This window comes from Actinomadura sp. 3N407 (genome assembly GCF_052245875.1).
Lineage (GTDB): Bacteria > Actinomycetota > Actinomycetes > Streptosporangiales > Streptosporangiaceae > Spirillospora.
The window spans coordinates 1-56334 of record NZ_JBQQBP010000007.1; the positions used below are offsets into that span (position 1 = coordinate 1).

49 protein-coding genes, 3 tRNA genes and 1 rRNA gene (1 of these 53 only partly in view) are annotated in these 56334 nt (G+C 73.0%); 27 read left to right on the forward strand and 26 right to left on the reverse strand.

Annotated features, from left to right (window positions below):
- Positions 1-87, forward strand: a 5S ribosomal RNA gene (gene rrf / locus ACTWPP_RS18820); the annotation flags it as partial.
- 42 nt (positions 88-129) lie between these two features.
- On the opposite strand, the gene ACTWPP_RS18825 is transcribed toward rrf, so the two are convergent.
- The 5 genes from ACTWPP_RS18825 to ACTWPP_RS18845 form a co-directional block, all read right to left on the reverse strand.
- A complete protein-coding gene (locus tag ACTWPP_RS18825; protein ID WP_443105587.1) occupies positions 130-744 on the reverse strand; it encodes a TetR/AcrR family transcriptional regulator in 615 nt (204 codons plus the stop codon).
- 4 nt (positions 745-748) lie between these two features.
- Positions 749-1531 (reverse strand): fatty acid desaturase family protein, encoded by a 783-nt coding sequence (locus ACTWPP_RS18830; RefSeq protein WP_443105588.1) that lies wholly within the window; start codon positions 1529-1531, stop codon positions 749-751.
- The gene (locus ACTWPP_RS18835) at positions 1528-3054 is read right to left on the reverse strand and encodes a phytoene desaturase family protein (RefSeq protein ID WP_443105589.1); all 1527 of its coding nucleotides are present in this window, start codon (positions 3052-3054) and stop codon (positions 1528-1530) included. The genes ACTWPP_RS18830 and ACTWPP_RS18835 overlap by 4 nt, the downstream gene beginning before the upstream one ends.
- A 123-nt stretch (positions 3055-3177) precedes the next feature.
- Positions 3178-3855 (reverse strand): DUF998 domain-containing protein, encoded by a 678-nt coding sequence (locus tag ACTWPP_RS18840; RefSeq protein WP_443105590.1) that lies wholly within the window; start codon positions 3853-3855, stop codon positions 3178-3180.
- Positions 3856-3948: 93 nt separating this feature from the next.
- A complete protein-coding gene (locus tag ACTWPP_RS18845) occupies positions 3949-4752 on the reverse strand; it encodes an ArsR/SmtB family transcription factor (RefSeq protein ID WP_443105591.1) in 804 nt (267 codons plus the stop codon).
- Positions 4753-4835: 83 nt separating this feature from the next.
- Between ACTWPP_RS18845 and ACTWPP_RS18850 the strand changes: the two genes are divergently transcribed.
- Positions 4836-5255 (forward strand): SAM-dependent methyltransferase, encoded by a 420-nt coding sequence (locus ACTWPP_RS18850; protein ID WP_443105592.1) that lies wholly within the window; start codon positions 4836-4838, stop codon positions 5253-5255.
- Positions 5256-5279: 24 nt separating this feature from the next.
- Here ACTWPP_RS18850 and ACTWPP_RS18855 read toward each other — a convergent pair whose 3' ends face one another.
- Complete coding sequence (locus ACTWPP_RS18855) at positions 5280-5888, reverse strand: TetR/AcrR family transcriptional regulator (RefSeq protein WP_443105593.1); 609 nt, start codon at positions 5886-5888, stop codon at positions 5280-5282.
- A 99-nt stretch (positions 5889-5987) separates the two neighbouring features.
- On the opposite strand from ACTWPP_RS18855, the gene ACTWPP_RS18860 reads away from it, so the two are divergent.
- From ACTWPP_RS18860 to ACTWPP_RS18875, 4 genes are read left to right on the forward strand one after another with little or no spacing between them, the layout of a single operon-like run.
- The gene (locus tag ACTWPP_RS18860; protein WP_443105594.1) at positions 5988-7703 is read left to right on the forward strand and encodes an acyclic terpene utilization AtuA family protein; all 1716 of its coding nucleotides are present in this window, start codon (positions 5988-5990) and stop codon (positions 7701-7703) included.
- A complete protein-coding gene (locus tag ACTWPP_RS18865; protein WP_443105595.1) occupies positions 7700-9292 on the forward strand; it encodes an acyl-CoA carboxylase subunit beta in 1593 nt (530 codons plus the stop codon). Before ACTWPP_RS18860 ends, ACTWPP_RS18865 begins: the two co-directional genes overlap by 4 nt.
- 5 nt (positions 9293-9297) lie before the next feature.
- Positions 9298-11259, forward strand: coding sequence for an acetyl/propionyl/methylcrotonyl-CoA carboxylase subunit alpha (locus ACTWPP_RS18870; RefSeq protein WP_443105596.1), 1962 nt, complete (start codon positions 9298-9300; stop codon positions 11257-11259).
- A complete protein-coding gene (locus ACTWPP_RS18875; RefSeq protein WP_443105597.1) occupies positions 11256-12410 on the forward strand; it encodes an acyl-CoA dehydrogenase family protein in 1155 nt (384 codons plus the stop codon). The genes ACTWPP_RS18870 and ACTWPP_RS18875 overlap by 4 nt, the downstream gene beginning before the upstream one ends.
- On the opposite strand, the gene ACTWPP_RS18880 is transcribed toward ACTWPP_RS18875, so the two are convergent.
- The 6 genes from ACTWPP_RS18880 to ACTWPP_RS18905 form a co-directional block, all read right to left on the reverse strand.
- Positions 12404-12973, reverse strand: a complete 570-nt coding sequence (locus ACTWPP_RS18880) for an AAA family ATPase (protein WP_443105598.1) — start codon at positions 12971-12973, stop codon at positions 12404-12406. The genes ACTWPP_RS18875 and ACTWPP_RS18880 overlap by 7 nt on opposite strands.
- Positions 12970-14034 carry an enolase C-terminal domain-like protein gene (locus ACTWPP_RS18885; protein WP_443105599.1) on the reverse strand — a complete coding sequence of 355 codons (1065 nt, stop codon included), beginning with the start codon at positions 14032-14034 and terminating at the stop codon, positions 12970-12972. Before ACTWPP_RS18885 ends, ACTWPP_RS18880 begins: the two co-directional genes overlap by 4 nt.
- A 70-nt stretch (positions 14035-14104) precedes the next feature.
- A complete protein-coding gene (locus ACTWPP_RS18890) occupies positions 14105-14575 on the reverse strand; it encodes a hypothetical protein (RefSeq protein ID WP_443105600.1) in 471 nt (156 codons plus the stop codon).
- A 40-nt stretch (positions 14576-14615) separates the two neighbouring features.
- Entirely contained in the window at positions 14616-16094 is a 1479-nt protein-coding gene (locus tag ACTWPP_RS18895; RefSeq protein WP_443105601.1) for an LCP family protein, read from the reverse strand.
- 109 nt (positions 16095-16203) lie between these two features.
- Positions 16204-17667, reverse strand: a complete 1464-nt coding sequence (locus tag ACTWPP_RS18900; protein WP_443105602.1) for an LCP family protein — start codon at positions 17665-17667, stop codon at positions 16204-16206.
- A gap of 135 nt (positions 17668-17802) precedes the next feature.
- Positions 17803-19239 (reverse strand): GuaB1 family IMP dehydrogenase-related protein, encoded by a 1437-nt coding sequence (locus ACTWPP_RS18905; protein ID WP_443105603.1) that lies wholly within the window; start codon positions 19237-19239, stop codon positions 17803-17805.
- A 719-nt stretch (positions 19240-19958) separates the two neighbouring features.
- On the opposite strand from ACTWPP_RS18905, the gene ACTWPP_RS18910 reads away from it, so the two are divergent.
- Positions 19959-20873 (forward strand): Lrp/AsnC family transcriptional regulator, encoded by a 915-nt coding sequence (locus ACTWPP_RS18910; protein WP_443105604.1) that lies wholly within the window; start codon positions 19959-19961, stop codon positions 20871-20873.
- 74 nt (positions 20874-20947) lie between these two features.
- On the opposite strand, the gene ACTWPP_RS18915 is transcribed toward ACTWPP_RS18910, so the two are convergent.
- The 3 genes from ACTWPP_RS18915 to ACTWPP_RS18925 form a co-directional block, all read right to left on the reverse strand.
- Entirely contained in the window at positions 20948-21820 is an 873-nt protein-coding gene (locus tag ACTWPP_RS18915; protein WP_443105605.1) for a LysR family transcriptional regulator, read from the reverse strand.
- A 93-nt stretch (positions 21821-21913) separates the two neighbouring features.
- Positions 21914-23482 (reverse strand): MFS transporter, encoded by a 1569-nt coding sequence (locus tag ACTWPP_RS18920; protein WP_443105606.1) that lies wholly within the window; start codon positions 23480-23482, stop codon positions 21914-21916.
- A 77-nt stretch (positions 23483-23559) separates the two neighbouring features.
- Positions 23560-24594, reverse strand: coding sequence for a GDP-mannose 4,6-dehydratase (locus tag ACTWPP_RS18925; RefSeq protein ID WP_443105975.1), 1035 nt, complete (start codon positions 24592-24594; stop codon positions 23560-23562).
- A 177-nt stretch (positions 24595-24771) separates the two neighbouring features.
- Here ACTWPP_RS18925 and folP point away from each other — a divergent pair, with 177 nt between their 5' ends.
- A complete protein-coding gene (gene folP / locus ACTWPP_RS18930) occupies positions 24772-25611 on the forward strand; it encodes a dihydropteroate synthase (RefSeq protein WP_443105607.1) in 840 nt (279 codons plus the stop codon).
- 222 nt (positions 25612-25833) lie between these two features.
- Here folP and ACTWPP_RS18935 read toward each other — a convergent pair whose 3' ends face one another.
- Together ACTWPP_RS18935 and ACTWPP_RS18940 are read right to left on the reverse strand one after the other, a co-directional pair.
- Positions 25834-26388, reverse strand: coding sequence for a CGNR zinc finger domain-containing protein (locus tag ACTWPP_RS18935; RefSeq protein ID WP_443105608.1), 555 nt, complete (start codon positions 26386-26388; stop codon positions 25834-25836).
- Positions 26389-26602: 214 nt separating this feature from the next.
- On the reverse strand, positions 26603-27175 hold the full coding sequence (locus ACTWPP_RS18940) for a hypothetical protein (protein WP_443105609.1): 573 nt from the start codon (positions 27173-27175) through the stop codon (positions 26603-26605).
- 299 nt (positions 27176-27474) lie between these two features.
- On the opposite strand from ACTWPP_RS18940, the gene ACTWPP_RS18945 reads away from it, so the two are divergent.
- From ACTWPP_RS18945 to ACTWPP_RS18955, 3 genes are all read left to right on the forward strand, one after another.
- Positions 27475-27546, forward strand: a tRNA-Trp gene (locus ACTWPP_RS18945).
- 14 nt (positions 27547-27560) lie between these two features.
- Positions 27561-27631 (forward strand) — tRNA-Ala (locus ACTWPP_RS18950).
- Positions 27632-27686: 55 nt separating this feature from the next.
- Positions 27687-27774, forward strand: a tRNA-Ser gene (locus ACTWPP_RS18955).
- Between the two features lie 19 nt (positions 27775-27793).
- Here ACTWPP_RS18955 and ACTWPP_RS18960 read toward each other — a convergent pair.
- Positions 27794-29131, reverse strand: a complete 1338-nt coding sequence (locus tag ACTWPP_RS18960; protein ID WP_443105610.1) for a pyridoxal phosphate-dependent aminotransferase — start codon at positions 29129-29131, stop codon at positions 27794-27796.
- Between the two features lie 170 nt (positions 29132-29301).
- Between ACTWPP_RS18960 and ACTWPP_RS18965 the strand changes: the two genes are divergently transcribed.
- From ACTWPP_RS18965 to ACTWPP_RS18985, 5 genes are all read left to right on the forward strand, one after another.
- The gene (locus ACTWPP_RS18965; protein WP_443105611.1) at positions 29302-30228 is read left to right on the forward strand and encodes a LysR family transcriptional regulator; all 927 of its coding nucleotides are present in this window, start codon (positions 29302-29304) and stop codon (positions 30226-30228) included.
- Positions 30229-30551: 323 nt separating this feature from the next.
- On the forward strand, positions 30552-31343 hold the full coding sequence (locus ACTWPP_RS18970; protein WP_443105612.1) for a VC0807 family protein: 792 nt from the start codon (positions 30552-30554) through the stop codon (positions 31341-31343).
- A 120-nt stretch (positions 31344-31463) separates the two neighbouring features.
- Complete coding sequence (locus ACTWPP_RS18975; protein ID WP_443105613.1) at positions 31464-32633, forward strand: Ig-like domain-containing protein; 1170 nt, start codon at positions 31464-31466, stop codon at positions 32631-32633.
- A 188-nt stretch (positions 32634-32821) separates the two neighbouring features.
- On the forward strand, positions 32822-34027 hold the full coding sequence (locus tag ACTWPP_RS18980; protein WP_443105614.1) for an Ig-like domain-containing protein: 1206 nt from the start codon (positions 32822-32824) through the stop codon (positions 34025-34027).
- 90 nt (positions 34028-34117) lie between these two features.
- Positions 34118-35428 carry a glycosyltransferase family 4 protein gene (locus tag ACTWPP_RS18985; protein WP_443105615.1) on the forward strand — a complete coding sequence of 437 codons (1311 nt, stop codon included), beginning with the start codon at positions 34118-34120 and terminating at the stop codon, positions 35426-35428.
- 34 nt (positions 35429-35462) lie between these two features.
- Here ACTWPP_RS18985 and ACTWPP_RS18990 read toward each other — a convergent pair whose 3' ends face one another.
- Positions 35463-35972: a mycothiol transferase gene (locus tag ACTWPP_RS18990; protein WP_443105616.1), complete on the reverse strand. Its 510-nt coding sequence runs from the start codon at positions 35970-35972 to the stop codon at positions 35463-35465.
- Positions 35973-36186: 214 nt separating this feature from the next.
- On the opposite strand from ACTWPP_RS18990, the gene ACTWPP_RS18995 reads away from it, so the two are divergent.
- A complete protein-coding gene (locus ACTWPP_RS18995; RefSeq protein ID WP_443105617.1) occupies positions 36187-37044 on the forward strand; it encodes an STAS domain-containing protein in 858 nt (285 codons plus the stop codon).
- Positions 37041-38009 carry an anti-sigma factor RsbA family regulatory protein gene (locus ACTWPP_RS19000; RefSeq protein WP_443105618.1) on the forward strand — a complete coding sequence of 323 codons (969 nt, stop codon included), beginning with the start codon at positions 37041-37043 and terminating at the stop codon, positions 38007-38009. Before ACTWPP_RS18995 ends, ACTWPP_RS19000 begins: the two co-directional genes overlap by 4 nt.
- Here ACTWPP_RS19000 and ACTWPP_RS19005 read toward each other — a convergent pair.
- Positions 37992-39287, reverse strand: a complete 1296-nt coding sequence (locus ACTWPP_RS19005; RefSeq protein ID WP_443105619.1) for a sensor histidine kinase — start codon at positions 39285-39287, stop codon at positions 37992-37994. The two genes, ACTWPP_RS19000 and ACTWPP_RS19005, sit on opposite strands and share 18 nt — an antisense overlap.
- Positions 39284-39940, reverse strand: a complete 657-nt coding sequence (locus ACTWPP_RS19010; RefSeq protein WP_443105620.1) for a response regulator transcription factor — start codon at positions 39938-39940, stop codon at positions 39284-39286. The genes ACTWPP_RS19005 and ACTWPP_RS19010 overlap by 4 nt, the downstream gene beginning before the upstream one ends.
- Before the next feature lie 156 nt (positions 39941-40096).
- On the opposite strand from ACTWPP_RS19010, the gene ACTWPP_RS19015 reads away from it, so the two are divergent.
- The 4 genes from ACTWPP_RS19015 to ACTWPP_RS19030 are packed head-to-tail and all read left to right on the forward strand — an operon-like array spanning position 40097 to position 43582.
- Entirely contained in the window at positions 40097-40651 is a 555-nt protein-coding gene (locus tag ACTWPP_RS19015) for a hypothetical protein (protein WP_443105621.1), read from the forward strand.
- Complete coding sequence (locus ACTWPP_RS19020; protein WP_443105622.1) at positions 40651-41697, forward strand: peptidoglycan-binding protein; 1047 nt, start codon at positions 40651-40653, stop codon at positions 41695-41697. Before ACTWPP_RS19015 ends, ACTWPP_RS19020 begins: the two co-directional genes overlap by 1 nt.
- Positions 41694-42383: an ABC transporter ATP-binding protein gene (locus ACTWPP_RS19025; RefSeq protein ID WP_443105623.1), complete on the forward strand. Its 690-nt coding sequence runs from the start codon at positions 41694-41696 to the stop codon at positions 42381-42383. Before ACTWPP_RS19020 ends, ACTWPP_RS19025 begins: the two co-directional genes overlap by 4 nt.
- Complete coding sequence (locus ACTWPP_RS19030) at positions 42380-43582, forward strand: ABC transporter permease (protein WP_443105624.1); 1203 nt, start codon at positions 42380-42382, stop codon at positions 43580-43582. Before ACTWPP_RS19025 ends, ACTWPP_RS19030 begins: the two co-directional genes overlap by 4 nt.
- A gap of 84 nt (positions 43583-43666) precedes the next feature.
- Here the strand turns inward: ACTWPP_RS19030 and xylA are convergent, their stop codons facing one another.
- Positions 43667-44827 carry a xylose isomerase gene (xylA, locus tag ACTWPP_RS19035; protein ID WP_443105625.1) on the reverse strand — a complete coding sequence of 387 codons (1161 nt, stop codon included), beginning with the start codon at positions 44825-44827 and terminating at the stop codon, positions 43667-43669.
- Positions 44828-44838: 11 nt separating this feature from the next.
- The gene (gene xylB / locus ACTWPP_RS19040; RefSeq protein WP_443105626.1) at positions 44839-46221 is read right to left on the reverse strand and encodes a xylulokinase; all 1383 of its coding nucleotides are present in this window, start codon (positions 46219-46221) and stop codon (positions 44839-44841) included.
- 105 nt (positions 46222-46326) lie between these two features.
- Here xylB and ACTWPP_RS19045 point away from each other — a divergent pair, with 105 nt between their 5' ends.
- Positions 46327-47532: an ROK family protein gene (locus ACTWPP_RS19045; protein WP_443105627.1), complete on the forward strand. Its 1206-nt coding sequence runs from the start codon at positions 46327-46329 to the stop codon at positions 47530-47532.
- Positions 47533-47543: 11 nt separating this feature from the next.
- On the opposite strand, the gene ACTWPP_RS19050 is transcribed toward ACTWPP_RS19045, so the two are convergent.
- From ACTWPP_RS19050 to ACTWPP_RS19060, 3 genes are read right to left on the reverse strand one after another with little or no spacing between them, the layout of a single operon-like run.
- Positions 47544-49100 (reverse strand): glycoside hydrolase family 43 protein, encoded by a 1557-nt coding sequence (locus ACTWPP_RS19050; protein WP_443105628.1) that lies wholly within the window; start codon positions 49098-49100, stop codon positions 47544-47546.
- Positions 49097-51418, reverse strand: a complete 2322-nt coding sequence (locus ACTWPP_RS19055) for a beta-glucosidase family protein (protein ID WP_443105629.1) — start codon at positions 51416-51418, stop codon at positions 49097-49099. Before ACTWPP_RS19055 ends, ACTWPP_RS19050 begins: the two co-directional genes overlap by 4 nt.
- Positions 51415-52443 (reverse strand): LacI family DNA-binding transcriptional regulator, encoded by a 1029-nt coding sequence (locus ACTWPP_RS19060; RefSeq protein WP_443105976.1) that lies wholly within the window; start codon positions 52441-52443, stop codon positions 51415-51417. The genes ACTWPP_RS19055 and ACTWPP_RS19060 overlap by 4 nt, the downstream gene beginning before the upstream one ends.
- A 275-nt stretch (positions 52444-52718) precedes the next feature.
- Here ACTWPP_RS19060 and ACTWPP_RS19065 point away from each other — a divergent pair, with 275 nt between their 5' ends.
- The 4 genes from ACTWPP_RS19065 to ACTWPP_RS19080 all read left to right on the forward strand — a co-directional run.
- Positions 52719-54014 (forward strand): ABC transporter substrate-binding protein, encoded by a 1296-nt coding sequence (locus ACTWPP_RS19065; RefSeq protein ID WP_443105630.1) that lies wholly within the window; start codon positions 52719-52721, stop codon positions 54012-54014.
- A complete protein-coding gene (locus ACTWPP_RS19070) occupies positions 54011-55003 on the forward strand; it encodes a carbohydrate ABC transporter permease (RefSeq protein WP_443105631.1) in 993 nt (330 codons plus the stop codon). Before ACTWPP_RS19065 ends, ACTWPP_RS19070 begins: the two co-directional genes overlap by 4 nt.
- On the forward strand, positions 55000-55830 hold the full coding sequence (locus tag ACTWPP_RS19075; protein WP_443105632.1) for a carbohydrate ABC transporter permease: 831 nt from the start codon (positions 55000-55002) through the stop codon (positions 55828-55830). Before ACTWPP_RS19070 ends, ACTWPP_RS19075 begins: the two co-directional genes overlap by 4 nt.
- A 367-nt stretch (positions 55831-56197) precedes the next feature.
- Positions 56198-56334, forward strand: the 5' end (the start) of a protein-coding gene (locus ACTWPP_RS19080) for a lytic polysaccharide monooxygenase auxiliary activity family 9 protein (protein ID WP_443105633.1). Its footprint extends 961 nt past the window's final position; 137 of the gene's 1098 nt are visible here — the first part of the coding sequence; the start codon lies at positions 56198-56200; the stop codon falls past the right edge of the window.

Here is a 56334-nt window from a genome sequence, read left to right on the forward strand (position 1 = left end):
GGTCCCATCCCGAACCCGGAAGTTAAGCCCTTCAGCGCCGATGGTACTGCACGGGAGACTGTGTGGGAGAGTAGGACGCCGCCGGACTCATATTGCAGGAAGGCCCCGCCGTCACCGGCGGGGCCTTCCTCATTTCTCGGGGGAGGAATTGCGGGCGCCGGCGAAGGTGTCCCAGAGGATCGCGGCGGGTTCGGCGGTGCTGAAGAGCGATTCGATGCGAGCGCGGTCGCCGTCCAGGTGGGTGAGGGTCTGGATGCCGAGGAACATCGCGACCGCGATCATGCCGAGGTCACGGGACGGGACGAGATGTTCCAGCGCCGTTCCGTCGACGAGACGCTCCACCGCGGCGGCGGCGAATCGGGACCATGAGTCGACGTGGGCGAGCAGTTCCTCCCGCAGCAGGGGCGAGGTGGCCGAGGCGGTGAAGAGTTCCTGGACCGCGTCGATGTGCCCTTGATCGGTCATGTCCTCGGCGTACAGTTCGCGGAGCCTGGAGAGCAGTCCGGTGGCGTCCGTGCAGGAGCCGAGCGCCTCCTCGTAGCGCGCCATCCGGGCCTGGCTCGTGTGGCGGAGCGCCGCGACGAGCAGCGCCTCCAGGTCCTCGAAGTGGTAGTAGATGACGCCCGGTGCGAAGCCGCCCGTCCTGGCGATCGAACGTGCCGTCGTCCCGCCGTATCCCTCGACCGCCAGCGTCCGGATGGTCGCTTCGAGGAGACGTTTCCTGGCCTCCGCGCGTGGCGCCATCCGCTCAGATCACTTTCCACGGTTTCACACCGGCGTCGGCGAGGACGGGGTCCAGCCGCCGTGCGAGCCGCGCCAGATGGTGGCTCGGCACCTGCGGGTACAGATGATGCTCCAAGTGGTACGTCAACTCCAGGAACAGTGCGGGGACGACCCGGCCGCGCAGGGTGTGGGTCTGCGTGAGCGGCGTGTCCCCGTAGTGCCGGTGCGGCAGGTGGACGGTCAGCAGCGGGTAGACCCAGCTTCCCACGATCATCATGAGGGCGTACACGAGGACGCCCCGCGAGAACAGGACGCCGCCGCCGATCACCGCGAAGGGCAGCGCCGCCTCCGCCAGCAGCCATGCCCGCTGACCGGCCGGGCCGCGCCGGTACGCCCACCACCAGAGGCGGATGAGGAAGACCGGCCCGTAGAGGATCGCGCCGAACGCGGACAGGTTCGCCGGATATCCCTCGGGGTCTTCGTCGCTGGGGAACGTCCGATGATGCTGCAGGTGCGTCGCGCGGTAGGCGTGGCCGCTTTCCAGCAGCACGGTGCCCAGCAGGAACAGGGCCCATTCCGTCGCCCGCTTGCCGAGACCGAGGGACCGGTGGACGACGTCGTGCGTCGCCGTCACCACCGCGACGAAGATTCCGAAGGCGATCAGCGGCGTCAGCCATCGCCATCCCGCGACCCATGCGGCGGTGAACAGGGCGATCCCCGCGTAGGGGAGCGAGAGGGTGAGGATGCGCCGTGGGCGGGTGGTGACGAGCAGGTCGGGGCCGAGTTCCGACAGCTTGGGCACCGTCATCGCGCCACCGCCGTCCGGCGCGCGGATTTGAGCGCTTCGTCCGCGACGATCCTGCTGCCGAGCGCGCACGCGACGGTGCCGAGGCCGGGCCAGGTGGAGTCGCCGACGAGCCACAGGCCGGGCACGCCCAGCGAATGGGGGACGGCGTTCTGGTTGGCGTTGCCGGGCGACTGATGGGCGCCGCCGACAGCGCCGCCCGGCCGGAACGCGAAACGTTCGTACGAGCGCGGGGTCCCCACCTCCCAGACGCGTGCGTGTTCGCCGAGGGCGGGGTGGACGCGGCGGGCCAGGCCGACGAGACGCTCCCCGATCGCGTGCTTGCGGGCCTCGTAGTCGGCGTCCGGCAGTCCCCGCCACTCCGCGAGCCGGGTGTGCGTGGAGATCATCACGGCGCGTTCGCCCGGCGGTGCGCTTTCGGTGTCGCCCCGCGCGGACACCGAGACGAACATGTTGTTGCCGTCGCCGAGCGGCCGTTCGTAGTCGTGCAGCAGCTGGTGGTGGGTGAACTCCTGGCCGTCGACCTCGCCGTCCGGCACGCCGAGGAACACGACGATCGCGCCGCCCATGTCGTGCTCGTCCCGGTCCAGGTAGGGCTTGAGCGGGCGTGAGAGGTCGGGGACGACGCGTGCGGTCGTGGCGGCCGGCAACGCGCTCACCACCTGCCGGGCATGGACGACGCCCCGCCCCGTGTGGACGGCGAACGCCCCGGCCCGCCCGGTGACCCGCTCGGCGTGGCAGCCGACGTGCAACTGCCCGCCGATTCCGCGGTAGTGCGCGAGGAAACGCCGCCAGAACCCGCGCATGCCGCCGTCCGCGCGGGTGAGTCCGGCGCCGCGGATGGTGACGCCGAGGGCGGCGTTGATGAGCGGGGCGCGGTCGACGGTGCTGTGCACGGTGTCCTCCACCAGCATCGACAGCAGCCCGACGAGCGGTGCGTCGCCGCGGAGGCGGTGCCGGACGAGGACGTCCCCGAGGGTGGTGTTGAGGTGGCGGGTGAGCGGGAGGCCGCGCGGCCCGAGGGCCCGCAGGTTGTGCATCGCGTCCGCGGGACGCCGGATCGGCAGCCGCACGCCGGCGCGGCTCGCGTTCCAGAACACGTGCGCGAGGCGGTCGAGCTGTGCCCAGAACGCGCGGTGCCGGGGGCTGTCGCCCAGCGCGTATAGCCTTTCGCGGTGCCAGGCGCGGGTGTCGCGGTGGAGGGTGACCTTGCGGTCGGGCAGCCAGCCGACGTAGCCGGGCAGTGCCTCGCCGGGGACCGGGTCCATCCCGACGCTGTCGAGGAGTTCCGCGCCGACGCCGCCGGGTTCGAAGTCGACCATCGTCGTCGCGCCCACGTCGAAGGAGAAGCCCCGCCGCCGGTAGTAGCCGGCGCAGCCGCCCACGTGGCCGTGCGCCTCGATCACGAGCGTGGACACTCCCGCCGCCTGCAGCCGGGCCGCCGTCGCCATCCCGGCGAGCCCGCCGCCGAGCACGGCCACCTCGCACGACGCCGGGAAACGCGCCGCTCTCCGTGGACGATCCATCTGAACACTTGTTCTGAACATGAGTTCAGATTCCGCCTGGTATTGGATGCGGTCAATGCGCGGAGGCGGAAATGGCCGGAGGCGGCCCCGCTCCCGCGTGGAACGAGACCGCCTCCGGGCGGTTCAGGTGCGGCCGGCGGATTCGCGCAGGAACTTCAGCGACAGGACGGCGGCCCACGTCCAGATGGCGGCGCCTCCGGCGAGCATCAGCCGGAAGTCGCCCGCGGGGAACGCGGCGAACCCCAGCACGAAGTACGCGGACGGTGCGGCGGCGCTGTAGATCGTCCAGCCGGGCCGTCCCTCGCGGAGGAACCGGCGGGCGAACACCACGCACGCCGCGCTCAGCGCGAGGCCCATCCCGACCGGGGCGAGGTTGTGCAGCATGCCGTGCCAGGTGACCTCGGCGGCACCGCCGGGCGTACCGGCCGGGAAGCCGTCGGCCGGGTCGGTGCGGAACACACCGGCCCACACCAGGCTCGCGCCGTAGACGGCGATGAGGGCGGTGCCCCAGGTGCGGCCCATCGTGCCCGGTTCCAGGACGCGGCGCAGCCCGGCGGCGGACGCCGCGACGAGGACGCCGCAGACCAGGAAGTTCGCGGTCTGGATCCACCCGTGCTCGCCGAGCGCGAGCATGCTGAGCGGATGGCGCGCGGCGTCATGGCCGTCGCGGGTGAGGGCCTGCGCGACGATCAGCAGCACGAACAGCGGCCCGGCGGCGACTCCGCCGGCGAGCAGCGCGCGGGCGGAGGCGGGCGATGTGTGGGAACGGGAGCGGCCGGCGGCGGTGGGTGCGGTGAGCATGATGACTCCTTTTCGGGGGCGGCGGCGGGGCGCCGGACGGGTCCCGGCCGCCGCCTTTCGGGGCAGGACAGGGGGGACGGGGGACGGAGACGATCAGGCGAAGAGGGGCTCGCCGGTCTCCAGCAGGGTCTTCAGGTCGCTCAGCGTCTGGCTCCAGCCGCCGCCGGCCTCGGGGATCTCGCCCGCGCCCTGCGCCGCCGTCTGCGGTGCGCCGGTCACGTCGTGGGTGACGGTCAGCCGTGAGACGCCGGCGCCGTCGTCCTCGATCTCATAGGTGAGCCGCGTGTGCGGCTCGCCGAGGAACAGCGCGCGCCACGTCTGGACGAGCCTGCGCGGCGGGTCCGTTTCGATGACCTCGCCGTCGAGCACCACGTCCGGGGCGCCGTGCTCCTTCATCACGTCGCTGGCGAGCCCGCGGAAGGCTCCGCCGGGGCGCAGGTCGTACTCCACCGGCGCCTGGTAGCCGAACTTCACCGTCCACTCCGGCGTGGTGATGGCGTCCCAGATGGCCTGGGGCGTCGCCTTGATGTACACCCGGTACACCTGGACGGTCCTGTCGCCACCGGTCTCGGTCGTCGTCATGTCGGACTCCAGTTCTCTCTTGAGGTCGGCGAGCGCCGCGACGGGCTGCTCGGTGTACTTGCCGATCCACCGGTCGTGGATCAGCCGGATCGGCACGGGGTTGAGGAAGTGCAGCTTCTCCCGGCCCGAACGGCGGGTGATCACCAGTCCGGCGTCCTCCAGCACGCGCAGGTGCTTGGCGACCCCGAACCGCGTCATCTCCACCTCCGACTCCAGTTCGCCGAGCGTCCGCCCGTCCCGGGCGAACAGCAGGTCGAGCAGGAACCGGCGGGTCGGGTCCGCCAGCGACTTGAACGCCAGATCGTCGTCGTCCACACCTGCAAGATAGGTGACCAAAAGGTCACATGTCAACCATGGTCGAGGAAAGATCCGGTGGGGAGATGTCCTATCGTCGGCCCATGACGCTCTCGCCCCGGCTCGCCGAGATCGTGGGCGCGCTGCCGCTCACGCCGGACATGCGCGTCCTGGAGATCGGCTGCGGCCCGGGTGCCGCCGCGCGGGCCGTCGCGGCTCGGCTCGGCACCGGCCATGTACTGGCGATCGACCGGTCCGCCAAGGCGATCGCGCAGGCGGAGGCCGCCTCGGCCGCCGAGATCGCGTCGGGGCGCATGAGCGTCCGGCGCACCGCGATCGAGGACTTCGCGCCGGAACCCGGCGAAGGCCCGTTCGACCTCGTCTTCGCCGTGCGGGTGGGCGCACTCGACGGCCGCCATCCGGAGGCGGGCCGGGAGGCCGCGCGGCGCATCGCCGCGGTGCTGGCGCCCGGCGGCCGCGTCTTCGTCGACGGCGGGCGCCCCCTGCGGGAGATCACCGTCTGAGCCGCGGCCCGCGGCCGGGCGGGGTCAGCCGCGGAGGGCCCGGTCGAGGGTGGCGGCCCACTGGTTCAGCAGGCGGGTGCGGCGGGCCGAGTCGTCGGTGAGGAGGTCGGCCAGGCCGAGGCCGCGCACGAGGTCGAGCGTCGCCTGGACGGTCTCCCGGACCCCGGGCACGCTCTCGTCCGCGCCGAGCGCCTCGATGGTGAGGCGGTGCGCCTCGCGCCCGACCCGAGTCTCCAGGGGGACGACCTGCGCGCGGAGCTGCTCGTCGGAGCTGGCGGCGACCCAGAGCTGCAGAGCGGCGCGGAACAGCGGGCTGGTGTACATCTCGCCGAGCAGCGCGACGACGTCCAGGGTGGACGGACGCCTTCCGGCCAGCGCGTCCAGGCGCTCGCGCATCTGCGTCATCCGCACGTCGGAGCCGTACTCGACCGCCGCCGTCACCAGCTCCTCGCGCGTCCTGAAGTGGTGCTGCGCGGCGCCCCGGGAGACGCCGGCGCGTTCGGCGACCACCGCCACGGTCGTCCCCGCCCAGCCCACGGAGGCGAGGCAGTCGACGGCGGCCTCCAGGAGGCGCCGCCGGGTCGCGCGGCTGCGGTCCTGCTGCGGTTCGCGGGGGACTGCCTGCGTGGTCATGTGGTCCTCGGCTCGGTGGGTCTCCAGTCAACCAAAGCGCCATCGAAGAAACAATCATGCATGATTGATTTTTTCGGTCCGGGCTGGCAGGGTTCAGCCATGAGACAACCGCTGCGGGTCGGTAACGCCTCGGGCTTCTACGGCGACCGCTTCTCCGCGGTCCGGGAGATGCTGGAGGGCGGGCCGCTGGACGTCCTCACCGGCGACTACCTCGCCGAGCTGACGATGCTGATCCTCGGGCGCGGCAGGATGAAGGACCCGGACGCCGGGTACGCCACCACGTTCCTGCGGCAGATGGAGGAGTGCCTCGGGCTCGCCGTGGAGCGCGGCACGGCGGTCGTCGCCAACGCCGGCGGACTCAACCCGCGTGGCCTCGCGGACAGGCTGCGCGAACTGGCCGGACGGCTCGGGCTCGAGGTGCGGATCGCCCATGTCGAGGGCGACGACCTGCTGGCGCGGGCCGGGGAACTGGGGCTCGCGGCCTCGCGCTACGGGCCGCCGCTCACGGCCAACGCCTATCTGGGGGCGTGGGGGATCGCCGAGTGCCTGCGGCGCGGCGCCGACGTGGTGGTGACCGGCCGCGTCACCGACGCGTCCCTGGCCGTGGGGCCGGCCGCCGCGCACTTCGGCTGGGCGCGGGACGACTGGGACGCGCTGGCCGGCGCCACGGCCGCCGGGCACGTCCTGGAGTGCGGGGCGCAGGCGACGGGCGGCAACTACGCCTTCTTCGAAGAAATCTACGATGTAAAGGCGCCGGGCTTTCCGGTCGCCGAGATCCACGCCGACGGCTCCAGCGTGATCACCAAGCACGACGGGACGGGCGGCGCCGTGACCGTCGAGACCGTCACGGCCCAGCTGCTGTACGAGATCGGCGGGCCGTCCTACGCCGGTCCGGACGTCACGACGCGCTTCGACACGATCGAGCTGGCCCAGGACGGCCCCGACCGGGTCCGCGTCAGCGGCGTCAAGGGCGTCCCGCCGCCCGCGACCACCAAGGTGTGCCTCAACCACCTCGGCGGCCACCGCAACGAGATGACGTTCGTCCTCACCGGGCTCGGCATCGAGGCCAAGGCGGAACTCGCCGAGAGGCAGCTGGAAGCGGCGTTCGGCGACGCCCCGCCGGCCCGCGTCGAATGGACGCTCATCGGCACCGCCGCGCCCGACCCCGCCACGCAGGGGGAGGCCACCGCCCTGCTGCGCTGCGCCGTCCTCGACCCCGACCCGGAGAAGGCCGGCCGCGCCTTCAGCGGCGCGGCCGTGGAACTGGCCCTCGCCGGCTACCCCGGCTTCACGATGACCTCCCCGCCCGGCAAGGCCGCCCCCTACGGCGTCTACACGCCGGCGTTCGTCCCGAACGAGGCGGTCGAGCACGTCGCGGTCACGCACGGGGGCGAGCACGTCCCCATCCCGCCCGCGACCGAGACGGCCGCCCCTCCCGCACCGGAGGAAGCCGCCCACCGGGAACCGCAGGCGGCGCAGGGACCCGTCGCCCGCGTGCCCCTCGGGCGGGTCGCGGGGGCGCGGAGCGGGGACAAGGGCGGGGACGCCAACATCGGCGTGTGGGCGCGGACCGACGGGCAGTGGCGGTGGCTCGAACCGTTCCTCACCGTCGAGCGGTTCCGCGAGCTGCTGCCCGAGACCCGCGACCACGCCGTCCACCGCCATGTCCTGCCCAACCTCCGTGCGGTCAACTTCGTCGTCGAGGGGCTGCTGCAGGAGGGCGTATCGGCCTCGACCCGGTTCGACCCGCAGGGCAAGGCCCTCGGCGAGTGGCTGCGGTCCCGCCTCGTCGACATCCCGGAGGCAGTCCTTTGACGCTCAAGAGCACACTCGACCCGCGCGGCCCGGAGTACCGGGAGCGCCGCGCGGCCATGCTGGAGAAGATCGCCGCCCTGGACGCCGAGCACGCCAAGGCGCTGGAGGGCGGCGGCGAGAAGTACGTCGCGCGGCACCGCGAGCGCGGCAAGATGCTCGCGCGGGAACGCATCGAGCTGCTGGTCGACCCCGACTCGCCGTTCCTGGAGTTGAGCCCCCTCGCCGCGTGGGGCAGCGACTTCCCCGTCGGCGCGAGCGTCGTCACCGGCATCGGGGTCGTCGAGGGCGTCGAATGCGTGATCGTCGCGAACGACCCGACGGTGCGGGGCGGGGCCAGCAACCCGTGGACCATGAAGAAGAGCTTCCGGGCGTCCGACATCGCGCTGGAGAACCGGCTGCCGCTCATCAACCTGGTCGAGTCGGGCGGCGCCGACCTGCCGACGCAGAAGGAGATCTTCATTCCGGGCGGGCGGATGTTCCGCGACCTGACCCGGCTGTCGGCGGCCGGGATCCCGACGATCGCGCTGGTGTTCGGCAACTCCACCGCGGGCGGCGCGTACATCCCGGGCATGTGCGACTACGTCGTCATGGTGAAGGAGCGCGCGAAGGTGTTCCTCGGCGGGCCGCCGCTGGTGAAGATGGCGACGGGGGAGGAGGCCGACGACGAGGAGCTCGGCGGCGCGGAGATGCACGCGCGGATCTCGGGCCTCGCCGACCACATGGCCGTGGACGAGGCGGACGCGCTGCGCCTCGGCCGCCAGATCGTCAAGAACCTCAACCACCGCAAGCTCGGCCCGCCGCCCGGCCCGGTGGAGGAGCCGCTGTACGACGCGGACGAGCTGGCCGGCATCGTCCCCGAGGACCTGAAAATCCCGTTCGACCCGCGCGAGGTCATCGCCCGGATCGCGGACGGCTCGCGGTTCGACGAGTTCAAACCCCTGTACGGGACGAGCCTCGTCACCGGCTGGACGCGCGTCCACGGCCACCCGGTCGGGGTGCTCGCCAACGCGCAGGGCGTCCTGTTCGGCGAGGAGGCGCAGAAGGCGGCGCAGTTCATCCAGCTCGCCAACCAGAGCGACACGCCGCTGCTGTTCCTGCACAACACGACGGGCTACATGGTCGGCAGGGACTACGAGCAGGCCGGGATCATCAAGCACGGCGCCCTGATGATCAACGCGGTGGCCAACAGCACGGTCCCGCACCTGTCGATCGTGATGGGCGCCTCGTACGGGGCGGGCAACTACGGCATGTGCGGCCGCGCGTACGACCCCCGGTTCCTGTTCACGTGGCCGAGCGCGAAGTCGGCGGTGATGGGCCCGCAGCAGCTCGCCGGCGTCCTGTCGATCGTGGCGCGGCAGGCCGCCGAAGCGCGCGGGCAGGCCTACGACGACGAGCAGGACCGGGCGATGCGGGAGATGGTCGAGACGCAGATCGAGGCGGAGTCGCTGCCGTTCTTCCTGTCGGGGCGGCTCTACGACGACGGCGTGATCGATCCGCGCGACACCCGCACCGTCCTCGGCCTGTGCCTGTCCGCCGTCCACAACGCGCCCGTGCGCGGAGCCGATGGCTTCGGCGTCTTCCGGATGTGAGGCTGATGATCAGAACAGTGCTGGTCGCCAACCGCGGTGAGATCGCCCGCCGCGTCCTGCGGGCCTGCCGGGACCTCGGCATCGGGACGGTCGCCGTCCACTCCGACCCGGACGCGGGCGCGCCGCACGTCCGGGAGGCGGACGTGGCGGGACGGCTGCCCGGAGCGTCCCCGGCGGACACGTACCTGTCGGCCGGGCGGCTCCTCGCCGTGGCGCGGAGCGCCGGGGCGGACGCCGTCCACCCGGGGTACGGGTTCCTGTCGGAGAACGCGGACTTCGCGCGGGCCGTCCTCGACGCGGGCCTGACCTGGATCGGCCCGCCGCCCGAGGCGATCGCCGCGATGGGCCTCAAGATCGAGGCCAAGAAGCTGATGGCCGCCGCGGACGTCCCGGTGCTGCCGGAGCTGGACCCCGCCCAGGTGACCGGCGCCGACTTCCCGCTGCTGGTGAAGGCGTCGGCGGGCGGCGGCGGGCGCGGCATGCGGATCGTCCGGGCGCCGGGCGAGCTGCCGGACGCCGTCGCCGGGGCCCGCCGCGAGGCGGAGTCGGCGTTCGGTGACCCGACGGTGTTCTGCGAGCCGCTGCTGGAAGGCGCCCGGCACATCGAGGTGCAGATCCTCGCCGACGCCCACGGCACGGTGTGGGCGCTCGGCGAACGCGAATGCTCGATCCAGCGCCGCCACCAGAAGATCGTCGAGGAGGCGCCGTCGCCGGCGGTCGGGCCCGCGCTGCGCGCCGAACTGTGCGGGGCGGCGGCGAGCGCGGCCCGCGCCATCGGCTACACGGGCGCGGGCACGGTCGAGTTCATGCTGGCCCGCGACGGCCGCTTCTCCTTCCTGGAGGTCAACACCCGCCTCCAGGTCGAGCATCCGGTCACCGAGTGCGTGTACGGGGTCGACCTCGTCCGGCTGCAGATCGAGATCGCCGAAGGGGCCCGGCTCCCGGACGCGGTGCCGGAGCCGCGCGGCCACGCCATCGAGGTCCGCCTGTACGCCGAGGACCCCGCCCGCGACTGGCGTCCGGGCAGCGGCGCCCTGCACACCTTCGAGGTGCCGGACGTCGACGCCGAGTTCGCCGTCCCCGCGTCCTACGGGCTGCGGCTCGACAGCGGGGTGGAGAGCGGCGGCGAGATCGGCGTCCACTACGACCCGATGCTCGCCAAGGTGATCGCGTGGGCGCCGGACCGCCGTGCCGCGGCCCGCCGTCTCGCGGCCGGGCTGCGCGGCGCCCGCGTCCACGGCCCGGCCACCAACCGCGACCTGCTCGTCCGGATCCTGGAGGAGCCCGGCTTCCTGGACGGCGACACCGACACCGGATACCTCGACCGGATCGGCCTCGCCGACCTCGCCGCGCCGCTGGCGGGCGAGGCCGCGGTCCGGGCGTCAGCGCTGGCCGCCGCGCTGGCCGGGGCCGCCGCGGACCGGGCCGCCGCGCCGACGCTCGGCGGGCTTCCGTCCGGGTGGCGCAACGTCCGGTCGCAGCCTCGGCGCAGGACGTTCGAGGGCCCGTCCGGGACGGTCACGGCCGACTACCATCTGCACCGGGACGGGCTGGTGTCGGAGCTGTGCCCCGGCACCTCGCTGGTGAGCGTCACACCGGAACGGGTCGTCCTGGACCATGACGGCCTGCGCGAGACGTTCAGGGTGACCACGGCCGGCGGGTCGGTCCATGTCGACTCCCGCCTCGGCCCGGTGACGTTCAAGGCCGTCCCGCGTTTCACCGACCCGAGCAGCCACATCGCACCCGGCTCGCTCCTGGCGCCCATGCCGGGGACCGTCGTGCGCGTCGAGACGGAACAGGGGGCCGCCGTCACCGAGGGGCAGACCCTCGTCGTCCTGGAGGCGATGAAGATGGAGCACCGCATCGCCGCCCCCGCCTCCGGGACCGTCGCGGAACTGAACGTCTCGGCGGGGCGGCAGGTCGAGTCCGGCGCCGTCCTCGCCGTCATCGAAGGGATTCCCGAATGAGCTTCGTCGAGACCGAGGAACGGCGGGCGTTGCGCACGGCCGTCGCCGAGCTGGGGGCAGCGTACGGCGCCTCGTACTACGTGGAGAAGGCCAGGGCGGCGCAGAAGACCGACGAGCTGTGGTCGGAGGCCGGGCGGCTCGGTTACCTCGGCGTGAACGTGCCCGAGGAGTACGGCGGCGGAGGCGGAGGCATCGGCGACCTCGCCGCGGTGTGCGAGGAGCTGGCCGCGGCCGGCTGCCCGCTGCTGCTGATGGTCGTGTCCCCGGCGATCTGCGCCACGATCATCGCGCGGTCCGGTACCGACGACCAGAAGAAGCGGTGGCTTCCCCGTTTCGCCGACGGCTCGGTCAAGATGGCGTTCGCGATCACCGAGCCCGACGCGGGCTCCAACTCGCACCGGATCACCACCACGGCACGCCGGGACGGCGACGGCTGGGTGCTGAACGGGCAGAAGACGTTCATCTCCGGGGTGGACGAGGCCGACGCCGTCATGTTCGTCAGCCGCAGCCAGGACCAGAAGGGCAACCTGCGGCCCTCCCTGTTCATCGTCCCGACGGACGCGCCGGGCTTCTCCCGGACGCCGATCGACATGGAGATCGTGTCGCCGGAGAAGCAGTTCATCTGCCACCTCGACGACGTCCGGCTGCCCTACGACGCGCTCGTCGGCGACGAGGACGGCGGCCTCCTGCAGCTGTTCGCCGGCCTCAACCCCGAGCGGATCATGGCGTCCGCCATGGGCGCCGGAATCGGCCGCCTGGCCCTCGGGAAGGCGACCGCCTACGCGAAGGAGCGGCAGGTCTTCAAGACGCCCATCGGCGCGCACCAGGGCCTCGCGCACCCGCTCGCCGCCGCGAAGATCGAGCTGGAACTGGCGCGGCTGATGGGGCAGAAGGCCGCCTGGCTGTACGACGAGGGCGACGACACGGGCGCCGGGGAGGCCGCGAACATGGCCAAGTACGCCACCGCCGAGGCCGCGATCCACTGCGTCGACCAGGCCATCCAGACCCACGGCGGCAACGGCCTCACCACCGAGTACGGCGTCGGGATGCTCGCCGGGGTCGTCCGGCTCATGCGCATCGCCCCGGTCAGCCGGGAAATGATCCTCAACTACGTCGCGCAGCACTCCCTGGGCCTCCCCAAGTCCTACTGACCGGCCAGCGCGTCGAGCTGCTCCTCCAGGGGGACGGGCGCCGCCAGCCGGTTGTCCACGGCCGTGTGGGGGACGGGCGGCGGCTCGTCCGGGCGCATCCGGGCGGTGAAGGCCTCGAAGTCGGCCAGCTTGCCGGTGTCGCGGGGCGAACCGCGTTCCTCCAGGCGGCGGCGCAGCGTCGCGGCGTCGGTGCGGACCCACACGAGACGCACCGGCGGGCCGCCCAGGGACCGCGTCCACTCCGCCCAGCGGGACACGTCCCGGATGTGGCCGGTGAACGGGCCGCTGAGCAGTACCGGGCAGCCGCGGGCGCGGATCTCCCGGGCCGTCGCGGTCATCCCCGCGTACTCGTGCGCCTTGACGTGCTCGTCGTACCACGGGCCCTCGCGCTCGCCCGGATCGCGGGCGGACGCGGCGAGGGCGGCCTCGACGAACGGCCCGTACATCGTGTCCTTGTCCAGCAGGGCCGGGACGGGACGCAGCCGCGCCAGCAGCAGGTCCGCCACGGTGGACTTGCCGCAGCCGGGCGGGCCCGCCACCACCCAGACCGGGGCGGGCATCATGTCGACAGGCGCAGCCGGCGGGTCGCCAGCCGCTCGATGCGCGCCTCGTCGATCTCGTGGCCGAGACCGGGCTGGGTGAGCGGGACCCCGACGACGCCGCCGGACGAGCGGACGGGCGGCGTCACGAACACCGGTCCGCCCGCCGGGTCGGACACGTCGCTCGGGAGCGTGCAGCCCGGCAGGGACGCCAGCGCGACGGCGGCGGCCTGGCCGATGCCGAACGCGCCGGAGCCGCTGCACCACACGTCCCACCCCGCCGCGTACGCCAGGTCGTGGGCGCCGCGGGCCGCGGTCAGCCCGCCGAGCCGGTCCAGCCGCAGGTGCAGGGCGCGGCCCGCCTCCAGCGACAGGGCCGCATCGAGGTCCTCCAGGTCGCCGATGGCGGGGGCGAGGGCGGCGCCCACGCGGAGCTGGAGCCGGGCGTGCGCGGCGAGGTCGCCGGCCGGGAACGGACGCTCGATCGCCGCCAGGCCGTAGGCGTCCAGCCCCTCCAGCACGGCCATGTGCTCGGGCGACTCCGAGTAGGCGTGGCCCGCGTCGGCCACGAGCGCCAGCGCCGGGTACGCCTGCCTGACCGTCCGGACCGGCTCGATGTCCCAGCCGGGACGTATGTCCAGGGTGACGCGGGTGTGGCCCGCCCCGACGGCCTTATTGACGCGGCCCGTGAGCGTGTCCAGCGCCGGCTCGGGCGAGATCCGCGCACCGGTCACGATGGACGTGCGGGTGCCGCCGAGCGCGTGCGCGAGCGGCAGGCCCCTCGCGCGGCACCACAGGTCCCAGCAGGCGGTGTCGACGGCGGCGGCCGCCTCCGGGGCGCCGAGGTCGGCGGCGGCGGACACGTCCTCGGGACGGTCCAGGTCGAGCCCGACGAGCGCGGGACCCATGCGCTCCTCGATGTCGGCCCAGGCCGGGCCCGGACCGGCGGAGCCGCCGGTGACGGCCATCTCGCCCCACCCGACCGCGTCGCCGCCGGTGAGGCGGACGAGGACGCTCTCCGGCCGCCGCCCGCGCGGCATCGTCACGCGGAAGGCGTCGCAGCCCTGGATCCGAGGCACCCGCACCCGCCCTTCGAGGAAGTGGTCTCCTCCAATGATCCCCCCTCCGGGAACGTGCGAAGACACACCGCGCGGGTCAGGCCGGACCGGGCGGCCCCGACGAACCGCCGCCGAGACGGCGCAGGACCGGCCGCAGCGGGCGCCGCTCGTAGCCGCCGTCGGCGAGGCCCGCGAGTCGCTCGAACGGGTTGTAGGACGACCAGTCGCCGCACAGCAGCATCGACACCCCCGCGCACACCCCGTACAGCGGGATCATGAGCAGGCCGAGGCACCAGGCGTACTGCGTGCAATGCCGCGCCTCGTGCCGCAGCAGCGGGGATCCGTCGGCGAGGCCGGACGCGTCGCCTCGCAGGAGGACGACGTTGCCGACCGTGAACACCGGCGCGACCGGCAGCGGCGGCCGGTAGCCGCCGGCCACCAGCAGCCCGTCCGGGGCCCGGCGGACGCTGCGCGGACGGCGTGTGGCGGTCAGGGCCAGCAGCAGACCCAGACCCGTCGACAGGTTGACCGCATTGACGGCCTGCCGGAGCCGGTGCACCCGTGTCACGCGTACGAGTGTCCCGTGCCGGCGCCCCCGCCGGGAGCGGCTAGGGGCAGTTCGCCTCCAGGGACACCGGCTCGCTGGTGGGCGCCCGCGTCGCGCCGCCGCCCGGCTGCTGGCCCGTCACCGGCGGGGACACGCTCGGCGACGCGCCCGCAGCGCCGCCCGGATCGCTGCTCAGCCGGCGGGGATCGGTGGTGACCGCCTCGGACGCCAGCTTGCGGATGAGGTCGAAGTCCGGGTTCCCGGTGTAGATCAGCGGCGGCACGAACTGCAGGCTGTTGATCTGCGCACCGTCCTTGACCTTGTTCGACAGCTTCATCAGCGCGGGCAGCAGCTCGTGCGGGATGTCGGTCGACAGGGTCCGCTTGGCGGCCGCGGCGAGCTTGTCGAAGCTGGTGAGGACGGTCCGCGGGTCGGCCTGCTCGGCGATCGCGGCCATCAGGCACTTCTGCCGCGCCATCCGCACGTAGTCGCTGCTGCCCGTGCGGGACCGGCCGTACCAGAGCGCCTCCTTGCCCGACAGCGTCCGGTAGCCGGGCTCCAGCACCGCGCCCTCCAGCCCGTACGGGATGGGCTGCTTGATCATGATCTTGACGCCGCCCATGGCGTCGACGATGTCGGCGAAGCCGAACATGTCGACCAGGATGTAGTAGTCGACCCGGAGCCCGAGGATGCCGGCGATGGTGGCCTTCAGCAGTTCGGGGCCGCGCTGGTTCTTGGGGACGCCCGGCACCACGTCGGGGTGCTCCTCGGCGTACTGGTACACCTCGTTCAGCAGGCCCGGCGTCTGCGGGCCGTCCCCGGTGAAGCCGTAGGGGAAACGGTCGCGGGCCGGTCCGGGCGGCAGCTGGAAGCTCTCCAGGTTGCGGGGGAGGCTCAGCAGCACCGTGTCGCCGGTCTCGGTGTCGACGCTGGCCACCGTCATGCTGTCGGTGCGCACGCCGGTGCGGTTCTCGGCGGAGTCGCCGCCGAGGAGCAGGATGTTGACCCGGGCCTGCCCGTTGAACGGGTCGTCGGCGTCGACCTCCTTGCCGTTCTCGCTGCCGCTCTGGAAGATGCTGGTCAGCGCGTCCCGGTAGACGTAGGTGCCGTGCGCCGACCAGGCCACGGGGACCGCGACGGCGAAGCACATCACGGCGACGGCGGCGGCGCCGAGCGTGCGGGCGGCGGCCGACAGCCGGAGGGGGCGCAGCACCTGGTAGGAGCGGATCACGATGAAGACCCACACCACGCCGAGCGCCAGCAGCGCGGCGGACAGCCGCTGCAGCACGTCCGGCTGGACGGCCAGGTGCATCAGGTCGGAGCGGTAGAAGGCGGCGGCGACCGCCACGGTGGCGGCGAGCGCGGCGTACAGTGCGAGCAGCAGCCACCCGGCGAGGCGGCGGCCGGCGACGATGTGGGCGATGCCCCACACCAGGGCCGACGCGAGCGTCAGCGCGAGCGCCCTGGGGAGCCCGCCGGCGCCGCCGGGGGGGCGATCCCCGCTCCCTTCCCGGGCGCGCCGACTCGCCGATCGACCCATGTACGCTCCGATTCCCACCCACGGTGAAATAAGCCTGGCTCACAATTAACGACGCGCGAAACCGGTCAAAAGTTGCGTGGGAGTCGACCGCGTGCGAGCGCGTGTTGCCCTAGGTGCAGCTGTTGCTCAGGATATGCAATCCGGCCGTCTTATGGGAGCCGGACGCGGAGTCGCGGACCGCCCGCGCCGCCATCCGCCTGATCTCGGCGTAGTCCGGGCGCCCCGTCGAGATGAGGGGCGGGACGAACTGCAGGCTCGTGATCTCGGCGTTCCTGACCTTGGCCGCCAGCTCGACCAGCGGCGGCAGCAGCCGCCGCGGCAGATCGGTGCTGACGGAGTCCTTGAAGACGCGGGTGAGCCGCTCGAAGCTGCGCAGCACCGTGAGCGGCCCCGCCTGGTGGGCGAGCGCCCACATCAGGCATTTCTGCCGGCCCATCCGGTCGAAGTCGCTGCTGCCCGTCCGCGACCGCCCGTACCAGAGGGCCTCCCGGCCGCTCAGCGTGCGGCATCCGGGTTCGAGGACCCCGGACGGCACCTGCTGCCTGGGGACGGGGACGGCGTCGGCCACACAGACCCGGACACCGCCGACCGCGTCCACGATCTGCCGGAAGCTGCGCATGTCGACCATCGCGTAGTAGGGGACGGGACGGCCGAGGATGTGCGCGACGGTCCGCTTCAGCAGCTCGGCGCCGGGATCGCGGACGTGCCCGTCGCCCGCGAGGACGCCGGGACGCCGTTTGCCGTCCAGGTAGACGGCGTTCAGCAGCGCCTCGGACGGGTACGGAACCCGTTCGCTGCCCGACCACACCGGCACGTGCTGCAGATTGCGCGGCAGGCTCAGCAGGACCGTGTTCCCCGTCCCGGTGTCGATGCTGGCGAGCGTCATGCTGTCGGTGCGGATGCCGGGGCGGCCCACGTCGGCGTCGCCGCCGATGAGGAGGACGTTGAGGCGCGGGATCCGCGCCCACGGGTCGTCGGCGGCCCGCGGGGCGGCCGCCCCGCCTCCGGCGCCGGCGGCGTCCCGGTCGTCGGTGAACAGGCTGGTGACCAGGCCGCGCTGCAGATGGCCGTAGTGGGCGGCGGTCAGCGGCGGGACGATGACCAGCAGGCACAGGACCGAGACCGTGGTGCCTCCGGCGAGCCGCCACAGCGGCGGCAGCCCGTCCGGCGCCAGCACGGCGTAGGAGTGGACGATCAGCCCTGCCCACAGCGCCGCGAGGACCGTGGAGCCTGCCGTCAGGGCCAGCAGCCAGCCGGGCCGCACCGACAGCTCCAGGAACAGGGAACGGCCGTGACCGGCGCAGATCGCGGCGGCGGTCAGCAGCACCGCCTGCGCGCCGATCAGTGCCGAGCCGAGCCGCACGCGCCCCGCCCGCAGGTGCGCGACGCCGGGCAGCGCCGGCGACGCCGCGGCGATCAGCAGTGCCTCGGCCAGCCGCCGCAGCGCCGCGTCCCGCCGGTCCCGCTCGGCCCGCCTGCTCCGCTCGTGCCGCTTGTCCCGCCCGCCGTCCTCCGGCCGCGTGTCGTCCGGCAGCAGCGGTGTCCGGCCCCCGATCGGCCCGCCGTCGAACATGCTCGCCCCCCTCGGGGACGCAGACCCCCTTCTCCGTCCCTGGGTCAAAGCGTGCAGGTCAGCGTGCCGAATGTGCCGCGACGGCGGCGGCGTGTCGCGAAATGCCGCGCCGCGAGGGCGGCTAAACCGGGAGGTTCACCAGCTGCTGGACAGCGGCATGCCCTCGGCGTAGCCGGACGAGCCCTGGATTCCGACGGTCGCCCGCTCGTGGAACTCCTCCAGCGTGCGGGCGCCCGCGTAGGTGCACGAGCTGCGCAGCCCGGCGACGATCGAGTCGATCAGGTCCTCCACGCCGGGGCGCCGCGGGTCCAGGAACATCCGGGACGTGGAGATGCCCTCCTCGAACAGCGCCTTGCGGGCCCGGTCGAACGGGGAGTCCTCGGCGGTGCGCAGCCGCACGGCCCGCGCGGACGCCATTCCGAAGCTCTCCTTGTAGAGCCGCCCGTCGGCGGCGCGCTGCAGGTCGCCGGGCGACTCGTAGGTGCCGGCGAACCAGGAGCCGACCATCACGTTCGCGGCGCCGGCCGCCAGCGCCAGGGCCACGTCGCGGGGATGCCGGACCCCGCCGTCGGCCCACACGTGCCGGCCGAGGCGGCGGGCCTCGGCGGCGCACTCCAGGACGGCGGAGAACTGCGGGCGGCCGACTCCGGTCATCATCCGGGTCGTGCACATCGCGCCGGGGCCCACGCCGACCTTGACGATGTCGGCGCCGGCCTCGATCAGGTCGCGGGTGCCCTCGGCCGTCACCACGTTCCCGGCCGCGACCGGGACGCCGGGGTCCAGGCCCCGGACGGCGGCGAGCGCGCTCAGCATCTTGTCCTGGTGGCCGTGTGCGGTGTCGACGACGAGCAGGTCGGCGCCCGCCTCCAGCAGCGCCTTCGCCTTGCCGGCGATGTCGCCGTTCACGCCGACCGCGGCGGCGATGCGCAGCCGCCCGGCGCCGTCCACGGCGGGCCGGTAGAGGGTGGCGCGCAGCGCGCCGGTGCGGGTCAGGATGCCGGCGAGCCGGCCGGCGGCGTCGACGACGGGGGCGAGGCGGTGGCCGCGTTCGTGCAGCCGGTTGAACGCCTCGCGCGGGTCCACGCCGGCGGGCAGCGTGACCAGGTCGCGGGACATGATGTCGCGGAGCTGGGCGAACCGGTCGACGCCCTGGCAGTCGGCCTCGGTGACGACGCCCACCGGCCGGTCGTCCTCGACGACGATCACCGCGCCGTGCGCGCGCTTCGGCAGCAGCGCCAGCGCGTCGCCGGCCGTGCTGGACGGATCCAACCGGATCGGGGTGTCCACGACCAGGTCGCGTCCCTTGACCCAGCCGATGACCTCGGCGACCACGTCGGCCGGGATGTCCTGCGGAAGCACCGCGATGCCGCCGCGCCGGGCGACGGTCTCGGCCATCCGGCGGCCGGAGACGGCGGTCATGTTGGCCACCACGAGCGGCACGGTCGTCCCGCTGCCGTCCGAGGTCGCCAGGTCGACGTCCAGGCGCGACGCGACCGAGGAGCGGCGGGGGACCATGAAGACGTCGTTGTAGGTGAGATCGTGAGCGGAACGCTCACCGTTCAGCAGGTGCACGGCAGTACTACACACCAATCGCGGATCCGGGTGGCTGGGCCACCGTACATTGTCGGCCATACCCGCCGATGCTCCGGCCAAGCCGTGCCCGGGCCCCGCCCAACGCGCCGGCCGCCGCCTCGGCGGGGCCGTACCCAGGGGTGATGACTCTGTGTCCCCGCGGAGTGGCCGGGTGATCTCCGGTGGCGCGCCCGTCCCCTGCCGCGCGTGACGGAAGTGAACGCGATGACGGTGGTGGAAAACGGTGCAACGTGGGGCTTGGCTCTCTGTAAAGTTACCTCTTGACGTAACTGCGCCCCGGATGCACTTTTCTTACATGTGCCTCACGCGGACGGCGAGACCCGCCGTTGGGGCGTGACAGCAGAACACCGGGAGAAGCGCATGCAGGTCACGCACTTGAGCCCGGTCAGCCGCGCTCGCCCGCGCCGCGGGCCGCCCCGGCCGGGCGGCGATCGCCGCGGTGATCATTGCCATTCCGCGCGGCCGCCGCCGGCGCCGCTCCGCGCCGGTCGCGCGGCGCGGGCCCGGCATCGTTGCGCTCTCGCGGGGGTTTGCCCGGCGTCGGAAACGGCGCCGCGCGGAACCCGGCACAGACGCATCGACGGCCGCCGGGCATGGCGAACACGAGCAAGATCAATATTTGACGTCATACCGTCCTGAAATGGAATGATCTTGCAGTTGCTGGCAAAACGATTCATCACATGTCGAGGAGGAGAGCCGTGCTGGATGCGGTCGACGCCGTGCTCGTCCGCGAGCTCCAGCGGGATGGCAGGGCGACGTTCCAGGCGCTCGCCGACCGCGTCGGGCTTTCCCGCACGGCCGTGCGGGCACGGGTACAGCACCTTCTCGAGACCCGGGTCGTCCGCGTCGTCGGCATCGTGCACGCCGCCGTCGTCGGCGCGGAGGCGATCGGGCACCTGTCGGTCACCGTGGACGGCTCGGCCAGGGAGGTGGCCGCGGCCATCGCCGAACGCCCCGCCGTCAGCTTCACCGCGCTGACCGCCGGCCCGCACGACCTGGTCGCGCAGGTGCGCACCCGAGACGACGCCGCGCTCGCGGCCGAGGTGGACCACATCAGGTCCGTCCCGGGGGTGCGCTCGGCGGAGGTGTTCCGGTCGGTGTCCACCGTGCGCGACACGCACGCGGTGGTGCGCGAGCTCGGCGAGGTCAGCCTCGACGACATCGACTGGCGGCTCCTTCAGGAGCTGCAGCGCGACGGGCGCGCCCCCTACACCCGGCTCGCGCACATCATCGGCCTGTCGCAGGCCGCGACCCGGGCCCGGGTGGTCAGGCTGATGCGCTCGGGCGTCATCCAGGTCACCGGCCTGGCCGACCCGCTGGCCCTCGGCGCCGCCGAGCTCGGCGGGTTCGGGCTGATGGTGACCGGAGGGCTGCGCAAGGTCGCCGAGGCGGTCGCCGCCCAGGACGGCGTCCGCTACCTGGCGACGGGCTTCGGCCGCTACGACATCGTCGGGCAGGCCGAGGCGACCTCCCGCCGCGAGCTGGTCGCCGTGCTGGACGCGATCCGGTCGGTGCCCGGGGTGACGGTCAGGGAGTCCTGGCACCACCTGGACGTGGTGAAGGAGTCCTACGCCGTCGAACTCCCCGAACACCCGCTCAACGGGTCGTCCTGACCGGTCCCGCCCCGGCCGCGGCGCGAACCGCGGCCGGGGCGGGACCGGCGCGCCCGGGACGCGGGCCGTGCGGCTCAGTGGTCGTCGCGGCCCGTTTCCTTGGCGAACGTCAGGAAGTCGCGCGCGGCGGGCGGGAGCCTGCGGTGCGCGTGGACCAGCCCGATCATGCGGGTGATCGGCGGCATGAACGACCGGACGGTCACCCCCTCGGTGTCGTCGATCTGGTTCCGGTACCACAGCAGCGACCCCATCCCGGCGCGCACCCAGCCGAGCCAGGCGCCGCGCTCGTCGGACTCGACGGCGGCGACCGGGGTGGCGCCGATGCGCCGCAGCATCAGGTCGATCTCGGCGCGGCGGGCGCTGCCGCGGGCGGGCAGCACGAGCCGCATCCCGTTCAGCGCGGCCGGCGGCACCGGCTCGCGGACCTTCAGCGCGGGCGGCGAGATCAGCACGACCTCCCGCTGCTCGAACGGGTGCGCGGACATGTCGCCGGGGACCGGCAGATCGGTCAGCGCCAGGTCGGCGCGGCCCGCGCGCAGCGCCGCCGCGACCTGGTCGCGGTCCGCGCAGCGGACGACCCGGATCCGGACGGCCGGCTGGTCGCGGGCGAAGCGGGGGATGAGCCGGCCGGTCAGCTCCGGCTCCAGGGACGCGGTGACGGCGATCCGCAGCTCCGCGCCCCGCCCGTCGGCGCGGGCGACTGACAGCGCCTCGATCGCCTCGACGGCGCCCAGCGCGACGCGGGCCTCCCGGACCACCCGCTCGCCGGTGGGGGTCAGCACGACGCCGCGGCCGGAACGCGCGAACAGTTCGACGCCGAGCTCGCGCTCCAGTTCGCGGACGGCCCGCGAGAGCGCGGGCTGGGCCACGTAGAGAGCCTGGGCCGCCGACGTCATCGTGCCGTGGTCGGCGGTCGCCACGACATAGCGCAGCTGCCGCAGATTCATGCCTTGACCGTATGACAACGAACCGATCCGGTCCTGGACATAGCCGGAATCGGACCGAGAATCAGCGGCGGCGGACCCCCGCCGGCCTGATGATCAAGGGCGCGGCCCGGGTGCGGGCCCCCCGTCCCGGTCGGCCGGGACGGTCTCCGGCTCGGGCTGCAGCTGCGGGGCGCCGACGCCGCAGTGGCTCCTGCACTCGGGCTCGACCTGCTCCCCGGACGGGGTGCGCAGCGCGTCGTCGCCGATGGTCAGGAAGCTCAGCAGCGCCCCGGAGACCAGGATCACGGCGCATGTCACCATCGCGATCCCGAACCCGCGGGAGAAGGCGGCGGGGTTCTCGTAGGCGTCACCGGTCAGCCCCGCCAGCGGCGGGATCGCCGCCACCGCCAGCAGCCCGGCGGCCCGCGCCACCGCGTTGTTGACGCCGCTCGCCACGCCCGCGTGGCGGACCTCCGCGGTGGCGAGCACGGTGGCGGTGAGCGGCGCGACGACCGCCGACAGGCCCAGCCCGAACACGATCACGGCGGGCAGGACTTCGCGCACGTACGAGGCGTCCGCGCCGATCCGGGCGAGCATCAGCATCCCGGCGGCCGCCACCAGCAGCCCGCCCGTCATCGGCAGCCGCGGGCCGATCCGCTGCGCGAGCGCGCCCGCCCGCGCCGACAGCAGCAGCATCAGCGCGGTGACCGGCAGCAGCGCCGACCCCGCCGCGATCGGCGAGAACCCGCCGACGACCTGCAGGTGCAGCACGAACAGGAAGAACATCACGGCCATCCCGCCGTACATGATGAACGTGACGACGTTGACGGCGGAGAACTGCCGGGAGGCGAACACGTCCAGCGGCAGCATCGGCCGCGGCCGCTCCCGGCCCGCCCGCCCGCCGGCCGGCGGCCGTGCCCGGCCGCGGAGCCGCTCGACCACCACGAAGGCCACGGCCGCCGCCAGGCCCGCGACGATGGAGGCGCCGATGACCGTGGGCTCGGCGTCGCCGCCGGGCGCCTCGGTGAGCGCGTACGTCGTGCCCGCCAGGGCGAGCGCCGCGAGCGCCGCGCCGAGCACGTCGAAGCGGCCGCGGGCGTCCGGGTCGGCGCTCTCGGGGACGTGCCGGGCCGCCACCAGCACCACCACGGCGGTGAGCGGCACGTTCAGCAGGAACACCCACCGCCAGCCGGCCGTCTCCACCAGCCAGCCGCCCGCGAACGGCCCGATCGCCCCCGCGACGCCGCCGAGGCCCGACCAGGCGCCCACCGCGCGGGGACGGTCGTCGGGGGCGAACGACGACTGGATGATCGCCAGCGAGCCGGGGGTGAGCAGCGCACCGCCGACCCCCTGCAGCGCCCGGGACACGATCAGCATCTCGACGTTGAGGGCGAGGCCGCACAGCGCCGACGCCGCCGCGAACCACACGACGCCGATGAGGAAGATCCGCCGCCGTCCGAACCGGTCGCCGAGCGAGCCTCCGAGCAGGATGAACCCGGCGAGCGTCAGCGTGTAGGCGTTCACCGTCCACTGCAGCCCGGACATGTCGGCGCCCAGGTCCCGCGCCAGCGCCGGCAGCGCCACGTTCACGACCGTGGCGTCGAGCATCGCCACGCCCGATCCGAGCACGGTCGCCAGCAGGATCCAGCGCCCGGGCCCGGTGCCCAGCCGTACGTCCGGCATCAGATGATCGGTTCGTCGACGACCATGCCTGCATCGTGCCACGTCCCGCCCGGGTCACGCCTCCCCGGCGGGACGGGTCACCAGTGGTCGGGGCTGAACGGCTCGTCCTCGGGACGCGCGGACCGCGACAGCAGCCGCAGGTCCGACTCGACCATCATCGTCACCAGGCCCTCGAACGTCACCTCGGGCTCCCAGCCGAGCTGCTCGCGGGCCCTCTTCGGGTCGGCGCACAGCAGGTCGACCTCGGCGGGACGGGTGTAGCGGGCGTCCAGGACGACGTGGTCCTCCCAGTTCAGGCCCGCCGTCCGGAACGCGAACTCCACCAGTTCGCGCACCGACTGCGTCTGGCCCGTTCCGATGACGTAGTCCTCGGGGGCGTCCTGCGTCAGCATCAGCCGCATCGCGCGGGCGTAGTCGCCCGCGTAGCCCCAGTCGCGCCGCGCGTCGAGGTTGCCGAGCCGCAGCTCGGTCGCCAGGCCCAGCTTGATGCGCGCCGCGCCGAGCGTCACCTTCCGGGTCACGAACTCGGCGCCCCGGCGCGGCGACTCGTGGTTGAACAGGATCCCGCTGACGGCGAACATCCCGTAGGACTCGCGGTAGTTCTGCGTGATGTAGTGCCCGTAGCTCTTGGCCACCCCGTACGGGCTGCGCGGGTGGAACGGCGTCTTCTCGTTCTGAGGCGTCTCCCGCACCATCCCGAACATCTCCGACGACGACGCCTGATAGAACCGGATCTGCTCGCGGCCCGGCGTCCGGGACGGGCTGATGCCCGACACCACGCGGATCGCCTCCAGCATCCGCAGCACGCCCATGCCGGTCACCTCGGCGGTCAGCTCGGCCTGCTGCCACGACATCGGGACGTAGGAGATCGCGCCCAGGTTGTAGACCTCGTCGGGCTGCACCCGCTCCACCGCCGAGATCAGGCTGCCCTGGTCCAGCAGGTCTCCGGTGGTGATCTGAACGTCGCCGATGTGCTTGCGCAGCCGCGACACATGGGGGTTCGCCTGCCCCCGCACCAGGCCCCAGACCTCGTACCCCAGCCCAAGCAGATGCTCGGCCAGATACGAGCCGTCCTGTCCGGTGATGCCGGTGATGAGTGCTCGCCTGGACAGCGGATCCTCCATGGCTGAAATAGGTCCGACGCGGGCCCACCACGGGTGGAACCCGCAACGAGCGTGAAATATGAGATTACCGACCACGTTACGTCGATGACGAGGGAGGGCACCGTTTGAACCGAATTCACTTCTGGTTCGCCCGGCGGCCCGCAGGTGTGCCACGGTGAGGGCATCATGAGCTCAGCGCAGGTGCCGCCGCTGCGGCTGAACGGCCGCGCGATCGGCCCGCACGCCATCATGGCCGTGGTGAACCGCACACCCGACTCGTTCTTCGACCGGGGCGCCACCTACGGCTTCGACGCGGCCCTCGACGCCGCCGGCCGGGCCGTGGCCGGCGGCGCCGACATCGTCGACATCGGCGGGGTGAAGGCCGGCCCCGGCGAGGACGTCGGCGTCGACGAGGAGCTGCGCCGGGTCGTCGACCTGGTCGCCGCCGTCCGCGACCGCCATCCCGGCGTGGTGATCAGCGTCGACACCTGGCGCGCCGAGGTCGGCGAGGCGGTGGCGCGGGCGGGCGCCGATCTGCTGAACGACACCTGGGGCGGGCCCGACCCCCGGCTCGCGGAGGTCGCCGCCGCGCACGGCATCGGCCTGGTCTGCTCGCACGCGGGCGCCCTCGCCCCCCGCACCCGTCCGCACCGGATCGGCTACGGCGATGTCGTCGACGACGTGATCGGGCACATCACGGCCGAGGCCGAGCGCGCCGCCGCCCTGGGGGTGCGGCGGGACGCGATCCTCATCGACCCCGCCCACGACTTCGGCAAGAACACGCGGCACTCCCTGGAGATCACCCGGCGGCTCGGCGAGCTGACCGCCACCGGGTGGCCGGTACTGGTCGCGGTGTCCAACAAGGACTTCATCGGGGAGACCCTCGGCCTCCCGGTCGACGCGCGCGGCGTCGGCACGATGGCCGTCCTCGGCGTCTCCGCCCTCCTCGGCGCCCGGGTCTTCCGCGTCCACGACGTCCCCGCCGCCCGCCACGCCCTGACCGCCGTGGCCGCCCTTCGCGCCTGAACATCGAAATCATGCGCACCCACACCGGCCACCACCGCAACCACGCGACAACCCGAACCGTCGCGATCGCGTCCGAAGGCAGGTTTCGAGCCTGCGAGAAACCTGATCGCGCAGCGAGCCGCAAGGCGAGCCGGAGCGATGCAGCGATCGCACCGCAGTGCCCGCCGAAGGAGGGCCTCCAAGGCCCGACGCCAAGGGCAGTGCTAATAAACACGGGCAGTGCTAATGAACGCTGCGTTGGCGGGCTCGGTAGGCGGCGACGTGCATGCGGTTGCCGCAGGTGCGGCTGTCGCAGTAGCGGCGGCAGCGGTTGCGCGACAGGTCCACCAGGACCCGTGAGCAGTCCGGGGCCTCGCAGGTGCGCAGCCGGTCCAGTTCGCCCGCCGCCACCACGTAGGCCAGCGCCATCCCGCAGTCGGCGGCCAGGTGCTCGCCCAGCGGCGCGCCGGGCGCGAAGAAGTGCACGTGCCAGTCGTAGCCGTCGTGGTCGGTCAGGTGCGGGGTGGTGCCGATCTCGCCGACGATCTCGTTGATCTGCCGCACGGCGGACGGGACGTCGCCGGCGCGGAACACCGCGTGGAACCGCGCGCGCAGGTCCAGGACGCGCAGCAGGTCGGTGTCGGTGAGGTCGCCCACGTCGCTGAACGTGTTGCGCTCCACGAACGAGCGCAGGCCGGGCAGGCCGCCGAGCCGCTCGGCGCCGGACGCCGCCGCGGCGGTGTTGATCAGGTCGACGACGACGGCGAGCGCATGCTCGGTGTCATGAGTGAAAATCACAATGACTCCAGTCTCCGGGACCGGGGCGGCCGTGTGCCCGGCGGCGCAGCCGGGGCCGGAACGCGGCCCGTGGTCCCCAACCATATGACGCCGAACGCGCACGTCCACGCGCACCCCGCCAGGACGCGCTGGCGCGTCGTGCGGCCTGATCCGGCCGGAACGTTCCACCGGCGGCGCGTGCCGCGGTCCGCCGCGGCGGCGGGATCGGCGCCGGTCAGCGCTCGTAGTTGGGGTCGGCGACGACCGGGTAGTAGGCGTCGGTGTGCTGGATCCGCATCGTGACGGTCGAGCCGTCCAGCGTGTAGTCGGCCTTCACCTGACGGAACATCGAGTCGCTCGCCCACGGGTTGTAGAGCCTGCCCACGGTCGCGCCGTAGCGCAGATGGACGACGTCGTAGCCGCCGGACGGCATCGACTCCAGCGTGAGGCCGTCGGCGAGGGAGACGGTGAAACGGAACTCCGAGGGGGCGTCGGGCCCGTGGACCACCGTCAGAAGCCGCACGCCGCCGGCCGTCGTCTGCGCGACGATGTCGGTGTCGACGTCCACGCCCACGAACACCCGCAGGCTGGGACGCAGCACCTGCGCGACGGTGTCCGCCGCCGCCACGTCGATCCCGAGGTGGATCCGCTGCCCGTCCCTTGTCGGCACCCACACGCCGTCACGGGCGCGCTGGCCCCAGGCGACTTCCGGATTCTCCATCTCCTGGGGCTCGTTCTTGCCCCGCGCGACCAGAATCCTGGAGGCGGCGCTCATCGCCGCGGCAGCCCCGTCCCGTGCATGCCTCATGGCGGGCCCCCTCGCCTTCTTCATCACTTGCGTGACTTCGTGCTCATCTTGGGTTTACCACGGGCAAGGCGGGCCGGATGCCGCTTGGCTTGCCGTTGGTCGATGCGTGACGTTCGCCCCGTGCGTCGTTGGACCTTACACCACGCTTATACGTGCCGGTCGGGCCAGGCTGTGATCCTCCGCACGGCCGCTCGCGGCACCGATGACGGTGCGCATCCGGCCCTTCACGCAGAAAATACATTGTGCCCTGCCGGAACCCTCCGCATCATTGGACACGTCGAACAGACGCGAAAGCACGATGGGGTGAGCCACCGGATAGGCGACCGGCCTCCAAAACCGGCGAAAAGTGGGTTCGACTCCTACCGCCCCAGCTGAGACGGATCACGGGCTTGTGGTGTAACGGCAGCACACTTCCCTTGCAAGGAAGCGATCAGGGTTCGACTCCCTGCTGGTCCACCGACGGTTCACGCGGCGGTCCGTCCGGTCGCCCGGACGGACCGCGCTTTCGCACGGAGGGTTGGCCGAACGGTAAGGCAGCAGTTTCGAAAACTGACGTCGAGGTGACACTCGAAGGGGTTCGACTCCCTTACCCTCCGCCATTCCCGCCGCCTTTTCCCGTCAGGCCGGAACCGGCTCGCCCGCGGTGACCGTCACGCAAAGGTCGGCGAGGACGTCGCCGAGGTGGTCCAGCGCGCCCGCGATCCACGGCAGGGCCGCCGGGGCGGGGGAGGCCAGGGCCGCGAGCCGCTGCTCGTCGTCCTCCCCGTAGAGCAGGCTCGGCGCCACCCGCATCCGCAGGGCCGCCGGGGCGTCCCCGAACGAGCTGCCGGGCAGGACGCCGACCCCGTAGCGCTCCAGCAACAGATCCGTCAGGTCTCCGGCCGTCCGGACGCCGTGGTTCTCCCGCAGCGCCTCCCGGACCGGGCCGAAGTCGGGGTAGACGTAGAAGGCCGCCTCCGGCCGGGTGACCCGGGCGCCCGCGGCGGCGAACCGGTCGGCGACCGCGCCGGTGATCGCGGCGTGCAGCCGCCGGCTGCGGTCGATGTGCTCGACCAGCTCCGGCGGCTCGGCGAACGCGTACGCGGCGGCGTGCTGCATGGGGGCCGGGGCACTGGACCAGATCTCGCTCGCCACGCCCAGCAGGCTGTCGCGCAGGGCACGGCCGAACGGGCCGTCGGGCAGGCGCGCGACGCCGAGCCGCCAGCCGCCCGCGGCCAGGCTCTTGCTCAGCGCGGTCGTCACGACGGTCCGCTCCGGCGCGTACCGGGCCGGGCTCGGCACCTCGCCGCCCGGCACGTGCACCAGGTCGCGGTAGATCTCATCCGAGATGATCACAAGGTCGTGCTCGCGCGCCACCGCGCACAGCCGCCGCACGGTGCCCGCGGAGGCGATCGTCCCCGTCGGGTTGTCGGGAAGCGTCACCACCACGGCCCGCACGTCCCGGCCCCGCGCCCGCGCCCGCACCACGGCGTCGGCCAGCAACGCCGGGCTCGGCACGCCGCCCTCGCCGGGCGGGGTGGCGACGCGGATCGGCTCGGCGCCCACCAGCGACGTCTGCGCGGCATAGGTCACCCAGCTCGGCGCCGGCACGACGACGTCGCCGCCGAGCGCGGTGAGCAGGGCGTACAGCAGCGGCTTGCTGCCGGGGCCGGCGACGACCGTGGACGGGTCGGTGGGCAGCCCCCGCCGCGCCCAGTAACCGGCGGCGGCGGCGCGCAGCGCGGCGGACCCGGCGACCGGCCCGTAGCCGCCACGGCCCGCGGCCGCGCCGAGTTCACGGGTCAGGGCGGGGTGTATCGGTATCCCGGCCTCCCCGAAGCCCAGCGGGAGGACGCGCCGGCCCTCCCGGCGCTTGCGCGCGATCGCCTCGTTCACCGCGAGCGTCGCCGACAGCGGAACGGGACGCGGGGTGAAGGGCAATGGCCGGACGGGTGCGGGCTCTTCCAGGGCAGGCATCGATGCTCCAAAGGGCATGGCGAAACAGGCAAGACGAAACGGGCATGGCGAAACAGCGGTGGGTGACTGCAGAATCCCCCTGTGCGACCCGGCCGGGCTCGATCTCATACTTGCCCGCATTTAGCATCATCACAAGCGAGTCTCATCGATGGTGACCGTAAGATGGACTGATGCTAGAGTTGCGCCGCCTCCGCCTTCTCGCCGAATTCGCCCGCCGCGGCAGCATCGCCGCGACCGCCGCCGCCCTCGGGTACACGCCGTCGGCGGTCTCCCAGCAGCTGTCCGCGCTGGAGCGGGAGGCCCGCGTGCCGCTGCTGGACCGGACCGCCCGCAGCGCGGAGCTGACCGACGCCGGGCGCCGCCTGGCCGAGCGCGCCGAGGAGATCCTCGGCCTGGTCGAGACCGCCGAGGCGGAGCTGTCGGCGCATTCGGAGACCCCCGTGGGACGCGTCGTCGTCACCGCGTTCCCCACCGCCGCCGTCGCCTTCGCGCCCGCGCTGGCGCAGAGCCTCGGCGAGCATCCCGGGCTGACGTTCGTCCTGCGCCAGACCCGGCGCGGCGACGGCATCCGGCAGGTGCAGAACGGCGAGGTGGACATCGCGCTCATCGACGACTGGACGGGCAAGGTCCCCGATCAGTCTCCCGCCGCCCTGGAGTTCTTCCATCTGCGCCGGGACCCGCTGGTCCTCGTCGTCCCGGCCACGCACCCCATGTCGGATCCCGCGCTCCCGGTGGACCTGCAGCGGCTGCGGGAGGAGCCGTGGATGGCCGCGCCGCCCGGGGAACTGTCCCGGCAGGCCGTCGAGCGGCTCCTGGACACCGTCGGCGGAGCCCGCCCCGTCCCGTGGGAGTTCGAGGGCCTGCACACGATCCTCAGCCTGGTGGCCCGGGGAATCGGCATCACCGCGGTGCCCGCGCTGGCCCTCGCCGCCGGCGACCAGGGTGTGGCGGTGCGGCGCATCCCCGAGTGCACGCTCGCCCGCGAGGTCTACGCCGTCACCAGGAGCGCGAGCGTGCGCAGGCCGTCGGTGGCGGTCACGCTCAGGGCCATCTACGCCGCGGCTCGCGACGCTCAGCCCGCCCCGCCGGAGAGCTGAGCGAAGGGGGCACTAAAGTCGGAATCAGGGCCGGGGCCGCACCGGTTCGACTCTGGCCGATTCCGGACGCCACCCGCACCGAACGGGACGCGGAGCCGAACTAAGGAGGAACGGCCGCGGAACCCCGGGTCATTTCAAAACGGACATACGGGTGCGGATCATCACGTACGGTGGGGCGAATCGTGAGCACATCCGAGTTCATGCACACCGATCGGGGAGCACAGCGCTCGATGGATCGACCGGCGACCATGCCCGCACCGCCCCTCTGGGCGGCGGGAACCTCCACGCCCACGGCGCAGATACCTACGGCGGAGCCTCGAACCGTGGAGACCCGTCCTGTGGAGACCGCAGTGGCGGTGACCGCCTCGGCGGAAGGCGCCACCGCTGAGACCCCCGCCGCGGAGGCCCCGGCTGCGGAGGCCCCCGCGGGGATCACGCGCGCGGCCGGGTCCGAGGAGGCGCACGGCGGCGGGCACATCGTCTTCGAACTGCCGCGGGTGCCCGCGCTGCTCATGCACGCCCTCCCGCGGTTCGTCGAGGGCGTCATCGCCCCCGTCGTGGTGTTCTACGTCGCCCTCATGCTCCTCGGGCTGACCGGGGCGCTCGTCGCCGCCGTCGCCTGGGTGTACGGCGGCATCATCTACCGGTACGTGCGCGGGCATCCGGTGTCGGGGATGCTGGTGCTGGCCGCGGTCGGCGTGACCGTCCGCGCGGGGCTGGCGGGCGCGACGGGCAGCGCGATCGTGTACTTCCTGCAGCCGACGCTCGGGACGCTCTGCGTGAGCATGGCCTTTCTCGCCTCGGTACCGCTGGGCAAGCCGCTGGCCATGAAGCTCGCGAGGGACATGGCGCCGATCCCCGACGCGTTCTACAAGCACGCCCGGGTCCACCGGTTCTTCCTGCGCATCTCGCTGCTGTGGTCGGCGGTCCTGCTCACGAACGTGGGCGTCAGCCTCTGGATGCTGTTCAGCCAGTCGATCGGCATGTACCTGTGGATCCGCACCGGCATCGTCGCCGGGCTGGGCGCGATCGGCATCGCCGTCTCGGTGTGGGGCTTCAAGCGCGTCGTGCGCCATGTCAACCGCGAGCCCGCCGAGGGCGTGCCCGCCGTCTGAGCGGCCTCATCCGGCCTGAGCAGTGATCATCCGCCCGACGGGCCGAACTTCTGGCCCGTCCGGGGCGTCTCCATTCTCAGATAGTCCGACACGGGGCGAAATTTCGAGTTTGGGGGAGTTGTGGCGACTAGGGGCCGTTTCAGGCTGGTGCTGACCGGTGCGGCGAGCGTGGTCGCGATGCTCGCGGCCGGCTGCACGGTCGGCGGCGGGGGCAAGCTGGCGGCGGGGAGCTCGGGCGAGCCCGTGACGATCACCCCGGCCAACGGGACCGCGCAGGTCAAGCCGGACGGGAAGATCCAGGTCAAGGCCTCGGACGGCAAGCTGCAGAAGGTCACCGTCCAGGGCGAGGGCGCCACCGTCACCGGGAGGTTCGGCGACGACCGCAAGACGTGGAGCTCCACCCGGACGATGACGCCCGGAACGTCCTACACCGTCACCGCCCAGGCCCGCGACGACGGCAAGACCCGCACCGTGACCAGCTCCTTCAGCACGCTCAAGGCGGCCCAGACGCTCTCGATCGCCGACGTGACCCCGAACGTCGAGGGGGAGAAGGTCGGCGTCGGCATGCCGATCATCGTCCGGTTCGACCGGCCGGTCACCGACAAGGCCGCCGTCGAGCGGGCCCTGCGGGTCACGCCTGACGAGCCGGTCGAGGGCGCGTGGCGGTGGGTCGCCCCCGACCAGGTCATCTACCGGACGAAGACGTACTGGCGGCCGCACCAGAAGGTCGACTTCCACGCGGCGCTGGCCGGGGTCAACGCGGGCGGCGGCGTCTACGGGGCGAAGGACGCGCAGGCGACCCTCCACATCGGCGCCGCGCAGATCACCACCGGCGACATGGGCAAGCACCACATGACCGTGACGCGGGACGGTAAGAAGCTGCGGACCATCCCGTTCAGCGCTGGCAACGGGGAGACGCGGGAGTACACCACCACGAGCGGCGTCCACCTGCTGATGGGGAAGGGCAACCCCGTCACGATGACGGCCCCCGGCCGCAAGCCGGGCGACCCCGGGTACTACAAGACGGTCGTCGACCACGCGGTCCGCTTCTCCAACAGCGGCGAGTTCGTGCACTCGGCGCCCTGGTCGGTCGGATCGCAGGGCTCGGCGAACGTCAGCCACGGCTGCATCAACGTCAATCCCGCCAACGCGCGCTGGTACTACGACATCATGCAGCGCGGCGACGTCATCAAGCTGACCGGCACCGACCGGCAGATCGAGTGGGACAACGGCTGGGGCTACTGGCAGCTGTCCTTCGACAAGTGGCGCCAGGGCAGCGCCCTGCGCTGACCTTCCACCCGCGGCGTGCGGCCCGGTGCGGACCGGGCGGCACGCCGCTCTGCAACGCTTTGATCTCGGCCGCCTGTAAAAACCCTGTGACGTGGCATGATCGACGACTTTTGTCGCTAATGTCTCTCTGGTACACGGCGGGGTTACTGGAGGTTGAGGTGCAGCGGAGACTTTCCGCAGGAGTTCGGGTGGGTACGGCGCTGGCGGGTGTCGTGTTGCTCCTTACTACGGCCTGCAGCGGGGGAGAGAAGGACAACGGCGTCACCGTCGGCGAGAAGGCCGCCGCCAACGTCCCGCAAGTGACGATCGACCCGGGCAACGGGAACGTCAAGGCCAAGCCGGAAGAGGGCGTCAAGGTCACCGCCGTGGGAGGGACGCTTGACAAGGTCACCCTCTCCCTCAAGGGCAAGCCGGTCGCCGGCGAGATGGCCGCCGACAAGACCACCTGGCAGTCGCGCACGCTGCGTCCCGGCTCCAGGTACCAGGTCACGGCGGTCGCCACGAGCCCGCAGGGCAAGTCGGCCACGGTCAACGCCGCGTTCGCCACGCACAAGGCGCCGCGGGAACTCGGCATCGCCGACGTCACGCCGACCAAGAACGAGAAGGTCGGCGTCGGCATCCCGATCCAGGTCACCTTCAACCGGGGGGTCGAGGACAAGGACGCCGTCGAGAAGGCCCTGGAGGTCAAGTCGACCAAGCCCGCCACCGGTGCGTGGCACTGGGTGAACGACACCACGGTGATCTTCCGCACCAAGAACGGCCAGTACTGGGAGCCCAACCAGAAGGTCAGGCTGCGCGCCAGGCTGGCCGGTGTGAAGGCGGGCAAGAAGACCTACGGCGTGTCCGACTTCACGCGCACGTTCCGCATCGGCGACGAGCACATGGTCTACGTCAGCACCAAGAGCAAGAAGGCCGTCGCCAAGGAGAACGGCAAGAAGGTGCGCAGCTGGCCCATCAGCGCCGGCAAGGGCGGGCGCGTGGTCAACGGCGTCGACACCTACCTGACCACCAGCGGCATCCACCTGACCATGGGCAAGGAGAATCCGGCGATCATGACGTCGGAGTGGATGGGCGTCGACCCGGAGGACAAGGAGAACGGCGGCTACAAGGAGGTCATCCCCCACGCGGTGCGGATCTCCAACAGCGGGGAGTACATCCACTCGATGGCCGCCACCGTGTGGGCGCAGGGCCGGCAGAACGTCAGCCACGGCTGCATCAACTCGCCGCCCAAGGACGCCCGCTGGTTCTACAACTGGTCCTACCGCGGCGACCCGGTGATCGTCACCGGGACCAAGCGTGAGGTCGAGTGGAACAACGGCTGGAGCTACTACCAGATGTCCTGGAAGCGCTGGGTCAAGGGCAGCGCGCTCGATCGTTCCGTGACGACCGGCTGATGTTGACCGGGCCCGTGTTAACCGGGCTCGTCCCCGGGAAGGAGCCGTGCACGGCCGCCTTCGATAGGGGACCCGGTGAACGAGCCACCAGTGCGCAAGCTGAGACTGAAGCGCCGCGTCCGGCGCAGGGCACACCGTGTTCTGCGCCGCGCGGCGTTCTGGGCGTTGCGGCCGATCCGATGGAGGCGCGTACCGCCGCCGGGTGAGCGGCTCCGCGTCCGCGTCCTCCTCCAGAACGCGCACGGGACGGGCGGCACGATCCGCACCGTGCTGAACCTGTGCGGGTACCTGACCCGCGACCACGACATCGAGATCGTCAGCGCTCTGAAGGGGAACCCGAAACCGTTCTTCGCGCTCCCCGGCGACGCCGCGATCACGTACGCCGACGACCGTTTCGCCCCCAAGGGCAGGACGGCCCGCCTCCTGGGCCGGTTCCCGAGCCTCCTTATCCCGTCGGAGGAGTCGTCCTTCCGCTTCATGAGCCTCTGGACGGACGTGTGCCTGCTGCGCGCCCTCCACCGCACACCGTCCGACGTGCTCATCGCGACCCGGCCGTCCCTCATCCTGCTGGCCGCCGAACTCACGCCGCGCGGTACCGCGACGATCGGGCAGGACCACATGAGCCTGGAGTCCTACCAGCCGCCCCTCCGGCGGCAGGTCGTGCGCGCCTACCGCCGTCTCACCGCGCTCACGGTCCTCACCGGACCGGCCCGCACCGGCTACGAGGCGGCCCTCGCCGGCTCCGGCGTGCGCATCGTCCGGATTCCCAACGCCTCGCCTGCGCTGCCGGGCAGGCCGTCCCGGCGCGAGCACAAGGTCGTGCTCGCGGCCGGCCGCCTCGTCAGCAACAAGGGCTTCGATCTGCTGATCCGCGCCTACGCGCCGATCGCCGCCGAGCGGCCCGACTGGACGCTGCGCATCTTCGGCTCCGGGGTGCAGCGGGACCGGCTCGGCGCGCTGATCGCCGACCTCGGCCTGACCGGACGGGTCGAGCTGGGCGGGTTCACACGCGACCTGCACGGCGAGATGGCGCGCGCGTCGGTCTATGTCCTGTCGTCGCGCCGTGAGGGCATGCCGATGGTCATCATCGAGGCCATGGGAATGGGCCTGCCGGTGGTGTCGTTCGACTGCCCCTTCGGCCCCCCGGAGCTGATCACGCACCGCAGCGACGGCCTGCTCGTCCCCACCGGGGACGTGGACGCGCTCACCGCCGCGCTCCGCGAGCTGATCGTGGACCCCGGCCTCCGTGACCGCCTCGGCGAGCAGGCCCGGCGGTCCGCCTGCGCCTACGACCTGGAGCACATCGGCGCGCGGTGGTCACGCCTCATCTCCGGGCTTGATCCGTCCGCACCGCGCCACATCACCCGCAAGCCGGACAAATCGCGGAAGATCCCGGCTTGAGCGTTCCCGGCGGCGACCGGTGACCGGGCGCGGCTCAGCCGCGCCGCAGGAGACCGCGGACGAAGGCCGCCTGGCCGGCGTGCTGCAGGTCATCGGAGATCACGCTGATCAGCCGCACGGCCAGCGTGACCGGCGGATCCCACGCGCGGTCCACGACCCGGCGCAGATCGTCGTCGGTCAGCGAACCCACGTACTCGACGGTCCGGTCGTGCACGGCGTCGTGGTAGCCGGTCAGCAGGTCCGCCGAGTCGACCTGGACCGCCGCGACCTCGTCTCCGGTGTGGCCGTAGCCCGTGTCGGACGGATCGAGCGGGAGCCCGAACCGGCCGGCCCAGCCGTCCCGGATCCAGACCTGCTCGGTGCCTGCGGCGTCGGCGATGTGATCGTCCTGGACGCGGGTGAGGTGCCAGACGAGCCAGCCGATCGAGTTGGCCTCGCCGCCGGCGCGGTGGGCGAGCTGCCGTGGGGTGAGCCCGCCGGCCGCCTCGCGGACCGTCTCCCGGATCCGGCCGAACGCGTCCGTGAGCAGTTGCGCGCTGGTCATTGACATGACGCTACCCGAACGGGCCCGCACGACCGGGACCGCGCCCGGCGGCGGCGCGGCGGATTCCGGCGTTCCGCTTGATACTCAAAGTGATCCATACGATCCTTAGCGTAGTCGGCGAGGGCGGCTCCGCGGCCGGGACGACGCGGACGCTCGGGGGAGAAGGGGTGCGGATGCCGGTGACGTGCGTCCCCCCGGCGGCGTTGGGCGGATCATGTCCGGCGCCGTGACCTCGGTGTTCGGCATCGAGCCGGGCGACCACGCGTACCTGCGGTACGCCGGGGACGACGAGCGCCGCCTGCTGCGGGCCGCGCACGTCACCGCCGCCGCCGGACGCGGTGAGCGGGCGGTGTTCGTCGACGCCGGCGCCTGGGGCGGCCACGATCCCCGCGCGCTGCCCGGAGGCGGGCAGGTGTTCGTCCTGACTCCCGGCGAGGCGGGGTTCGCCGGCGGGCGGCTGGACGTCCCCCGGCTGATGCGGGTGCTGGACGCGCAGGCCGACGAGGCCGCCCGGCTGGGACTGCGGGGGCTGAGGGTCTGCGTGGACCTGGACGAGGTCCTGGCGGTCACGCCGGAGACCGCGCCGCGCGGCGACGGCGGCGGGCCGGGGCGCTGCCCGCTGGCCGTCCTGCGCGGCCGGTCCCGCCCTCCGGCGGTCATCTGCCACGGTGACCGCGCCCGGCTGCCCGAGGCGATCCTGCCCGCCCTGGCGGAACGGCACCCGCTGACGCTGGACGCGGCGACGGCCCTGACACGGCATCCGCTGCTGTGCGTCCGTCCGGTCCGCGACCCGGCCGGGCTGTGCCTGGAGGGGGAGATCGACGACTCGAACCTCGGCCTGCTCGCGAGGGCGCTGGAGACGGCGCCGCTGGACGGCCGGGACCTGCGGCTGTACGTCCGGCGCCTGCGGTTCGCCGATGTGGGGGCGGTGCGGCTGCTGGCACACGCGGCCGACGCGATGCCGGACGGCCACCGGCTCGTCCTGCACGCGCCCGGCCCGGTGATCAAGGCCGTCCTGCGCCACTACGGATGGGACCGCCGGCTCGTACTGGAAGAGGGGGACCGGGGGTGAGCGGTTCGGCGTTCGTTCATCAGGGCTGCGTCTACGCCGGCGACGACGAGTTCCTGCGGATGGCCGTGCCGTTCATCGACGAGGGACTGCGGCGGGACGAGCCGGTGCTGGTCGCCACCACGCCGGTCAACCTCGACCTGGTGCAGACCGCCCTGGGGAGGCACGCCCGGAAGGTCGACTACGCCGAGACCGCGTTCTTCGGCCGCCGCCCGCCGCAGCGCGTCGCCGCCTTCACCGGCTACCGGCACCGGCATCCCCGCGCCGGCCGGGTCCGGATCCTCGCCGAACCCGTCTGGGCCGGGCGGTCCGCACGGCAGGTCGAGGCGTGGGAGTGCATGGAGTCCGCCCTCAACGCCGTCCTGGCCGGCACCGGCATCCACATGATCTGCCCCTATGACGCTCGCACCGCCGGACCGGAGATCGTCGGCAACGCGCTGCGCACCCATCCGCACATGGTGGAAGGCACCGACGTGGCCGCGAGCCCCCGCTACACCGAGCCCGTCTCGTTCGTCCGCGCCCGGGCCGCGCCGCTGCCCCGCCGCCCGGACGACGCCGTCACGCTGACGTTCACCGGGAACCTCAGCCGGATGCGGCACGCGGTCGTGATGGAGAGCGCGATGCTCGGGCTGGCCGGCGAACGCCTGATGATCTTCTCCGCCGCGGTCGGCGAACTGCTCACCGGAGCGGCCGGCGCCGGGACGGAACGGCCGAGCGTCGCGCTGTGGGCCCGGCCCGGCGAGGTCGTGTGCGACATCCGCCTGCCCGCCACCACGTCCCTCGACCCGTTCATCGGGCTGCACCCGCCGACGCTCGACCCGAGGCCGGGCGACGGCTTCTGGCTCGCCCGGCAGATCTGCGACCACCTCGACGTGCGGCCCGCACCGGGCGGAACCACGATCCGGCTGCACACCCCGAACCTCCGAGCCGCCGAAGTGCGCCAGGGCGGGTCACCCTTGGACGGGTGAAGCGAAGTCCGCGCCGTCCGCGCCGTCCGCGCCGTCCGCGCCGGCGGACCGGCGGGCCGGCTCGCGGCCGGGCAGCCGGACGGTGACGACCAGTCCGCCGCCGGGACGCGGCACGGCGGTCACGGTGCCGCAGTGCGCGATCGCCGTGGCCCGGACGATCGACAGCCCCAGCCCCGACCCGCGGTCGGAGCGCACCCGGTCGTTGCCGAGCCGGCGGAACGGCTCGAAGATCGTCTCGACCTCGTAGGCGGGCACGACCGGCCCGGTGTTGGTGACGACGACCTCCGCCCAGCCGTCCCGCTCCCCGGTGGCGATCGCCAGATCGCCGCCGTCGTGGTTGTGCCGGACCGCGTTCTCGACCAGGTTCTGCACGAGCCGCTCGACGAGGACGGGATCGCCCGAGGTGGGGGCCGGGGCGAGGCCGCGCACGGCGATCACGCCACGGGCCTCGGCCTCGGCGGTCGCCTGGTCGAGGACGTGGCCCGCCACGTCCGCCAGGTCCAGCGGCCCGGCGTCGGTCACGGCGTTCTCGGTGCCCGCCAGGGTGAGGAGCCCGTCGATGAGCCGCTCGTGCCGCCCGTTGACGACCAGCAGCGACTCCCCGAGGCGTTTGACGTCGTCGGTGGCGTCCGGGCGGCGCACCGCCACGTCGACGAGCGTCCGGTTGATGGCGAGCGGGGTGCGCAGCTCGTGCGAGGCGTTCGCGACGAACCGGCGCTGGCCGTCGAACGCCCTGGCCAGCCGGCCGAGCATGGTGTCGAAGGCGTCGGCCAGCTCCTTGACGTCGTCGCGCGGCCCCTCGTAGGAGATCCGCTCGGTGAGGTCGTGGCTGCGCGCCACCCGCCCCGCCGTCTCGGTGATCTTGTGGACGGGACGCAGCGCCCGGTCGGCGAGCAGCCACCCGAAGCCCAGCCCCGCAGCGCCCACCACCCCGAGCGCGATGCCGCCCTGGGTCAGCAGCGCGCTCAGCGTCTCGCGCTGGTAGTCCTCCCGTCCCTGGATCAGGGCTCCCTCGACCCTCTTGACCGTGGCCACCGGCGCTTCCCCGGGGGGCGGCGCGACGTGCCTGCCCGTGGGCCCGTCGACCGCGAACACCCGCTTGGTGTCGACGGACGGCTCGCTCTGCCGCCCGAGGTTGTTCTGCACCAGGATGTAGGTCAGCCCCAGCAGCACCACACCGGCGCACAGGAACATTCCGGTGTACAGCAGCGTGAGCCGCATCCGGATCGTGGGCCGCAGCCGTTCGGTGAACCCCGTCATGTCGGTGAGCCCCTTCATGGAATCCGGTACCCCACTCCCGGGACGGTCTCGATGACCGGGGGGTCGCCGAGCTTGCGGCGCAGCTTCATCAGCGTCACCCGGACGGTGTTGGTGAACGGGTCGGCGTGCTCGTCCCACACCTTCTCCAGCAGCCGCTCGGCCGACACGATCGTCCCGTCCGCGCGCAGCAGTTCCGCCAGCAGCCCGAACTCCTTGCGCGCCAGATGCACGTACCGGCCGTCCCGGTACACCTCCTGGCGGGACGGGTCGAGCCGGATGCCGGCGCGGTCCAGGGCCGGCGGCGACGCCGGGCGGGCCCGTCGGCCGAGCGCCTGGACCCGCGCCACCATCTCCTCGAACGCGAACGGCTTGGTCAGGTAGTCGTCGGCGCCGATCCGCAGCCCGTCGACCCGCGCCGGGACGGTCACGGCCGCGGTCAGCATCAGCACCCTGACGAGCGCGCCGGACTCCACGACCGCGCGGCACACGTCGTCGCCGTGCACGACCGGCAGGTCCCGGTCCAGGACGAGCACGTCGTAGTCGTTCACGCCGAGCCGTTCGAGCGCCGCGTCCCCGTCATAGACCACGTCCACGGCCAGGGCCTCGGCCCGCAGCCCCTCGGCGATCGAATCGGCGAGCATCCGCTCGTCCTCGGCGATCAGTACCCGCACGTTCGCCCTCCCTGCCGTCCTGCCCCCGCCCAGCTTCGGGCAGCGGGCGTAACGCCGGCATAACGCGATCTGGTTACGCCGGGGTTATCGGCCCGCGGCTGAACTTGCGGTCGCCGCCGGCGCACCGTCCGGCGGAGACGACAAGGAGACCGACCGATGCGACGACGGACGTTCGCGGCGCTGGCCCTGGTCCCGGCTCTGGCCCTCGGGCTGCCGGGGTGCGGGGGCGACGGCGGTGGCTCGGGAACCGCCAAGGCGGCCGACGACCAGGAGAAGATGCGCGAGTTCGCGCAGTGCATGCGCGACAACGGGATCGACATGCCGGATCCGACGGGGGACGGCAAGGTCACGATCCGCAGAAGCGCCCGCCCGGGGGAGGGCGGCCCCGGGGAGGGCGGCGGCCCGGGCGCGGACGACGAGGTGGCTGCGGCGCAGAAGAAATGCCGGCACCTGATGCCCAACGGCGGCAAGCCGCAGAAGATGAACCCCGAGGACGTGGCGAAGCTGCGGGCCTTCTCCAAGTGCATGCGCGACAACGGCATCAGCGAGTTCCCCGACCCCGATTCCGACGGCAGGATCCTGATGGAGGCCGGGCCGGGCACCGGGCTGGACCCGGAGAGCCGGAAGTTCAAGGACGCGCAGAAGGCGTGCGCGAAACTCGCGCCGGACGGCGGCGGGGGCCCGAGCGCCGACGGCAAGGACGGCGACTAATGGCCAGGGCGCGCACCGCCGTCCTGGGTGCGGCGGGACTGGCCGTCGTCGGCGGCGCGGGTCTGGCGACCGCCGGCCTCGGCGGCGGTGGCGGCGGCCCCGCCGCCGCGCACAGCGCACTGCCGCCCGCGACGGCACCGATCGAGCGGACGACGCTGGTCGAGACACAGGACGTGGAGGGCACGCTCGGGTACGGCGCCGCCGGCACGGTCGCCGGTGCCGGCCACGGCATCCTCACGTGGCTGCCCGGCGCCGGTTCCGTGATCTCCAGGGGGCGGCCGGTGTACCGGGTCGACGACACGCCGGTGCCGCTCCTGTACGGCAGGCTCCCCCTGTACCGGACGCTCTCCGCGGGGAAGGAGGGCGCGGACGTCAAGCAGCTCGAACGGAACCTGCGGGCGCTCGGCTATACCGGATTCACCGTCGACGACACCTACAGCGCCGCGACCGCGGCGGCCGTGAAGCGCTGGCAGGACGACCTCGGCGTCGAGGAGACCGGCAGGGTGGAGCGGGGGGCGGCCGCCATCGCCTCCGGGCGGATCCGGGTGGCCGAACGGAAGGCCCATGTCGGCGACAGGCTCGGCGGACCCGTCCTCACCTACACCGGCACCACCCGCGTCGTGAGCGTCGACCTCGACGTCCAGTACCAGCGGCTTGCGAAGAAGGGCGCGGAGGTGGAGATCGAGCTGCCGTCCGGCGACACCACCAAGGGAAAGATCACCTCGGTCGGGAAGGTCGCCGAGGACGGCGGGAACGACCAGCCGACCACGATCGAGGTCACGGTCGCGGTCGGCAGCCAGAAGTCCCTCGGCTCCTACGACAAGGCGCCCGTCGGGGTGCGCCTCACCGCGAACCGGCACCGCGACGTCCTCGCGGTGCCGATCGGCGCGCTGCTCGCGCGGGGCGACGGCGGCTACGCCGTCCAGGTCGTCCAGGACGGGCGTGTCCGCACGGTGCCGGTGGAGACCGGCGTGTTCACCGAGGGCCAGGTCGAGATCTCCGGGTCCGGCCTGGCGGAGGGCGTGCAGGTCGGGGTCCCCTCATGAGCCCGGTCGTGGAGCTCCGGGAGGTCACCAAGACCTACCCGGGCGGGGTCACCGCGCTGGACGCGGTGTCGCTGACGGTCGGGGCGGGCGAGTCCGTCGCGATCGTCGGCCCGTCCGGGTCCGGGAAGTCGACGATGCTGCACATGCTCGGCACGCTGGACCGGCCGAGCGCCGGCACCGTCCTCATCGAGGGCGGGGACGTGTCGCGGCTTCCGGACCGGCGGCTGTCGGCGCTGCGCGCCCGGCGGATCGGGTTCGTGTTCCAGCAGTTCCACCTCGCCGCCGGCGTGAGCGCGCTCGACAACGTCGCCGACGGGCTGCTGTACGGGGGCGTGCCGCCGGCGGAGAGACGGCGCCGGGCCCGCCGCGCTCTGGAGCGCGTGGGGCTCGGGCATCGCCTCGATCACCGGCCGCACCAGCTGTCCGGCGGCGAGAAACAGCGGGTCGCGATCGCCCGCGCGGTGGTGGGGGAGCCCCCGCTGCTGCTGGCCGACGAGCCGACCGGCGCGCTGGACTCCGCGTCCGGCGCGGGCGTCCTGGACCTGCTGCGCGAGCTGTCCGGCTCCGGGACGACCGTCGTCCTCATCACGCACGACCGGGACATCGCCGCGCTGCTGCCCCGGCAGGTGCGGATGCGCGACGGCCGGATCGTCCACGACGGCGCACGGATGGAGGCCGCACGGTGAACGCGAAGACACCGCCCGGGGACGCGCCCGCCCGGCTCGGCCCCGGGGACGTGCTGCGGGTCGGCGCCGCCGGCCTGCGCTCCCGCCCGGCGCGGGTGTTCCTGTCCGCCCTCGGCATCGCGATCGGCATCGCCGCCATGATCGGCGTGGTCGGCATCTCGACGTCCAGCCGCGCCCAGCTCCAGGTCACCCTCGACCGGCTCGGCACCAACCTGCTCACCGTCGGGCCGGGCCAGGACTTTTTCGGCGACACCGCGAAACTTCCCGGGGAGTCGGTCGGCATGGTGGGACGGATGCCCGACGTCGAGTCGGCGTCGGCCACGGCGAAACTGGAGGACGTCAACGTCTACCGCAACGACCACATCCCGGAAGGGCAGAGCGGCGGGATCAGCGTCCTCGCGGCCCGCCTCGACCTGCCCCGCACCGTCGGCCTCACCATGGCGGCCGGTACCTGGCTCAACGCGGGCACGGCGCAGTACCCGGCCGTGGTCCTCGGGTCGGCGACGGCCGACCGGCTCGGCGTCGCGGCACCGAACGTCCAGGTGTGGCTGGGCTCCCAGTGGTTCACCGTCGTCGGCATCCTGAACCCCAACGAGCTGGCGCCGGAACTGGACGACGCCGCGCTCGTCGGGTGGGACGCCGCCGCGGCCCACCTCGGCTTCGACGGCCACCCGACCACCGTCTACACCCGCGCCCGCGAGGACGCGGTGGCGAAGGTGCGGGACCTGCTCGCCGCGACCGCGAACCCGCGGTCGCCGAACGAGGTCCAGGTCAGCCGCCCCTCGGACGCGCTCGCCGCCGAGAACGCCACCGACCGGGCGTTCACCGGCCTGCTCCTCGGCCTCGGCGGGGTCGCGCTGCTGGTCGGCGGCGTCGGCGTCGCCAACACGATGGTGATCTCGGTCCTGGAGCGCCGCGCCGAGATCGGGCTGCGCCGTTCCCTCGGCGCGACCCGCGGCCAGATCCGGCTGCAGTTCCTCACCGAGTCGCAGCTGCTGGCCGCGCTCGGCGGCGTCGGCGGCGTGGCCCTCGGCATCGTCGTCACCGCGGTGTTCGCGGTGACGCAGAGCTGGCCGACCGTCGTCCCGGTCTGGGCGATGGCCGGCGGCATCCTCGCCACCTTGGTCATCGGCGGCGTCGCCGGCCTGTACCCGGCCGTCCGTGCCGCCCGCCTGGCCCCCACGGAGGCGCTGTCCTAGCCGAGGTGGCGGGACGCTGGGGCCGTCCTGACATGCGGAAGCCCGCCCCCGGGAGGAGAGGGCGGGCTTCCGGGCCAGGGACGTCTAGGAGCGGACGCCGTAGAGGTGTTCGAGGGCGAGCTGGTCGAGGTGCTCGAACGCGGTGCGGCGGGTCGCGAGGGCCTCGATGTCGGGCGAGGCGTCGCGGACGGAGCGCCAGTCCTCCCCGTCGGCGAGGGTCGGCTGTGCCAGTTCCTCCAGCTTGGCCTCGCGCAGGGCGCTCTGGACGTCCGGGTCCGCGCGGAACGCGCGGGCCTTCTCCCGCAGGATCAGCCAGTTGCGCATGCACGCCGCCGCCGACTCCCACACGCCCTCGTCGTCCTCGGTGCGCGGCGGCTTGAAGTCGAAGTGGACCGGGCCGTCATAGTCGCTCTGCTCGATCAGGTCGACGACCCAGAACGCGCCGCGCGCGTTGCCGGCGCCGAACCGCAGGTCCTGGTCGTAGCGGGGGCCGTGCTGCCCGTTCAGGTCGATGTGGAACAGCTTGCCCTGCCACAGCGCCTGCGCCAGCCCGTGCGCGTAGTTCAGCCCCGCCATCTCCTCGTGCCCGACCTCGGGGTTCAGGCCGACGTTGTCGGAACGCTCCAGCGTCTGGATGAAGGCGAGCGCGTGGCCGATGGTGGGCAGCAGGATGTCGCCGCGCGGCTCGTTCGGCTTCGGCTCGATCGCGAACCGCAGGTCGTAGCCCTGGTCGGCGACGTAGGCGCCGAGGACGTCGAACGCCTCCTTGTAGCGGTCCAGCGCCGCCCGGACGTCCTTGGACGCCCCGGACTCGGCGCCCTCCCGGCCGCCCCAGCACACGTAGACCCGCGCGCCCAGCTCGGCGGCGAGGTCCAGGTTGTCCATGACCTTGCGCAGCGCGAACCGGCGCACGTCGCGGTCGTTGGCGGTGAACGCGCCGTCCTTGAAGATCGGGTGGCCGAACAGGTTCGTGGTGGCGGTGGTGACGACCAGGCCCGTCTCGTCCAGCGCCTTGCGGAACGCGTCGATCCTCCCCTGCCGCTCGGCGGGGGCGGCGTCGAAGTCGAACACGTCGTTGTCGTGGAAGTTGACGCCGTAGGCACCGAGCTCGGCCAGCTTGCGGACGGCGCGGTCGGCGGGCATCGGCGGCCGGGTGCCGGGGCCGAACACGTCGACGCCCTGCCAGCCGACCGTCCAGATGCCGAACGAGAACCGGTCCTCGGGTACGGGCGTGTAGTCGCTCATGGGAGACCTCCTCAGATCTGCGGGGCGGAGTCGCGCAGCGCGGCGTAGCGCTCGCGGATCTCCTGCCCGGTGTGCTCGCTGGTGTGCTCGGTCGCCGGCGGCGCCGGCCAGGAGGGCGGCTCCGCGGACCCGGCGAGGGCCCACGCGGCCTGGCGGGCGGCGCCGAGCGCGACGTACTCGGCGGGCCCGGGGACGGTCACGGGCGTCCCGAAGATCGCCGGGGCGAGGGCCCGGACGGCCTCGGAGCGGGCGCCGCCGCCGATCAGCAGGGTGCGGCGGGGCCGGATGCCCTGCGCGGCGAGATGGTCCACGGCGTCGGCGAGGGAGCACAGCAGCGCCTCCACCGCCGCCCGCGCCACGTTCTCCCGCGTCGCGTTGGACGAGGTGAGCCCCGCGAGGACGCCGGTCGCGTCCGGCCGGTCGGGGGTGCGCTCGCCGTCGAGGTAGGGGAGCAGCGTCACGCCCCCGGCGCCGGGTTCGGCGGCGAGGGCGAGCGCGGACAGCTCGTACAGCGCGGCCCCGGTCATGGCGGCGGCGGCCGACAGGATCCGCGCGGCGTTCAGCGTGGCGACGAGGGGCAGGAACCGGCCGGTGGCGTCGGCGAACCCCGCGACCAGGCCGGACGGGTCGGCGGCGGGCTCGTCCGCGACCGCGAAGGCCGTGCCGGACGTGCCGATCGACACCACGATGTCGCCGGGCCGCAGCCCGAGGCCGAGCGCGGCGCCCATGTTGTCGCCGGTGCCGGGGCCGAGCACCGCGCCCCAGGCCGTCTCGCCGACGCGCTCGCCGGGCGCGGCGAGGCGCGGTGTCTCGGCGTCGTGGCCGAGCGCGGCGCGCAGCAGGTCGGGCAGGTAGGCGCCGGTCGCGGGGGACCAGTAGCCGGTGCCGGACGCGTCGCCGCGGTCGGTGACCGGCTCGGGCGCGCCGAGCCGCAGCGTCAGCCAGTCGTGCGGGAGCATCACCCGCTCGGTGCGCCGGGCGTTGTCCGGCTCGTGCTCGGCCATCCAGCGCAGCTTGGTCACGGTGAAGGAGGCGGGCGGGACGCTGCCGGTCCGCTCCGCCCACGCCTTCGCGCCGCCGAACTCCTCGACGAGGGCGCGGGCCTGCGGCGCCGAGCGCGTGTCGTTCCACAGCAGGGCGGGCCGGACGACCTCGCCCGCGGCGTCGAGGGCGACCATGCCGTGCTGCTGGGCGGCGACGGCGACCGCGTCGGCCCGTTCGAGCAGGTCCCGCACCTGCGAGAGCGCGCCCCACCAGTGGCCGGGATGGCATTCGGTCCCGTCCGGATGCGGTGCCGACGCCTCGGCGACCACGGTGCCGTCCCCGGCGCGGCACAGGACGACCTTCGTCGACTGCGTCGAGGAGTCGACGCCCGCGACCAGGCTCTCGGCCATCCGTCCCACCCTTCGTGAGGAGCCCTTTCGTAAAGAGCATGGACTAATTAACGTAGCAGAGGGGTACCGCCCTGCCTATACACGCGAATCATTTAGGGTTCATTCATGACGAAGTCCGCGAACGCCCCCGTCCGGCACGCGACGATGCGCGAGCGGAACCTCGCCGTCGTGCTGGAGCACATCGCCCGCCACCAGCCCGTGACCCGGGCGCGCCTCGCGGAGCTGACGGGCTTCACCAAGACGACCGTCTCGAACCTCGTCTCGCTCCTGGAGAGCGCGGGCCTGGTCCGGGACGGCGCGCCCGTCCACGAGGGGGAGCGCGGGCGTCCGGGCGTGGGGGTGTCCGTCCACGGCGAGGGCGCCGCCGGGCTGGGCCTGGAGGTCAACGTCGACTACCTCGCCGCCTGCGTGATCGACCTCGGCAAGCGGGTCCGCTACCGGCACGTGATCAGCGCCGACAATCGCGGACGCGAACCCGGCGCCGTCCTCGCCGCCCTCGCGGCCCTCGCGGCGGAGGCCGTCTCCGCCGTCGCCGGGCAGGGACTCACCGTCGCCGGCGCGGCTGTCGCCCTCCCCGGCCTGCTCGACCGCGAGAACGGCGTGGTGCGCCACGCGCCGAACCTCGGCTGGACCGACGTTCCGGTCACCGGCGCTCCCGGTCTCGACGCCGCGCTGCCCGCCGAGTACGACAACGAGGCCAACCTCGCCGCCCTCGGCGAGCTGTGGTTCGGCGGCGGGACCCGGTTCGGCGACTTCGTGCACGTCTCGGGCGAGATCGGGATCGGCGCCGGCATCGTCGTGAACCGCCGGGTGTTCCGCGGGGCCCACGGCTTCGCCGGCGAACTCGGGCATCTGGTGGCCGAGCCCGCGGGCCCGCCCTGCTCCTGCGGCGGCCGCGGATGCCTGGAGCAGATCGCCGGCCAGGACGCGATCCTGCGCGCGGCCGGACTGCCCGTGACGCGGCCCGCGGCCGGGGCCGCGAGTCCGGTCGCCACGCTCATCGACCGGCTGAACTCCGGCGACGGGGCCGCCCTGCACGCGGTGGACCGGGCCGGCCGCGCGCTCGGCGGGGCGCTCGCCTCCGTCGTCAACCTGATCGACCCGGACACCATCGTGCTCGGCGGCGTCTTCTCCCCGCTGGCCGACTGGGTCCGCCCCCCGCTCCAGGCGGTCCTGGCGGACGGCTCCGGCTCGCTCCGCCGGGGAGTGCCGCCGGTGGAGATCTCCGGCCTCGCCGAGGGCGCCGCCGTCCTCGGCGCCGCCGGACTCGTGATCGAACGCGTCATCGCCGACCCCGCCCTGCTTCTCTAGAGCCGTCCTTCTTAGAGCGGGACGTATTCGAACCAGGCGAAGTCGGCGTGGTTGGTGCCGGCCCGGCCGTTGGCGGTGGCGTAGAGACCGATGTAGGCGCCGGTGAACCCGCCCGCGACCTGGCTGCTCAGGAGGTCGCCGTCGACGGGATCGCCGAGCGGCGTCCAGCCCCCCGGCTCCACGGAGCCGCCCGCTTCCAGGGCGTAGGACGCCTGGTACCAGCGGCCGTGGGCCTCGAACCCGAGCCGGACCGGCCCGGGATGGGCCTGCGCCTTGGCCAGCACGGTCTCGAGCCCCTGCTCGCGCTTGACGAGAAGCAGCCCCTGGCTCGTCGACACGAGCAGGACGTGGAAGTCGTTGTTCTGGACCAGCGCGAGACCCGCCCACTCCTCGTTCGCGGGCACGAAGTCGAGCGAGGTGAAGGCGGCGAAGTCCGGGTGCTGCTGGCGCCGCCCGACGAACGAGGGATTGGCGACGTCGGCGAGGCTCTCCGGCCGGACGCGCAGCCGCAGATGCCCGGGACGCTCGTCCAGGCTCCACCAGCGTTCCCGCGGAGTCCGCAGCATGTTCCAGGCGGGGGCCAGCTCCGGCCCGTCGAACTGGTCGCACATCGGGGCGGCGGGCCAGGGACGCGGAGGCAGCGCCGGAACCGGATGGCTCGGCTCGACCCGGCCGCCGGTGACCGGCCACCCGTCCTCCCACGCGACGGGCGTCAGGAACGTCTCCCGGCCGAGGACGCACCGGTCGCCGTGGTGCGGGCGCATCCCGAGCAGCACCATCCACCATTCGCCGTCCGGCGTCTCCACCAGGTCGGCGTGGCCGGTCCCGACGATGGGGTGGCCGGTTCCGAGATTGCGGTGGGTCAGCACCGGGTTGCGCGGGTTGCCCGCGTACGGGCCGGTGACGGCGTCGGCCCGCGCGACCATCACGGCGTGCTCCAGTGCGGTGCCGCCCTCGGCCGTGAGCAGGTAGTACCGTCCGCCGACCTTGTAGAGGTGGGAGCCCTCCGACCAGATCGAGCCCTTCAGGGCCCCGTCCCAGAGCACGTGCTCCTCGCCGGTCAGCGCCAGGGCGGACGGGTCGAACTCGCGCAGCCAGATCTCCGTGTGCCCCTCGTACCGCCCGGTCAGGCGGGTGCCGGTGCACCAGGCGCGGCCGTCGTCGTCGAAGAACAGGGACGGGTCGATGCCCTCGCCGTCCAGCCGGTGCGCGTCCGACCACGGCCCGGCGGGATCGGACGCGGTCATCACGAAGTGCCCGGACCAGTCCGTGCCGTCCACCAGCGTGCAGACCAGGTAGAAGCGGCCCGCCTGGTTCGGGGGCGCGTGGTGGCGCAGCGTCGGCGCGTACAGGCCCCCGGACGCGGGGACGCCGTCCAGCGGGAGCTGCTCCGGCCGGTCCAGCGCGTGCCCGGCGTGCCGCCAGTGCACCAGGTCGCGGCTGTGGAACACCGGCATGCCGGGGAACCACTCGAACGTCGACGTCACGAGGTAGAAGTCGTCGCCCACCCGGCAGATCGACGGGTCGGGATGGCAGCCCGGCAGCACCGGATTCCGAAACAGGGTCATAGGAGCGTTACCTCAACGGGGACGGTCAGCACCCGGTCCGCATCGAGGACACGGACGGGGCCTTCCAGCGTGAACGAGCCGCGCAGCGGAACAACCGCGCTCGACGGCCCGACGGAGACCTCGATCTCGCCCGGCTCGACGATGCGCCGCAGATCCGGTCCGGTGAACGAGGTGCGGTCGGCGTGCACGTCGAACTCGATCCGCGCCGCGTCGCCGGGCTCCAGCCGGACCCGGGCCCACCCGGCGAGCCAGCGCCCCGGCCGCACCACCGACGCCACCGGGTCCGACAGGTACAGCTGGACGACCTCCGTCCCCGCGTGGTCCCCCGTGTTGCGCACGACGGCGCTGACCGTGACCGACCCGTCCGTGGCGGCCGACTCGTCGACCCGCAGGGCGCCGTACTCGAACGTCGTCCAGGTCAGGCCGTGGCCGAACGGGTACAGCGGGACCGGATCGACCTCGCTCCAGTCGTGCCCGCCGTCCATCTTCGACCGCAGGTAGGTGACGGGCGGGCCGGATCCGCGGCGCGGCACGCTGATCGGCATCCGCCCGGACGGCTCGACCCGTCCCGACAGGACTCCGGCGACCGCCCGTCCGCCCTCCTCGCCCGGGAAGAACGCCTGCACGACGGCCGCGGCCCGGTCGGCGATGCCCTCCAGCGCGTACGGGCGGCCGGTGAGCAGCACGATGACCGTGGGCGTGCCGGTGTCGATCACCGCGGCGGCCAGCTCGGCCTGCCGGCCGGGCAGCGCCAGGGTCTCGGCGTCGCAGCCCTCCCCGGACGTGCCGCGGCCGAAGAGGCCGGCCCGGTCGCCGAGCGCCAGCACGCACAGCTCGGCGTCCCGCGCCGCCGCCACGGCCGCCTGGATGTCGGCGTCGTCGGTCACGAGCACGTCCTTGGAGCCCGCGACCCGCACGTCGGGAAGCTCGGCGTGCAGCGCCTCCGCCAGCGTCGGGATCTCCACCCCGAGCGGCAGTTCCGGATGCTGCCGGCCGACATGGCTCGGGAACGTGTAGCAGCCCATCATCGCGAACGGATCGTCGGCGAGCGGCCCCGCCAGCACGACCCCGGCGCCGGAACGCAGCGGCAGCGTGCCGTCATTGGCCAGCAGCACGACCGACTCCTCCGCCAGCCGCCGCGCCAGGGCCCGGTGCTCGGGCGGATCGAAGTCCAGCGCCTCGCCGTCACCGTCGCCCGGTACCCCGTCCAGCAGGCCGATCTCGGCCTTGAGGGTCAGGACGCGGGCGGCGGCGCGGTCCAGCAGCTCTTCGGGGACGGCGCCCTCCCGGATCTTCTCGATCAGGGGAGTGCCGTAGCAGCGCACGGTCGGGAGCTCCATGTCGACGCCGGCGCGCAGGGCGAGCGCGGCGGCCTCGCCCCGGGAGCCGGCCACGTGGTGGCGGGTCTCCAGGAACGAGATGCCGAAGTAGTCGGCGACGACGATGCCCTCCAGGCCCAGCCGGTCGCGCAGCAGCCCGGTCAGCAGCCGCTCGTCGGCGGCGGCCGGCATCCCGTCCACGTCGGTGTAGGAGTGCATGACCGAGCGGGCGCCGCCGTCGCGCAGGGCCATCACGAACGGTTCGACCAGGACGTCGGCGAACTCGCGCGGCCCGATCGGCGTGGGGGCCATGTTCCGGCCGGCGCGGGAGGCGGAGTAGCCGGCGAAGTGCTTGAGCGTCGAGACGACCCCGGATCGTTCCAGGCCCTGGACGTAGGCGGTGCCGAGGACGCTGACGAGATACGGGTCCTCTCCGATGCACTCCTCCGTCCGGCCCCAGCGCGCGTCGCGGACGACGTCCAGCACGGGTGCGAGGCCCTGGTGGACGCCGGCCGCCCGCAGGCTCCCGCCGATCGCCGCGGCCATGGCGCCGACGAGGTCGGCGTCGAACGACGCGCCCCACGCGGGCGGGCTGGGGAAGACGGTGGCGCCCCACGTCATGAAGCCGTTGAGGCATTCCTCGTGCGCGATCGCCGGGATGCCGAAACGGTTTCCGGCGGCGACGCGCCGCTGCAGTTCGCGGAGCCGGGCGGCGCCCTCGGCGGCCGGGACGGGAGCGGTGCCGAACACGCGGGTGAGCTGGCCGAGGCCCCGGTCCAGGATCTCGTCGAGGGACGGGGCGTTCTCGTGGGAGTCGTCCTCCATGGGGGCCACGGGCCCGCCGGGCTCGGCGGGCAGCGCCCAGTATCCGGCGAGCTGGCCCGCCTTCTCCTCCGGCGTCATCCGGGCCAGCAGGTCGGCGACCCGCTCGGCGACCGGCAGCCCGCGATCACGCCAGGGCTCACGGGTCGCGCTCGCGGCCGGGACGGCTTCGGTCATCGCTCCTCCGATGGTGGTGGTGCGGTGGAGGCGCGGACACGCAGATCGGTGGCCAGCTCCACGCGGGGGGTCAGGGGCGGCCGCCCGTCGAGCAGCTGGAGCAGGGTCCGGGCCGCGACCCGGCCCATCTCCTCCAGCGGCTGCCGGACGGTCGTCAGCGGCGGCGACAGCCACTCGCAGGTCGGCAGGTCGTCGAAACCGACGACGCTCAGGTCCTCGGGGATGCGCAGGCCGGCGAGGCGGGCCGCCTGGTAGGCGCCCATCGCCTGCTCGTCGCTGCCGGCGAAGATCGCCGTCGGCGGATCGGGGAGCTCCAGCAGTTCGCGCGTCCGGGCGAAGCCGCCCTGGTGGTGGAAGTCGCCGTACCGGACGAGGTCCTTGTCGACGTCGATCCCGGCGCGCTCCAGGGCCGTCCGGTAGCCGTCCACCCGGGCCTGGGTGCACAGCATGTCCGCGGGGCCGCCGATCATCCCGATGCGGCGGTGGCCGAGCCCGAGCAGATGCTCGGTGGCGGACATCCCGCCGGCCCAGTTGGTGGCGCCGACGCTGGCGATGTCGTTGTCCGGCAGGTTCACCGGGTCGACCAGGACGAGTCCCACGCCGGCGCGGGCCAGCTGGTCGCGCTGACGGCGCGTCATCCGGGACGTCACCAGGATCACCCCGTCGCTGTGGTGCAGCGCGGGCAGGTTCTGCCAGCTCGGCGGGCGGGCGTCGTCCTGGCGCACCAGCGAGACGACGACGCCGGTGCCGTGCTCGGCGCACTCGGCCTCCACGCCGCGCAGGATCTCCACCGCCCACGGGCTGTCCAGACCGGCCAGGACGAGGTCGATCAGGCCGGACCGGCGGGCGCGCCGGGCGCCGCCGGGGCCGGGATAGTTGTGGGTGCGCAGCAGCGCCTCCACCCGTTCACGGGTCGCGGCGGCGACGTCGGTCCGTCCGTTGAGGACCTTGGACACCGTGGCGGGGGAGACCCCCGCCTCGGAAGCGATGAGCGCCAGCGTCGGCCGGGACGGCGGATCTGGCATCTCGTCGGTGGTGCGCACGGGCACGCTTCTCTCCTCCCCGAGGAAACGATTGCGAACAGTATCGCAATGTTTCGCCCACTCCTAGCCCCCGAGGGCGGTAACTCTTCCGCACATAATTGCGGTCAACCGGCGCTCAGGTCTTGACCACTGGGGGTCGCGTTCTTAGAGTTCCACGGCAACGGAGCCCCGAAGACTTTCGAAATGTTTCGAACGGGAGCGAGATCGTTCCCACCGTTCAGGCCATCGCCCACCACCCCCGGATCCAGGAGACCACCATGGGCATCCCACACCTATCGCGACGTTCGTTCCTGACCGCAGTCTCCGCGGGAGCCGTGCTGGTCACGGCCGCGCCCATGCTCGCCGCGTGCGGCGGCGACTCCGGATCGGACGGCAAGGTCACGGTCGAATGGATGAACATCGCGACCACCGAGCCGTCGCAGAGCCTCTTCCCGAAGATCGCGAAGGCGTACGAGGCGCAGAACCCGAACGTCGACATCAAGGCCACCAGCCTGGAGAACGACGCCTTCAAATCGAAGATGACGGCGCTCGTCGCCTCCGGCGACCTGCCCGACATCTACGTGACCTGGGGCGGCGGCGTGCTCAAGCAGCAGATCGACGCCGGGCTCGTCAAGGACATCACCTCCGACGGGGCCGAAGTGCTGGGGACCATGACCGACGTCTCCAAGAAGCCGTACCAGTTCGACGGCAAGACCTACGCCGTGCCCTACGACATGGGCATGGTCGGCTTCTGGTACAACAAGAAGCACTTCGAGAAGGCCGGGATCAGCGGCCCGCCGAAGACCTGGGCCGAGTTCATCGACGCCGCCCGCAAGCTCAAGGACGCCGGCATCACGCCCATCGCCCTCGGCGGCAAGGACAAGTGGCCCGGCCACTACTACTGGGCCTACCTGGCGATGCGCATCGGCGGCATGACCGGGATGGAGCAGGCGGCCAAGAGCAACGACTTCGGCGGCGCCCCGTTCGTCCAGGCCGGTGAGAAGCTGAAGGAGCTCGCCGACCTGCAGCCCTTCCAGCAGGGCTACCAGAACGCCGGCTACGACACGCCCGGCGGGCAGGCCGCGACGATGGGCGCCGGCAAGGCCGGCATGGAGCTGATGGGCCAGTGGGCGCCCGCCGTCCAGAAGGACGCCTCCGGCAAGGACCTGGGCGAGGACCTGGGCTGGTTCCCCTTCCCGACCGTCGAGGGCGGCCCGGGCGCCGTGACCGACGTGTTCGGCGGCGGCAACGGGCACGCGGTCAGCAAGGACGCGCCGCCCGAGGCCGTGGACTTCCTCGCGTTCCTCATGAACGCGCAGAACGAGCGCGAACTCGTCTCCTCGGGCGCGTTCATGCCGGTCGTCAAGGGCGCCGAGAGCGCGCTGACCGACGAGAACCGCAAGATGGTCGCCGACGCGCTGAACGGCTCCACCGGGTTCCAGCTCTACCTGGACCAGGCGTTCCCGCCCGCCGTCGGCCAGGAGGTCAACGACAGCGTCGCCTCGCTCATCGCGGGCAAGAAGTCGGCGCAGGAGGTCGCGCAGTCGATCACCAAGGTGGCCCAGAGCCAATGACGCTGTCCGCCCCGACCGATGATCGGCCGCGGCACGCCGCACGGGCCCCGCGAAAGCGGGGCCCCGAGGCGTCGGCGGGGAGACGGCTGCGCGGCTGGCTGTCGAGCACCTGGTTCCTCACGCCGGCGCTGGTGCTGTTCGCCTGCTTCGTCCTGATCCCCATCCTCGTCGCCTTCTTCACCAGCTTCTTCAAGTGGGGCGGCTTCGGCTTCCCCGACGACTTCGTCGGCCTGGAGAACTACCGGAACCTGGCCGGCGACGAGGTCTTCCGCGGCGACCTGTGGCGCGGCTTCCTGCTGGTCGTGCTGTCGCTGGTCGTCCAGCTGCCGCTCGCCCTCGGCACCGCCGTCCTGCTCAACCAGAGGATGCGCGGCAGGGCGGTCTACCGGGCGGTCTTCTTCGCGCCCTACATCCTGGCCGAGGTGATCGCCGGAGTGCTGTTCGGCATCATCTTCCTGCCGGGAAGCGGCCTCGCCGACGCCCTCGTCGAGGACCTGCCGCTGCTCGGCGGGCTCGCCGGCAAGTGGTTCTCCGACCCCGCCACCGCGCTGCCCACCCTGATCGCCGTCATGACGTGGAAGTACTTCGGCTTCCACATGATGATCTACCTCGCCGGGCTGCAGGGGATCCCGAAGGAGATCCTGGAGGCCGCGTCGATCGACGGGGCCGGGGCGTGGCGGCGGTTCCGCAGCGTCACGCTGCCGCTGCTGGCGCCGACCCTGCGGATCAGCGTGTTCCTGTCCGTCATCGGCTCGATCCAGCTCTTCGACCTCGTGTGGGTCACCACGACGGGCGGGCCGACGCATGCAACGGAGACGATGGCCGTCACCATGTACGAGTTCGGCTTCAAGCGGTACCAGATGGGCTACGCCAGCGCGATCAGCGTGGCCATGTTCCTCATCAGCATGGTCTTCTCCCTGCTGTACCAGCGCTTCGCGCTCCGCCGCGACCTGCGGGGCGCGGTCACTTCCGCGGGGGGCCGCCGATGAGCCGCCAGGCGATCGTGCGGAGCATGTCGCGGCACACGCTGGTGTGGGTGCTCGGCTCGTTCATCGTCGTCCCGCTGCTGTACGCGGTGCTGTCGGGCCTCAAGACCACCGGCGCCCTCACCACCGATCCCATCGGGCTGCCGGACGAGTGGAAGTTCTCGAACTACACCGGCATCCTGTCGTCCGGCGCCTTCTGGCGGCAGATCGGCAACAGCGTGATGATCGCGGTCGCCACCACGCTGATCACCGTCGCGGTGTCGGCGATGGCGGCGTTCGCGTTCGCCCGCTACGCCTTCCGGGGACGCGAGATCTTCTTCACCGCGTTCGCGGCGGGCCTGATGTTCCCGCCGGCGGTGGCGGTGCTGCCGCTGTTCGTCCTGCTGCGCTCGCTCGGCCTGCTGGACAACCCGCTCGGCGTGATCCTGCCGCAGGCCGCGTTCGCGCTGCCGATCACGATCATCATCCTGCGCTCCTTCTTCCGGACGATCCCGGCGGAGCTGGAGGAGGCGGCGATCATGGACGGCTGCACCCGGTTCGGCTTCTTCTGGCGCATCCTGCTGCCGATGGCGCGCCCCGCCCTCGGCACCGTGTCGGTCCTCGCCATCGTGACGAGCTGGAACAACTTCTTCCTGCCGCTGCTGGTGCTGGCCGACGAGAAGTGGCACACGATCCCCGTCGGCATCCAGCAGTACCAGGGGCAGTACTCGACGGACTACGCCCTCGTCCTGGCCTACATCGTGCTGGCCATGATCCCCGCCCTGCTCTTCTACGCCGTGGCCGAACGCCAGCTGATCGGAGGACTCACCGCGGGCGCGAGCAAGGGCTGAGCCGCGGGTGATTTCCCGACCCGCCGGCCTTGACCGGCGCAGGGAACAACTGTCAAGCGCCGATCACTTCACGTGATCAAGCATGCGCGTTATGGTCGATTCCCCGTCCCGCCTGCGGTTTCGCGCCCGTTGCCCCCGGCGCGCCGCCGCGGGCGGGACAAACGAGGGGTGACCCCGGCTCCACACGGCCGGGGAACAACCAGGCCGCCGGGGTCCATCCGGGTCGGCGATTCTTCCTCGCGCCCCGGCCCCGGCGGCCGCCCGCAGGGCACCGCGGTGAAAGGGTGAAAGGGCCGTTCACGGGCTCGACCAGCCGGAGTTAGCGTCCGGTTGGGACAGATGTCCCCCGACCCGTGAACGGAGGACGATGGCGACCCGAAGGCGGACGACCCGAAGGCGAACCACCCGAAAACGCAAGGCCCTGGTCGCGGGCGCCGTGCTCGGCCCGGCGATGGTGGCCGGATCCCTGCTGGCGGCGGTGCCGGCGGCGGCGCACGGCGCGGC

Bases quoted from the DNA above. Each gene is read 5' to 3' on its own strand.
- ACTWPP_RS19015 (WP_443105621.1), top strand. From the start codon at position 40,097: ATGCGACGACGGACGTTCGCGGCGCTGGCCCTGGTCCCGGCTCTGGCC.
- ACTWPP_RS19075 (WP_443105632.1), top strand. From the start codon at position 55,000: ATGAGCCGCCAGGCGATCGTGCGGAGCATGTCGCGGCACACGCTGGTG.
- ACTWPP_RS18995 (WP_443105617.1), top strand. From the start codon at position 36,187: ATGTCCGGCGCCGTGACCTCGGTGTTCGGCATCGAGCCGGGCGACCAC.
- xylA (WP_443105625.1), bottom strand. From the start codon at position 44,827: ATGAGCGACTACACGCCCGTACCCGAGGACCGGTTCTCGTTCGGCATC.
- ACTWPP_RS19060 (WP_443105976.1), bottom strand. From the start codon at position 52,443: ATGCCAGATCCGCCGTCCCGGCCGACGCTGGCGCTCATCGCTTCCGAG.
- ACTWPP_RS19065 (WP_443105630.1), top strand. From the start codon at position 52,719: ATGGGCATCCCACACCTATCGCGACGTTCGTTCCTGACCGCAGTCTCC.
- ACTWPP_RS18825 (WP_443105587.1), bottom strand. From the start codon at position 744: ATGGCGCCACGCGCGGAGGCCAGGAAACGTCTCCTCGAAGCGACCATC.
- ACTWPP_RS18875 (WP_443105597.1), top strand. From the start codon at position 11,256: ATGAGCTTCGTCGAGACCGAGGAACGGCGGGCGTTGCGCACGGCCGTC.
- ACTWPP_RS19070 (WP_443105631.1), top strand. From the start codon at position 54,011: ATGACGCTGTCCGCCCCGACCGATGATCGGCCGCGGCACGCCGCACGG.
- ACTWPP_RS18915 (WP_443105605.1), bottom strand. From the start codon at position 21,820: ATGAATCTGCGGCAGCTGCGCTATGTCGTGGCGACCGCCGACCACGGC.
- ACTWPP_RS19025 (WP_443105623.1), top strand. From the start codon at position 41,694: ATGAGCCCGGTCGTGGAGCTCCGGGAGGTCACCAAGACCTACCCGGGC.
- xylB (WP_443105626.1), bottom strand. From the start codon at position 46,221: ATGGCCGAGAGCCTGGTCGCGGGCGTCGACTCCTCGACGCAGTCGACG.
- ACTWPP_RS18940 (WP_443105609.1), bottom strand. From the start codon at position 27,175: ATGAGGCATGCACGGGACGGGGCTGCCGCGGCGATGAGCGCCGCCTCC.
- ACTWPP_RS18920 (WP_443105606.1), bottom strand. From the start codon at position 23,482: ATGCCGGACGTACGGCTGGGCACCGGGCCCGGGCGCTGGATCCTGCTG.
- ACTWPP_RS19055 (WP_443105629.1), bottom strand. From the start codon at position 51,418: ATGACCGAAGCCGTCCCGGCCGCGAGCGCGACCCGTGAGCCCTGGCGT.
- ACTWPP_RS18840 (WP_443105590.1), bottom strand. From the start codon at position 3,855: ATGCTCACCGCACCCACCGCCGCCGGCCGCTCCCGTTCCCACACATCG.
- ACTWPP_RS18860 (WP_443105594.1), top strand. From the start codon at position 5,988: ATGAGACAACCGCTGCGGGTCGGTAACGCCTCGGGCTTCTACGGCGAC.
- ACTWPP_RS18850 (WP_443105592.1), top strand. From the start codon at position 4,836: ATGACGCTCTCGCCCCGGCTCGCCGAGATCGTGGGCGCGCTGCCGCTC.
- ACTWPP_RS18880 (WP_443105598.1), bottom strand. From the start codon at position 12,973: ATGATGCCCGCCCCGGTCTGGGTGGTGGCGGGCCCGCCCGGCTGCGGC.
- ACTWPP_RS18895 (WP_443105601.1), bottom strand. From the start codon at position 16,094: ATGGGTCGATCGGCGAGTCGGCGCGCCCGGGAAGGGAGCGGGGATCGC.
- ACTWPP_RS19050 (WP_443105628.1), bottom strand. From the start codon at position 49,100: ATGACCCTGTTTCGGAATCCGGTGCTGCCGGGCTGCCATCCCGACCCG.
- folP (WP_443105607.1), top strand. From the start codon at position 24,772: ATGAGCTCAGCGCAGGTGCCGCCGCTGCGGCTGAACGGCCGCGCGATC.
- ACTWPP_RS19045 (WP_443105627.1), top strand. From the start codon at position 46,327: ATGACGAAGTCCGCGAACGCCCCCGTCCGGCACGCGACGATGCGCGAG.
- ACTWPP_RS18855 (WP_443105593.1), bottom strand. From the start codon at position 5,888: ATGACCACGCAGGCAGTCCCCCGCGAACCGCAGCAGGACCGCAGCCGC.
- ACTWPP_RS18990 (WP_443105616.1), bottom strand. From the start codon at position 35,972: ATGACCAGCGCGCAACTGCTCACGGACGCGTTCGGCCGGATCCGGGAG.
- ACTWPP_RS19005 (WP_443105619.1), bottom strand. From the start codon at position 39,287: ATGAAGGGGCTCACCGACATGACGGGGTTCACCGAACGGCTGCGGCCC.
- ACTWPP_RS18830 (WP_443105588.1), bottom strand. From the start codon at position 1,531: ATGACGGTGCCCAAGCTGTCGGAACTCGGCCCCGACCTGCTCGTCACC.
- ACTWPP_RS18835 (WP_443105589.1), bottom strand. From the start codon at position 3,054: ATGGATCGTCCACGGAGAGCGGCGCGTTTCCCGGCGTCGTGCGAGGTG.
- ACTWPP_RS19020 (WP_443105622.1), top strand. From the start codon at position 40,651: ATGGCCAGGGCGCGCACCGCCGTCCTGGGTGCGGCGGGACTGGCCGTC.
- ACTWPP_RS18960 (WP_443105610.1), bottom strand. From the start codon at position 29,131: ATGCCTGCCCTGGAAGAGCCCGCACCCGTCCGGCCATTGCCCTTCACC.
- ACTWPP_RS18965 (WP_443105611.1), top strand. From the start codon at position 29,302: ATGCTAGAGTTGCGCCGCCTCCGCCTTCTCGCCGAATTCGCCCGCCGC.
- ACTWPP_RS18900 (WP_443105602.1), bottom strand. From the start codon at position 17,667: ATGTTCGACGGCGGGCCGATCGGGGGCCGGACACCGCTGCTGCCGGAC.
- ACTWPP_RS18870 (WP_443105596.1), top strand. From the start codon at position 9,298: ATGATCAGAACAGTGCTGGTCGCCAACCGCGGTGAGATCGCCCGCCGC.